General features: G+C 34.6%; 51 protein-coding genes and 4 pseudogenes. 21 read left to right on the forward strand and 34 right to left on the reverse strand.

The genetic code is table 11. The features are described from left to right. Positions 1-70 (forward strand): annotated as a pseudogene (locus tag IDG63_RS07005) (ABC transporter ATP-binding protein); the annotation flags it as partial. A 51-nt stretch (positions 71-121) separates the two neighbouring features. Here the strand turns inward: IDG63_RS07005 and lytM are convergent. Both lytM and IDG63_RS07015 read right to left on the reverse strand, forming a co-directional pair. Next, entirely contained in the window at positions 122-1,072 is a 951-nt protein-coding gene (gene lytM / locus IDG63_RS07010) for a glycine-glycine endopeptidase LytM (protein ID WP_086095886.1), read from the reverse strand. A gap of 325 nt (positions 1,073-1,397) precedes the next feature. After that, on the reverse strand, positions 1,398-2,390 hold the full coding sequence (locus IDG63_RS07015) for a choloylglycine hydrolase family protein (RefSeq protein ID WP_000337370.1): 993 nt from the start codon (positions 2,388-2,390) through the stop codon (positions 1,398-1,400). Positions 2,391-2,623: 233 nt separating this feature from the next. On the opposite strand from IDG63_RS07015, the gene IDG63_RS07020 reads away from it, so the two are divergent. Continuing rightward, positions 2,624-4,000 (forward strand): MFS transporter, encoded by a 1,377-nt coding sequence (locus tag IDG63_RS07020; protein ID WP_001066538.1) that lies wholly within the window; start codon positions 2,624-2,626, stop codon positions 3,998-4,000. Positions 4,001-4,076: 76 nt separating this feature from the next. Here IDG63_RS07020 and IDG63_RS07025 read toward each other — a convergent pair. The 3 genes and pseudogenes from IDG63_RS07025 to IDG63_RS07035 form a co-directional block, all read right to left on the reverse strand. Then, positions 4,077-4,427 (reverse strand): annotated as a pseudogene (locus IDG63_RS07025) (IS1182 family transposase); the annotation flags it as partial. A 244-nt stretch (positions 4,428-4,671) separates the two neighbouring features. Next, complete coding sequence (locus IDG63_RS07030; RefSeq protein WP_001159765.1) at positions 4,672-5,064, reverse strand: hypothetical protein; 393 nt, start codon at positions 5,062-5,064, stop codon at positions 4,672-4,674. Positions 5,065-5,113: 49 nt separating this feature from the next. Further along, positions 5,114-5,293, reverse strand: coding sequence for an NADH dehydrogenase (locus tag IDG63_RS07035; protein ID WP_001791651.1), 180 nt, complete (start codon positions 5,291-5,293; stop codon positions 5,114-5,116). 150 nt (positions 5,294-5,443) lie between these two features. Here IDG63_RS07035 and rbsR point away from each other — a divergent pair, with 150 nt between their 5' ends. The 4 genes from rbsR (at position 5,444) to rbsK (ending at position 8,916) form a co-directional block, all read left to right on the forward strand. Beyond that, positions 5,444-6,442: a ribose utilization transcriptional repressor RbsR gene (gene rbsR, locus IDG63_RS07040; RefSeq protein ID WP_000757884.1), complete on the forward strand. Its 999-nt coding sequence runs from the start codon at positions 5,444-5,446 to the stop codon at positions 6,440-6,442. 231 nt (positions 6,443-6,673) lie between these two features. After that, a complete protein-coding gene (gene rbsU, locus IDG63_RS07045) occupies positions 6,674-7,555 on the forward strand; it encodes a ribose/proton symporter RbsU (RefSeq protein WP_000029204.1) in 882 nt (293 codons plus the stop codon). 14 nt (positions 7,556-7,569) lie between these two features. Next, on the forward strand, positions 7,570-7,974 hold the full coding sequence (rbsD, locus tag IDG63_RS07050; protein ID WP_000747873.1) for a D-ribose pyranase: 405 nt from the start codon (positions 7,570-7,572) through the stop codon (positions 7,972-7,974). Positions 7,975-8,001: 27 nt separating this feature from the next. Then, positions 8,002-8,916, forward strand: a complete 915-nt coding sequence (rbsK, locus tag IDG63_RS07055; RefSeq protein WP_000182737.1) for a ribokinase — start codon at positions 8,002-8,004, stop codon at positions 8,914-8,916. Between the two features lie 97 nt (positions 8,917-9,013). On the opposite strand, the gene IDG63_RS07060 is transcribed toward rbsK, so the two are convergent. After that, positions 9,014-9,148, reverse strand: a complete 135-nt coding sequence (locus IDG63_RS07060; RefSeq protein ID WP_001789860.1) for a hypothetical protein — start codon at positions 9,146-9,148, stop codon at positions 9,014-9,016. Between the two features lie 18 nt (positions 9,149-9,166). Between IDG63_RS07060 and IDG63_RS07065 the strand changes: the two genes are divergently transcribed. Then, positions 9,167-9,928 carry a class I SAM-dependent methyltransferase gene (locus IDG63_RS07065; protein ID WP_000031273.1) on the forward strand — a complete coding sequence of 254 codons (762 nt, stop codon included), beginning with the start codon at positions 9,167-9,169 and terminating at the stop codon, positions 9,926-9,928. Between the two features lie 459 nt (positions 9,929-10,387). Here IDG63_RS07065 and IDG63_RS07070 read toward each other — a convergent pair whose 3' ends face one another. Further along, on the reverse strand, positions 10,388-11,824 hold the full coding sequence (locus IDG63_RS07070) for a 6-phospho-beta-glucosidase (protein ID WP_086095887.1): 1,437 nt from the start codon (positions 11,822-11,824) through the stop codon (positions 10,388-10,390). A gap of 15 nt (positions 11,825-11,839) precedes the next feature. Beyond that, positions 11,840-12,631: a PTS sugar transporter subunit IIAB gene (locus IDG63_RS07075; RefSeq protein WP_000066933.1), complete on the reverse strand. Its 792-nt coding sequence runs from the start codon at positions 12,629-12,631 to the stop codon at positions 11,840-11,842. A gap of 148 nt (positions 12,632-12,779) precedes the next feature. On the opposite strand from IDG63_RS07075, the gene IDG63_RS07080 reads away from it, so the two are divergent. Continuing rightward, complete coding sequence (locus tag IDG63_RS07080) at positions 12,780-13,484, forward strand: GntR family transcriptional regulator (RefSeq protein WP_000922332.1); 705 nt, start codon at positions 12,780-12,782, stop codon at positions 13,482-13,484. A 107-nt stretch (positions 13,485-13,591) separates the two neighbouring features. Here the strand turns inward: IDG63_RS07080 and lrgB are convergent, their stop codons facing one another. From lrgB to tarF, 10 genes are all read right to left on the reverse strand, one after another. Beyond that, entirely contained in the window at positions 13,592-14,293 is a 702-nt protein-coding gene (gene lrgB / locus IDG63_RS07085) for an antiholin-like protein LrgB (RefSeq protein ID WP_000607067.1), read from the reverse strand. Then, on the reverse strand, positions 14,286-14,729 hold the full coding sequence (gene lrgA, locus IDG63_RS07090) for an antiholin-like murein hydrolase modulator LrgA (RefSeq protein ID WP_001792906.1): 444 nt from the start codon (positions 14,727-14,729) through the stop codon (positions 14,286-14,288). The genes lrgB and lrgA overlap by 8 nt, the downstream gene beginning before the upstream one ends. Before the next feature lie 112 nt (positions 14,730-14,841). After that, positions 14,842-15,582 carry a response regulator transcription factor LytR gene (locus tag IDG63_RS07095; RefSeq protein ID WP_000645452.1) on the reverse strand — a complete coding sequence of 247 codons (741 nt, stop codon included), beginning with the start codon at positions 15,580-15,582 and terminating at the stop codon, positions 14,842-14,844. A gap of 2 nt (positions 15,583-15,584) precedes the next feature. Further along, a complete protein-coding gene (locus IDG63_RS07100) occupies positions 15,585-17,339 on the reverse strand; it encodes a sensor histidine kinase (RefSeq protein WP_000950281.1) in 1,755 nt (584 codons plus the stop codon). Between the two features lie 244 nt (positions 17,340-17,583). Beyond that, positions 17,584-18,258 (reverse strand): iron-sulfur cluster repair di-iron protein ScdA, encoded by a 675-nt coding sequence (scdA, locus tag IDG63_RS07105; protein WP_000608819.1) that lies wholly within the window; start codon positions 18,256-18,258, stop codon positions 17,584-17,586. Between the two features lie 143 nt (positions 18,259-18,401). Further along, positions 18,402-20,123, reverse strand: a complete 1,722-nt coding sequence (gene tarS / locus IDG63_RS07110; RefSeq protein WP_000975346.1) for a poly(ribitol-phosphate) beta-N-acetylglucosaminyltransferase — start codon at positions 20,121-20,123, stop codon at positions 18,402-18,404. A 32-nt stretch (positions 20,124-20,155) separates the two neighbouring features. Continuing rightward, positions 20,156-21,844 carry a teichoic acid ribitol-phosphate polymerase TarL gene (gene tarL, locus IDG63_RS07115; RefSeq protein WP_000240920.1) on the reverse strand — a complete coding sequence of 563 codons (1,689 nt, stop codon included), beginning with the start codon at positions 21,842-21,844 and terminating at the stop codon, positions 20,156-20,158. A 21-nt stretch (positions 21,845-21,865) separates the two neighbouring features. Continuing rightward, entirely contained in the window at positions 21,866-22,891 is a 1,026-nt protein-coding gene (locus tag IDG63_RS07120; protein ID WP_000610203.1) for a ribitol-5-phosphate dehydrogenase, read from the reverse strand. Continuing rightward, positions 22,884-23,600 (reverse strand): D-ribitol-5-phosphate cytidylyltransferase, encoded by a 717-nt coding sequence (locus IDG63_RS07125; protein WP_000872486.1) that lies wholly within the window; start codon positions 23,598-23,600, stop codon positions 22,884-22,886. Before IDG63_RS07125 ends, IDG63_RS07120 begins: the two co-directional genes overlap by 8 nt. Before the next feature lie 275 nt (positions 23,601-23,875). Continuing rightward, entirely contained in the window at positions 23,876-25,045 is a 1,170-nt protein-coding gene (gene tarF / locus IDG63_RS07130) for a teichoic acid glycerol-phosphate transferase TarF (protein WP_000598259.1), read from the reverse strand. Positions 25,046-25,361: 316 nt separating this feature from the next. Between tarF and IDG63_RS07135 the strand changes: the two genes are divergently transcribed. After that, entirely contained in the window at positions 25,362-25,556 is a 195-nt protein-coding gene (locus tag IDG63_RS07135) for a hypothetical protein (protein WP_000140073.1), read from the forward strand. Between the two features lie 359 nt (positions 25,557-25,915). Here IDG63_RS07135 and tarK read toward each other — a convergent pair whose 3' ends face one another. From tarK to IDG63_RS07195, 12 genes and pseudogenes are all read right to left on the reverse strand, one after another. After that, positions 25,916-27,610: a teichoic acid ribitol-phosphate polymerase TarK gene (gene tarK, locus IDG63_RS07140; RefSeq protein ID WP_000169004.1), complete on the reverse strand. Its 1,695-nt coding sequence runs from the start codon at positions 27,608-27,610 to the stop codon at positions 25,916-25,918. Positions 27,611-27,631: 21 nt separating this feature from the next. After that, complete coding sequence (locus IDG63_RS07145; protein ID WP_000610182.1) at positions 27,632-28,657, reverse strand: alcohol dehydrogenase catalytic domain-containing protein; 1,026 nt, start codon at positions 28,655-28,657, stop codon at positions 27,632-27,634. After that, positions 28,650-29,366: a 2-C-methyl-D-erythritol 4-phosphate cytidylyltransferase gene (locus IDG63_RS07150; protein WP_000638475.1), complete on the reverse strand. Its 717-nt coding sequence runs from the start codon at positions 29,364-29,366 to the stop codon at positions 28,650-28,652. The genes IDG63_RS07145 and IDG63_RS07150 overlap by 8 nt, the downstream gene beginning before the upstream one ends. Positions 29,367-29,893: 527 nt before the next feature. Beyond that, the gene (locus IDG63_RS07155) at positions 29,894-30,937 is read right to left on the reverse strand and encodes a galactitol-1-phosphate 5-dehydrogenase (protein ID WP_000645607.1); all 1,044 of its coding nucleotides are present in this window, start codon (positions 30,935-30,937) and stop codon (positions 29,894-29,896) included. 23 nt (positions 30,938-30,960) lie between these two features. Next, positions 30,961-31,107: a hypothetical protein gene (locus tag IDG63_RS07160; protein WP_000230358.1), complete on the reverse strand. Its 147-nt coding sequence runs from the start codon at positions 31,105-31,107 to the stop codon at positions 30,961-30,963. Position 31,108: 1 nt separating this feature from the next. After that, entirely contained in the window at positions 31,109-32,164 is a 1,056-nt protein-coding gene (locus IDG63_RS07165; RefSeq protein WP_000646203.1) for a zinc-binding dehydrogenase, read from the reverse strand. A 17-nt stretch (positions 32,165-32,181) separates the two neighbouring features. Beyond that, positions 32,182-33,441: a PTS galactitol transporter subunit IIC gene (locus IDG63_RS07170; RefSeq protein ID WP_000120109.1), complete on the reverse strand. Its 1,260-nt coding sequence runs from the start codon at positions 33,439-33,441 to the stop codon at positions 32,182-32,184. Between the two features lie 226 nt (positions 33,442-33,667). Beyond that, positions 33,668-33,946: a PTS sugar transporter subunit IIB gene (locus IDG63_RS07175; RefSeq protein WP_000815795.1), complete on the reverse strand. Its 279-nt coding sequence runs from the start codon at positions 33,944-33,946 to the stop codon at positions 33,668-33,670. 22 nt (positions 33,947-33,968) lie between these two features. Then, entirely contained in the window at positions 33,969-34,436 is a 468-nt protein-coding gene (locus IDG63_RS07180) for a PTS sugar transporter subunit IIA (RefSeq protein WP_000531481.1), read from the reverse strand. Then, the gene (locus IDG63_RS07185; protein WP_001012746.1) at positions 34,421-36,517 is read right to left on the reverse strand and encodes a BglG family transcription antiterminator; all 2,097 of its coding nucleotides are present in this window, start codon (positions 36,515-36,517) and stop codon (positions 34,421-34,423) included. Before IDG63_RS07185 ends, IDG63_RS07180 begins: the two co-directional genes overlap by 16 nt. Positions 36,518-36,647: 130 nt before the next feature. Beyond that, positions 36,648-36,747 (reverse strand): annotated as a pseudogene (locus tag IDG63_RS07190) (hypothetical protein). A 109-nt stretch (positions 36,748-36,856) separates the two neighbouring features. Beyond that, positions 36,857-37,792 carry a nucleoside hydrolase gene (locus tag IDG63_RS07195; RefSeq protein ID WP_000823215.1) on the reverse strand — a complete coding sequence of 312 codons (936 nt, stop codon included), beginning with the start codon at positions 37,790-37,792 and terminating at the stop codon, positions 36,857-36,859. Between the two features lie 361 nt (positions 37,793-38,153). Here IDG63_RS07195 and IDG63_RS07200 point away from each other — a divergent pair, with 361 nt between their 5' ends. Both IDG63_RS07200 and IDG63_RS14900 read left to right on the forward strand, forming a co-directional pair. Then, positions 38,154-39,683 carry a PTS transporter subunit EIIC gene (locus IDG63_RS07200; RefSeq protein ID WP_000838211.1) on the forward strand — a complete coding sequence of 510 codons (1,530 nt, stop codon included), beginning with the start codon at positions 38,154-38,156 and terminating at the stop codon, positions 39,681-39,683. 26 nt (positions 39,684-39,709) lie between these two features. Then, positions 39,710-39,835 carry a hypothetical protein gene (locus IDG63_RS14900; protein WP_001789457.1) on the forward strand — a complete coding sequence of 42 codons (126 nt, stop codon included), beginning with the start codon at positions 39,710-39,712 and terminating at the stop codon, positions 39,833-39,835. A gap of 167 nt (positions 39,836-40,002) precedes the next feature. Here the strand turns inward: IDG63_RS14900 and IDG63_RS07205 are convergent, their stop codons facing one another. After that, complete coding sequence (locus IDG63_RS07205) at positions 40,003-40,956, reverse strand: L-lactate dehydrogenase (protein WP_001031880.1); 954 nt, start codon at positions 40,954-40,956, stop codon at positions 40,003-40,005. 310 nt (positions 40,957-41,266) lie between these two features. Then, on the reverse strand, positions 41,267-41,374 hold the full coding sequence (locus tag IDG63_RS07210) for a hypothetical protein (RefSeq protein WP_001791329.1): 108 nt from the start codon (positions 41,372-41,374) through the stop codon (positions 41,267-41,269). Between the two features lie 154 nt (positions 41,375-41,528). On the opposite strand from IDG63_RS07210, the gene IDG63_RS07215 reads away from it, so the two are divergent. From IDG63_RS07215 to nikA, 4 genes are all read left to right on the forward strand, one after another. After that, a complete protein-coding gene (locus IDG63_RS07215; protein ID WP_000954807.1) occupies positions 41,529-42,674 on the forward strand; it encodes a globin domain-containing protein in 1,146 nt (381 codons plus the stop codon). 25 nt (positions 42,675-42,699) lie between these two features. After that, positions 42,700-42,873 (forward strand): hypothetical protein, encoded by a 174-nt coding sequence (locus IDG63_RS07220; protein WP_000773989.1) that lies wholly within the window; start codon positions 42,700-42,702, stop codon positions 42,871-42,873. A 156-nt stretch (positions 42,874-43,029) separates the two neighbouring features. After that, the gene (locus tag IDG63_RS07225) at positions 43,030-43,386 is read left to right on the forward strand and encodes a DUF488 domain-containing protein (RefSeq protein ID WP_000215222.1); all 357 of its coding nucleotides are present in this window, start codon (positions 43,030-43,032) and stop codon (positions 43,384-43,386) included. A 197-nt stretch (positions 43,387-43,583) separates the two neighbouring features. Next, positions 43,584-45,059, forward strand: coding sequence for a nickel ABC transporter substrate-binding protein (gene nikA, locus IDG63_RS07230; RefSeq protein ID WP_000669655.1), 1,476 nt, complete (start codon positions 43,584-43,586; stop codon positions 45,057-45,059). Positions 45,060-45,372: 313 nt separating this feature from the next. Here nikA and IDG63_RS07235 read toward each other — a convergent pair whose 3' ends face one another. After that, entirely contained in the window at positions 45,373-46,515 is a 1,143-nt protein-coding gene (locus IDG63_RS07235) for a PrsW family intramembrane metalloprotease (protein WP_072414224.1), read from the reverse strand. A gap of 455 nt (positions 46,516-46,970) precedes the next feature. On the opposite strand from IDG63_RS07235, the gene fadX reads away from it, so the two are divergent. From fadX to IDG63_RS07265, 6 genes are all read left to right on the forward strand, one after another. Next, positions 46,971-48,533: a fatty acid degradation protein FadX gene (gene fadX / locus IDG63_RS07240; RefSeq protein WP_000810039.1), complete on the forward strand. Its 1,563-nt coding sequence runs from the start codon at positions 46,971-46,973 to the stop codon at positions 48,531-48,533. A gap of 25 nt (positions 48,534-48,558) precedes the next feature. Beyond that, positions 48,559-50,064: a long-chain-fatty-acid--CoA ligase FadD gene (fadD, locus tag IDG63_RS07245; RefSeq protein ID WP_001008395.1), complete on the forward strand. Its 1,506-nt coding sequence runs from the start codon at positions 48,559-48,561 to the stop codon at positions 50,062-50,064. A gap of 111 nt (positions 50,065-50,175) precedes the next feature. After that, complete coding sequence (fadE, locus tag IDG63_RS07250) at positions 50,176-51,387, forward strand: acyl-CoA dehydrogenase FadE (RefSeq protein ID WP_000142189.1); 1,212 nt, start codon at positions 50,176-50,178, stop codon at positions 51,385-51,387. 185 nt (positions 51,388-51,572) lie between these two features. Further along, the gene (fadB, locus tag IDG63_RS07255; protein ID WP_000154525.1) at positions 51,573-53,834 is read left to right on the forward strand and encodes a 3-hydroxyacyl-CoA dehydrogenase/crotonase FadB; all 2,262 of its coding nucleotides are present in this window, start codon (positions 51,573-51,575) and stop codon (positions 53,832-53,834) included. Between the two features lie 29 nt (positions 53,835-53,863). After that, a complete protein-coding gene (locus IDG63_RS07260; RefSeq protein WP_001154616.1) occupies positions 53,864-55,048 on the forward strand; it encodes a thiolase family protein in 1,185 nt (394 codons plus the stop codon). Between the two features lie 293 nt (positions 55,049-55,341). Continuing rightward, entirely contained in the window at positions 55,342-55,449 is a 108-nt protein-coding gene (locus tag IDG63_RS07265) for a hypothetical protein (protein ID WP_031835017.1), read from the forward strand. A gap of 181 nt (positions 55,450-55,630) precedes the next feature. On the opposite strand, the pseudogene IDG63_RS14995 reads toward IDG63_RS07265, so the two are convergent. Next, a pseudogene (locus IDG63_RS14995) lies at positions 55,631-55,818 on the reverse strand (staphylocoagulase); the annotation flags it as partial.

The raw sequence follows: 55,818 nt of genomic DNA on the forward strand, positions 1-55,818 counted from the left end.
GTTAATTGGCCAAGATCCTTTTTATCAAAATGTTTTAGAGGACAAGCAATGGGCTTATACCTATTATTAAAACGAAAAAATCCCAAGTTGCGTATGATATCGTAACTTGGGATTTACTGTATTATCTACTTTGCAAGTATGACGTTGGGTCTACTGCATATTGATTACCAATGCCACCAGACATACGTTGGAAGTGTACGTGAGGTGCTGTTGAATTACCCGTACTACCTGAATATGCAATTTGGTCACCAGCTTTGACTTTTTCACCAGCTGAAACAGTTAAACGATTATTATGCATATACCATTGGTAGTTATTACTGTTCGCTTCTTTAATCGTTACTTGATTACCCCCACCATAGTTACTCCAACCTGCTTGTACTACTGTACCATCAGTTAATGAGTAAACTGGTGAATTTTCAGGCATTGCATAGTCGACACCGTAATGCGCACCACCACCGTGATATTGTCCATATGGTTGTAGTTGTTTACGACTTGTTAACCAGCTTGCGTCTTTCGCATGACCACTAGCTGTCGCTTTACTTGCTGATCCGCCATTTTGATTAGACGTGCCATTAGGGGAATTGACCTTTCCATTACCATCATGGCTGTTATACGCTTGGTTGTTGTTACTATGTGAATAATAGCTCGCGTCTGGACCTACATTTGATTGATAGCCATATTGATTAATATGCTGTTGGCTTTGACTCGCTGTGTAGTCATTGTTATCTCCTGCTGTTGCTGGATTCACATATGTTTGGCCGCTTCCATTGGCATTTGCATTTTTTGGATAACAGTTATAAAAATAATGAGTATGTCCTTGAGCATCTACGAATGTATAGCTATATTCTTTATTATCAAACATTGCTTGATTCCAGTTACCATCAGGTGTGTGATGATAATCCCCATTAGAATCAATTGTATAATAAGTACCATAAGATACGTCTTGTGATTGTGTTGACATTTGTGTATGTGCTTGTTGGGTGTTTGTCGTTTCTGCTGCATCTGCTTGATGCGCCATTGTAAATGTAGCGAAGCCCATCGTTGCAATCGCTGCTGCTGTTAATTTTTTCATGTATAAAACATCCTCCATTAAAGTTAAAGTTAGTTTTCAATTAAACTTTACTGCACATACTAAAAGAATTAGACAACTGAGTAAAGGATTTAATTCTCATTTTCCAACTATTTAATATTCCCGAAATGTTTTACTAAACTCATTACATTGTCATTACAAAATAGCCATACATTGATATTAAAATGACATCTCTCACTGCATTCGTTTAACCTTTTATAAATTTTCAAAACTAACAACTAATCATTCGTCCTTGTTCGCGCTTCAACGCTAATGTATGATAGTAATCATCCATCAAATCATATCAACCAAATTCCATTATCAATCGCTATTGATTGTCATTCAACTTTCTAATAATGATATGCTTCTCAGGCTTAAAAATCGTCATATCTTTTCTATTAATTAAATCATCTGTGAGCTTTAATGCTACTAATTCATTGCTGCCATAATACTTAATATATAACGTTCTTGTAGTTAAATTTATTACGGTCTGATACATCGTATAGTGATTGTCAGCATCATGCGGACGTACAATTCCAATCGGTATATTTACCGCATCTAATAAATAAAATGCATTCATTAAATCCATTTCTTTATCATTGTTTTGAGCAATGTTTGCTTTCATAAATGCCATTCTCACAAAGCGCTCAGTTGAAGTAAATCCACCTGGCAATCCAAATGTACCTGCTTCATTGCCTAAAGGTTCAATCGTTACACCTTCCAATAAATTTGCTGTTGCTGGATAAGGAGAAATATTGATATATTGTCTTAAATTACTATAATGCCAATCTAAGTCTGGATGATTTGTTAAGACACCAATAGGATTATCTTTTATAACCACTTCACCCTCTTTAAATGAAACTTCGACTGAATGTCCAGTTGCATCGGAAACATGATAATGCAATGGCGGAACTTCACCGATGTCATTTAAATATACAGCTACAACATGTATTTGGGATGCTTGTTGTTTCATATCTTCAATGCTTGTTGTATATCCCAAAATCCATGTCACAATTTCATTTTGCGTAATATTCATCGCGTCCGCTTTGTGTGTTGATCCATATGAACTATAACCTCGGAAATATTGTGTTGAAATGGCAACGCCATGTTCATTAACACCATCACCATAAATAAAACCTTCCATATCTGTTCCTGTGCCAATAAAGCCATATTGCGTTTGGCCTGTCGTGCCAGTGCGAGATGTCCAACGATAATTTCTAGGCGTCACTGCTGGCGAACCATCTAATGGATAATCATAATCCATCGTGCGTCCAAGAAGTACTTGATTATTTAAAGTTTGTATTGTGAATCCTGTGCACATTGTTCTCACTCCTCTGTACCTTCATTTACTTTAATCACTTTCAAATAAAGCTGTTTCACTTAAACATACTATAAAAAATCAATTATACAAGCAATTAATTGATATTCATTCTCAATAACTGTGGTATGATATGTAAGGAAATCATGACTTATGTGTGAGTGAACGATCATCTATACATCCGTTCACTTCATCTCATGACTTTCTATATTTAATTTTTACAAGGAGTGACATCTGTGAATAACACACAATCTTCACCACGCAGTAATATTATTATTGCGATTATGTTGTCTGCATTAACATATTGGTTGTTTGCACAATCATTTATTAATATAGGACCTCTCGTTGGTCAAACGTATCAAACCTCTCCTGCCGTGTTAAATTTATCTATTAGTTTAACTTCCTTCGCCACAGGTATCTTCATGGTGGCTGCAGGTGATATTGCTGATAAAATAGGACAACTGAGAATGACATACATGGGTCTCATAATCAGTATGTTTGCATCTCTTCTATTAATTATATCGGACATCACTGCACTGCTCATCATCGGTAGAATTTTACAAGGTCTATCAGCAGCTATCTTGTTACCTTCAACAGTTGGCGTTTTAAATAATCAATTTAAAGGAGATCATTTAAGACGAGCGATTAGTTATCTAATGATTAGTACTGTTGGTGGCATCGGCCTAGCTGGTGTTATCGGCGGTTTAATTGCCACAAATTTCGGATGGCAAACGAATTTCATCATTAGTATAGTCATTGCTTTCATTGCCATATTGCTTCTAAAAGGCACACCTGAAAAAGTAAGTCAACATAGCCACCGTCATCCATTCGATTACAAAGGTATGTCGATTTTCGCTGTTATGATTGGTAGCTTTACATTATTGTTAACACAAGGATTCGAACAAGGTTGGTTTAGTACATTTTCATTCATTTGTCTGAGCATTTTTATCATCACTACATTAATATTCATCATCATCGAACGTCGACATGAAGTACCTTTTATTGATTTCTCAGTATTACGCAACCGTCCGTTCATTGGTGCATTTTTAAATAACTTTGTTTTAAATAGTGGTCTAGGCGTAACAGTGGTCTTTTTCATATTTGCTCAAACACACCTTGGTTTATCAGCTGCGCAATCTGGACTTGTTACATTGCCATATGCCATTGTGGCAGTTGCGATGATTCGTTTAGGTGAAAAAGCAACATTACGTTTCGGTGGCAAATTGATGCTCATCATTGGTCCGTTGTTCCCTGTCATCGGCATCACTATTATTAGCATGACATCACTTCAACCATCACAATATATCATTGCTGTTGTTATTGGGTTTGTCATTTGCGCAATTGGAAATGGTTTAGTCGCAACACCCGGCCTTACAATTGCAATTTTCAGTATGCCAAATGAAAAAGTTGGTTTAGCTACAGGATTATATAAAATGAGTGGCACACTAGGTGGCGCCTTTGGTATAGCAATAAGTACTACAGTTTTCAGTATGTTACAACTAAACTATACGCCTAGTGTAGCTGCAACCGTAACATTTATAGTCAGCATTGTATTGATGATCCTTGGCTCATTGTCTGCATACATGATCATTCCAAAAACAGTTAAATCTTAAATATAATAGAAGCATTATGTTTCGAAATATCTTTATCACGTTAAAATGATATACAAGAAATTCAAGAAAAATAAGCGAACTGAATAAATAAAGATTCTATTAACGCATCAGTATTAGGATTCACTCTAAAACGATTAATAGTTTTATAAGAAGGTGTTTGATCTTGAGCTAACCACATCATTCGAATACTGTCATGAAGTAATTTCTCTATTCTACGACCAGAAAATACAGATTGAGTATATGCATATAAGATGATTTTTAACATCATTTTTGGATGATAGGATGTTGCGCCACGATGATGTCTGAATTCATCGAATTCGCTATCAGGTATCGTTTCAACAATTTCATTAACATATCGCGAAATATCATTTTGAGGGATTCTAACAGAAGTTTCTATTGGTAGTGTAAGTTGGGCAAAGTGTCTTATTTTTTAAAGTATTTCAAAGTAAAATTACATGTTAATACGTAGTATTAATGGCGAGACTCCTGAGGGAGCAGTGCCAGTCGAAGACCGAGGCTGAGACGGCACCCTAGGAAAGCGAAGCCATTCAATACGAAGTATTGTATAAATAGAGAACAGCAGTAAGATATTTTCTAATTGAAAATTATCTTACTGCTGTTTTTTAGGGATTTATGTCCCAGCCTCTTACTCTAATTATATTCACTATCAATTAGACAAAATGGCCATTTTCAAATATCACGCGTTGTTTCTGACCTTGAATATATTTATTATAATTCTCTTTTTGAAAATCAGTTAACATTAATTTAGATGTACCGTATTTTAACACTTTTTGCATTGTTTCTATTCTCATTTTTCTAAATAACCATCCATCTTTTAACACAATACGATTAACAGCATCATATGATAATTCTACTGTTTCTTTAATTTCAAATGTCTTGAATGAAATAATCGTGCACATTAAAAACGTATCACCAAAGTAATAAACATCTAAATCATCACGTTTATGTTGTCCAACTAACAAACGACCATATTCGAACTCTTTTTCTGGATATTTCAATTCTAAAAAACTAATAATCTCTTCTTCTTTTAATTTGAATTGCATTTAAAAACATCCTCTCTTAAGTTTTAACAAGCCTTAATTAAAAATTTTTTCAATCACATAGTTCAATATACATCATTTCGTTATGTTTTTTAATACTTTGTTCAAAAACAAATATTTTATTCTTTAAAATAATGACTTTTGTATTTTTAATCACAATAAACATTTTAAAATTCTTGTTATCATAATCATTAAAAGGTATTAACCTTAATAATATATTCTCTCGTCTCAACCTTAATCGTATACTTCAGACGTCTGTTTGTAGACAATAAAAGTCATTCACGTCTTCATATGTCATCAAATGTTTATCATGATATGATGAATATAATAATCGGGTATATAACTGTATGATTAATTACACAATAAAGAGAAGGAATATAATATGAAAAAAGTGTCAATTAAAGATGTTGCTAGAGAAGCTGGTGTATCAGTTACAACTGTGTCACATATTTTAAATCATAATGATAGTCGTTTTTCCGCAACAACGATAAAAAACGTACATGCTGTTTCAGAACGTTTAGGCTATGCCCCTAATAAACATGCAAAACAATTGCGCGGCAGTAAAATTCAAACTATTGGCGTCATTTTGCCTAGCTTAACAAATCCGTTTTTCTCAGCACTGATGCAAAGTATTCATGACCATAAACCATCTGATGTTGATTTATGCTTTTTAACATCTACAGCAACTGATTTGTATGACAATATTAAACATTTAATTGATCGAGGTATTGACGGATTAATTATCGCACAATACATATCATCCCCGGACGCCCTAAATAACTATCTAAAGAAACATCATGTACCTTATGTCGTACTGGATCAAAATGACCATCAAGGCTATACAGATTTTGTTCGGACAAATGAATATCAAGGTGGACAACTTGCAGCACAACATTTAATAGAACTCGGTCACAACAATATGATGATTGTTGCACCATATGACATGATGGCGAATATGTCGACTCGTGTCGCTGGATTTGTTGATACTTTGCGCGCGAATCAATTGCCAGAACCACAAATCGTCCATACTGAATTATCTAAGCGCGGTGGGCTAACCATTGTTGATGACATCATGGTTCAATCTGCCACTGCAATCTTCGCTATTAACGATGAACTCGCTATTGGCATTTTACGAGGACTAATTGAACATGGCATCAGTATTCCGAAAGATATCTCATTAATAGGTTATGACGACATTGATTATGCAGCGTACGTCTCGCCACCTTTAACTACTGTGGCACAACCTATAACTGATATTGGCAAAACATCTTTAACCTTATTACTTCAACGATTACAGCACTTAGATAAATCCATTGATATGATTGAATTACCAACGACTTTAAAAATTCGTGCAACAACTGGCTATCATCTTTCAAACTAACTACGTATCTTCCGAAATATACTCATCATTGTTATGCCCTTAGCGTTGCTTTAATGCTGAGGGTTTTTAATCATAATTATTTCACTAAGAAATTAAAATAATAATGTATGAATTTTTAAATATGATTTAAACGTTTTCATTTTTTATGAAAACACATGCATTTTACAAATAAAAATGGTACGATGGCACTGGTAAAACGTTTTACTAAAAACAAATCGTGAGGTGTATAACATGAGCATTGTTGCATTACTTATCGGGTTAGGCCCCTTAATTGGCTGGGGCTTCTTCCCAACAGTCGCTTCAAAGTTTGGTGGTAAACCTGTACATCAAATTATCGGTGCTACTGTAGGTACGTTAATCTTCGCTATTATATTAGCCGTAGTCACATCAAGTGGCTTCCCTACTGGAACCAATTTGCTATTCGCCTTATTATCAGGTGCAGGATGGGGATTCGGACAAATCATTACATTTAAAGCGTTCGAATTAGTCGGCTCATCTCGTGCCATGCCAGTCACAACAGCATTCCAATTATTAGGCGCATCTTTATGGGGTGTCTTTGCATTAGGAAATTGGCCAGGCATTGGTCATAAAATCATTGGATTTACAGCTTTAGTCGTTATTCTAATTGGAGCGCGTATGACAGTTTGGAGTGAACGCAAAGAAGCAAGTAACGCCAAAAATTTACGTCGTGCAGTGGTACTTCTGTTAATTGGTGAATTTGGATACTGGTTATATTCAGCTGCACCGCAAGCAACTTCTATTGATGGCCTAACTGCCTTTTTACCTCAAGCAATGGGTATGGTAATTGTTGCAGTCATTTATGGCTTTATGAATATGAAAGCAGAGAATCCATTCCGTAATAAAATTACGTGGTTACAAATTATTTCAGGTTTCTTCTTTGCATTTGGTGCTTTAACATATCTTATTTCAGCACAACCTAATATGAATGGTTTAGCAACTGGATTTATTCTTTCTCAAACATCCGTTGTGCTTGCTACATTAACTGGTATTTATTTCTTAAAACAACATAAAACGTCAAAAGAAATGGTTATTACAATCATCGGCTTAGTACTCATTTTAGTAGCCGCTTCTGTTACAGTATTTATAAAATAAGGAGTGTAGATGTCATGAAAAAATCAGCTGTTTTAAATGAACATATTTCAAAAGCAATCGCGACAATTGGTCATTTTGATTTATTAACGATTAATGACGCTGGCATGCCAATTCCAAATGATCATCGTCGTATCGACCTAGCTGTAACTAAAAACTTACCACGCTTTATTGATGTCTTAGCTACAGTGTTAGAAGAAATGGAAATCCAAAAAATATACTTAGCAGAAGAAATAAAAGAACATAACCCTACACAATTGCAACAAATTAAACAATTGATTTCATCGGAAATCGAAATCATTTTCATTCCTCACGAAGAAATGAAAAGTAACTTAGCTCACCCATTAAATAAAGGTAATATTCGTACTGGTGAAACAACGCCCTACTCTAATATTGCATTAGAATCGAATGTTACTTTTTAAAAGTTATAACTTGAAAGGAGCATACACATGACCAACAAAGTTGTTATTTTAGGTTCAACGAATGTCGATCAATTTTTAACAGTTGAAAGATATGCACAACCAGGCGAAACATTACATGTTGAAGAAGCACAAAAAGCATTCGGCGGAGGTAAAGGTGCCAACCAGGCTATTGCCACTGCACGTATGCAAGCAGACACAACATTTATTACTAAAATTGGCACTGATGGCGTTGCTGATTTCATCTTAGAAGATTTTAAAGCGGCTCATATTGATACATCATATATTATCAAATCAACTGAAGCAAAAACAGGCCAAGCCTTTATCACTGTGAATGCAGAAGGACAAAACACCATCTATGTTTATGGTGGTGCGAATATGACGATGACACCTGAAGATGTTATTAACGCAAAAGACGCTATAATCAATGCAGACTTTGTCGTTGCACAATTAGAAGTACCCATCCCGGCTATTATATCTGCATTTGAAATTGCCAAGGCACATGATGTGACGACAGTATTAAATCCTGCACCAGCGAAAGCATTACCTAATGAATTATTATCATTAATCGATATTATTGTGCCAAACGAAACAGAAGCCGAATTGTTATCCGGAATTAAAGTAACTAATGAACAATCTATGAAAGACAATGCTAATTACTTTTTATCTTTAGGCATTAAGACTGTTTTGATTACGTTAGGTAAGCAAGGTACATATTTTGCTACTAAAAATCAAAGCCAACACATCGAAGCTTATAAAGTAAATGCGATTGATACAACTGCTGCAGGCGACACATTTATTGGTGCATTTGTCAGTCGCTTAAACAAGTCGCAAGATAACTTAGCAGATGCTATTGATTTTGGTAATAAAGCGAGCTCACTCACTGTACAAAAACACGGCGCGCAAGCATCTATTCCTCTACTAGAAGAAGTAAATCAAGTTTAAATGAATCAAACACAGCTATGATATGAAGGTTTAGCATATAACTTGCAACATTCGTATATCATGGCTGTGCTTTTTTATCTTTATAAAACATCATCTATTAGAAATAATTTTCCACTAAACCTATGCTTGTTGACTCATGTTTAGTTATAAATGAAGTGACAATTTTTTGTAATCTTTTTAACTTCCAAATTATCGCATATAAATATGCTATATTAATGATAATAATTATCAATTAAAAGGAGGTTATGCTATGTCTAAAGAAGCTGGTCATACATTTTTAGCTAAATTAGGAAAAACTCGTCTACGCCCCGGTGGTAAAGAAGCAACAGATTGGTTAATACAACAAGGGGCATTTTCACAAGATAAACAAGTGTTAGAAGTGGCATGTAATATGTGCACAACATCTATTTATCTAGCTCATACATATGGCTGTCACATTCAAGGCGTTGATATAAATAAGAAAGCATTAGAAAAAGCACAGGAAAACATTTCAGCAGCAGGTCTTGAATCATATATTCAAGTTCAACAAGCGAATGCTGTTAAATTACCCTTTGATGACAATCAATTCGATATCGTTTTAAATGAAGCGATGTTAACAATGTTACCCATCGCCATAAAGGAAAAAGCATTACGCGAGTACTACAGAGTCTTAAAGCCTGGGGGTATCTTGTTAACACATGATATTGTCATCGTTAATGAATCACATGCCACACATGTAGTTAAATCATTATCTGCAGCAATTAATGTCAATGTCTCACCGCAGACGAAACTTGGCTGGTTAAATTTATATAATCAAGCTGGTTTTAATCATGTGCATTATCATACTGGTCCAATGAGTTTAATGACACCAAAAGGTTTAATTTATGACGAAGGTATTGTTGGAACTATAAAGATTATCAACAATGCTTTAAAAAAAGAAAATCGACCAATGTTTTGTAAAATGTTTAAAACGATGACTAGACTGCGTAAAGATATGAATTATATTACTTTTGTCGCTAAAAAAGAGCACTAAATATAATGCCACTAACTGTACTTTGTATCTATGTTTGACTGTCACTTTAATTTCTTTGTGACACTAATCATCTACTTAACAATATCGTTATCGTTGATTAGTAAGTCATCAATTTTGGTTAAAGACTTTCATAAACACTCAAACATTAACACTATACATACTTAGTTAGTGGCATTATTTTTTTCTTAAAATTTTAACATCACGGGATTGGAACAGAAATGTTAAAGGGAGTAGGACAAAAATGATATTTTCGCAAAATTTATTTATGTCCTTCCCCAACTTGCATTACCTGTAGAATTTCTTTTCGAAATTCTCTGTGTTGGGGCCCCGCCAACTTGCATTGTCTGTAGAATTTCTTTTCGAAATTCTCTGTGTTGGGGCCCGCCAATATAACACTGTAGGGCCTACTATATTAATTTATGTCTCGGGCTCTAACCCTAAAATACTTACAATGTACCTTTATAATTTATCTCCATTTGATGCTATCACTTGTTGATACCAATAGAACGAATCTTTTTTCAAGCGTTCCATCGTGCCATGACCATGATTATCTCTATCAACATATATTAAACCATAGCGTTTCTTCATTTCACCGGTTGTAAATGAAACAATATCAATGATTCCCCATGGTGTATAACCAATTAAATCTACACCATCTTGATCAACTGCTTCTATCGCTGCTGTAATATGTGCTTTTAAATATTCAATGCGATAATCATCATGAATATGTCCATCTACCACTTCATCAACTGCACCAAAACCATTTTCCACAATAAAAAGTGGCAACTGATAATGATCATATAACACATTCAATGTATATCTTAAGCCATCTGGATCAATCGCCCAACCCCAATCACTCGTTGCGATATGCGGATTCTCCACAGAATGATTCAAACCACCGTTGACGATGTTGTTTTTAACTGTAGTATCAACATCATGTTTTACAGCCGTAGACATGTAATAACTAAAGCCAATATAATCAACCGTGCCCTGCTGTAAAATACTGTCGTCCCCTTCTTGCCATCCAACATCATATCCTTTTCGTGCTAGCATTTTTTTAGCATAGCTTGGATAATAACCTCTTACTTGAACATCCGGGAAAAAGAAACGTAAGCGATTCGCAATTTGTGCTTCCATCATATCTTTCGGATGACACGAATATGGATAAATGGGTACATGTGAAATCATTGTCCCAATCTTAAACTTCGGATTAATCTCTTTACCAAGACGAACTGCTAAAGCACTGGCTAAAAGTTCATGATGTGCTACTTGATACAAGACTTCTTCAGGATTATCATTTTCTGTCAATGCTACCCCAGAATTCGTCCATAAAAAGATAGGATTTGATGTGTCCATCTGATTATTAATTTCATTAAACGTCATCCAATATGTCACTTTATCTTTATATCTTTCAAATACAACACGCGCAAAATGCACAAAATAATCGACAACTTCTCTATTTCTAAATCCACCATAATGTTTCGCTAAATGAAGTGGCATCTCAAAATGTGATAACGTCACAACAGGTTCAATACCTTGTGCAATTAATTCATCAAAGATACGATCATAAAAGGCAAGTCCTTCTTCATTTGGCACATCTTCATCCCCATTCGGAAAGATACGTGTCCACGCAATCGACGTACGTAAACATTTCAATCCCATTTCTTTAAACAAGGCAATATCTTCCTTATAACGATGATAAAAATCAATACCTTCATGATTTGGATAATAGTGATTGAGGTCTATAGATTCTGTAATCTGACGTGCTTTGCCATGTGCACCACTCGTCATAACATCAATTACACTTAACCCTTTACCACCTTTTTCATATCCACCTTCAAATTGATTTGCGGCAAGAGCGCCACCCCACATAAAATTTTGCGGTAATTTTGTCATTATTACAACACACTCCTAGTTTTTAAATATTTTAAAAATAACATCTTCAGTCGTAATGATTTCATTCATTGTCAGTTCTACTTTTCCTAAATCGGCAGAGTTGCTAATAACGACAATAACGTCAGCATTGTAGCCTTGTTGTTGTATATACTGCTGGTCGAATTGCAACAACGTTTGCCCTGCTTCAACATGATCATTTTGCTTTACAAAGCACTTGAACCCTTTACCTTCCAAGTCAACTGTATTCACGCCAATATGAATGACTATGTCCACACCGTCTTCTGATTGAATACCAACTGCATGCTTAGTTGGTACAATCATAGATACTAAACCATTGAACGGTGCGATTACTTTGGATTCTTCATGAGCTTTGATTGCCAAGCCTTCGCCTACCATTTTCTCTCTAAAAATTGAATCTCTTACTTCTTTAAGTAAAATACGACGACCAGCGATTGGTGCTTTCACTAAAATTGGTGTTGTTACTTTTACTTGAGGTGTATAACTTGTATCTTGGCTATTAATATTGTCAGTATTCTCACTCTCTTCGACATTAGCATTCTTAATTAATCGCTGTAATTGCTGATACACTTCATCGACATTTCCATTTAATTTTATGACTAACTGCGCATCATTTTCTGCTACAGATGTCACATCAACTATTTGTTTCACTTCATTTGCTGTAGAAGGAATTGTATGTTGCATATGAATTGTAATGCACTTCGTATCATACGTTGCATCAACAATGTTTTCGACACCACCTACAGCCGTAAGAATGTCTTGGGCTTGTTCTTTATATTTATTGCTCATAAATATTACCCCCTCAACTTGATAGTAGAATGAAAATGTATTTACTTACCTCCAATTATAATTGTACCGGTTCAATTTGTAAACGCCGATACAATTATAATATTTTGTGCTATAATAATTACAGACAAAGTGAAATGAGGACAGAATATTGTTAAAGTATGAACATATTGCTAAGCAACTTAATGCGTTTATACATCAATCTAATTTCAAACCCGGTGATAAATTGCCAAGCGTGACGCAATTAAAAGAACGTTATCAAGTAAGTAAGAGTACTATCATTAAAGCATTAGGCTTATTGGAACAAGATGGTTTGATCTATCAAGCACAAGGCAGTGGTATTTATGTGAGAAATATTGCAGATGCCAATCGTATCAACGTCTTTAAGACTAATGGTTTCTCTAAAAGTTTAGGTGAACATCGAATGACAAGTAAGGTACTTGTTTTTAAGGAGATGGCAACGCCACCTAAATCTGTACAAGATGAACTCCAATTAAATGCAGATGATACCGTCTACTATTTAGAGCGATTAAGATTCGTGGACGATGATGTTTTATGTATCGAATATTCTTATTATCATAAAGAAATCGTGAAATATTTAAATGATGATATTGCTAAGGGCTCTATCTTCGATTATTTAGAATCAAACATGAAACTTCGTATTGGTTTTTCAGATATTTTCTTTAATGTAGATAAACTCACTTCAAGTGAAGCTTCATTACTACAATTGTCTACAGGTGAACCATGTTTACGTTACCACCAGACTTTTTATACAATGACTGGCAAACCCTTTGATTCGTCTGACATCGTATTTCATTATCGTCATGCACAGTTTTATATTCCTAGTAAAAAGTAATACATACATAAAAACGTCTATATCCCAGTTATAAACTGGAGTATAGACGTTTTTTTACGATAATAACAATGGCTCAAATTGCTATTATCTTGCTTAGGTTTTTCGTTTTAGAAGAATATTGCTACAAAGACAGGCACAACTGCTACAACAACTACACCAACTAACACTAAAGCTATACTTGCCATTGATTCTTCTACAGGTCCTAATTCTTTGGCTGGTGCTACACCTAATGTGTGACCACTTGTTCCAAGTGCTAATCCTCGGGCAATAGGGTTAGTAATTCGGAAAAGCTTCAAGAATTTATTACCTAGGGCATAAATAATGACACCATTTAAAATAACTGCTAATGATGTTAATTCTTTTATACCACCGATACCAGCTGATACTGGTAACGCAATCGCTGTAGTTGCTGCTTGAGGTAACATTGATAAAATAACATCATTGGCAAATTGTGCTAACTTCGCAAAAGTTAAAATAATTAATAACGCTACAACTGTACCGATACCAATACCTCCGATGATACGATGCCAATGTTTAACAAGCACTTCACGCTTTTTATATAACGGAATCGCAAAACAGATTGTTGCCGGTTCTAAGAAGAAGTAAATAATGTCTCCACCTATTTTGTAAGTCTTATACGGAATGCCTGTTAAATAGAGGAAGGCCACACCAAATACCATACTGACAAATAGCGGTGCGAATAAGAAGAAACGATTAGTTTTTTCAAATAATATGGTCGCTAAGAAAAATGGTATAACGGATAACAGTATTCCGAAGTAAGGTGTGTTTAGTGCTAAGTGGTTAATCATGAGCTTGTGCCTCCTCTATTTTGATCTTTTTTGTGACTTTGTCACCTTTAGATCTCGAAGTAACTTTCATAATAATTTGTGTGACATAGCCAGTACAAATAAGTAATAGTATTGTTGAGACGATTATTAGTCCAATGATTAAAAATGGTGCTTGGCTAATGACACCTAAAGAGTTAACAACTGAGATACCGGCTGGTACGAAGAGTAAGCCAATGTTATTTGTTAGTGTCGTTCCTACTTTTTCGACTTCGCCTAACTTAACAGCACCAGTACATAATAATACAAATAATAATACTAAACCGATTACTGATGCAGGCATAGGAATTGGCATAAATGATTCAATTATTTTCGATACAAAGAGTACTAAAGCAATTACAATGACTTGGTGAAAAAAGTGTGCTGGTTTTGATGCGTCTTTTTGTTGTTTCACGACCATTGCCTCCTACGTTTGATTTAACTAAAGTATAGATGGCTCACTTCGATTTGCGTGATTTTTAGTCCGAAATACAAAATATCATAGGTAAAATGCATAAAAAAAAGGATTACTGTTAAAGTAATCCTATCGACGCTTTAAAATCTTTCATAAATGAACGTCCAACTTGCATCTTGACACCATTTGTCAATATTACCATATAAGTGTAGTTAAACCATTGTTGCACTTCTTTAATGTGTTTCGTGTTAATAATATATGAACGATGAATACGTATAAAATAAGTGGGATTCAATCGTTTTTCATAACGATTCAATGGCTCTGTTGTTTCGTATTTATGATTCGTTGTATGTATGGTTGTAATACCATTATGTGTGCCAATCCCAATAATATTTTGTTGCTTTAACATGTGAATTTTATCGTCAATTTCAACAGGTAAGCTTTGATCAAAATTCGCCGACATATCATTCGCAATTGCACTTGCGTTATTATCATCTTTGGCTTTAGTCGCACGCACTTTATTGACTGCTTGTTCAATACGTTTTTGACCAAACGGTTTCAAAATATAGTCTGTCGCATTTAATTCAAATGCCTGTACTGCGTATTGGTCATGTGCAGTTGCAAAAATAATCGCAGGTGGCTCTTTCATCTTTTGAATCTTAGCTCCTAATTCGATCCCATTTTCATCCATTAAATTGACATCTAAAAATATAATGTCATATTGATTGATCAGTAGTGCTTCCAATGTTTCTTTTACATTTTCTGCCTCATTAATTTCTTCAAAACCACCAATTTCATTTAATAAATATGTTAATTCATTACGTGCTAATGGCTCATCATCTATGATTAATGCTTTCATATTTATTCCTCCTCTTGTCTTTCATAAGGAAGTACACACCAAAAAGTGGTACCGCTCGATGTCGATTCAAATTGTAATGCTGCGGATTTTCCAAATAATCCTTTTAGGCGTAAGTTTAAATTTTCTAAAGCACTACCAGTTCCAGATTCTGATTCTACAGATGTTTCTCCCAACAAATGCATTTTATCTTTAGAAATACCCTGACCATTATCTTGTACAATAATACGTACATGTGTTGCAGTTTCTTTAATCACTGACACGTCAATATCGTTACCTTGCTTTCGATTCGTAAACGCATGTTTGATGGCATTTTCAACTAAAATTTGAATTAAAAATGGTGGTACAAGCACATCGCGATATTTGTCTTCAACATTAATATTGATATTAAATCTTCCTGGATAACGTGCTTGTTCGAGTGATAAGTATGCACGCACTTGACTTAACTCTTTATCTAAAGTAATCGTATGTTGCTTAGAGCCTTGTAAATTCGCTCTGAAAAAATAACTCAATTCTAATAGTAACTCTCGTGCCTTTTCGCTATTTATTCTAACTAAAGCTGAAATCGTGTTAATTGAATTGAAGAAAAAATGTGGACTCACTTGTGCCTGTAATGACTTAATCTCAGCATCTTTCAATAACTTACTTTGCGTTTCGGCTTCACCAAGTTCAATTTGGCTACTAAAAATATTTGCCAATCCTTCTGCAAGTTGACGTTCCACAAAAGTTAAATCATTAGGGTTTGTAAAATACATCTTCAATGTACCGACGATAGAACCATGCATCTCAAGTGGTATCACGATAGCTGCTCTAAGCGGGCAATTCGGATGACTACAACCAATCTCTTCTTTAGTATGCACTTCTTTCAACTTTCCTGATTTCAATACATCTTTAGACAGACTTGTTAATATTTCATTTGTTGGTATGTGATGATCACTACCTGCACCTACATGCGATAAGATTTCATTTTTGCTTGTAATTGCTACGGCAGATACTTTCATTAAATTTTTAATAATCATCGCAATTTGCTGTGCCGATTCTCTATTCAATCCTTCTTTAAAATACGGCAATGTCTGGTTCATCAATTGCAGTACATCATGTGTTTGAACAGCCTTCATTTGCTCCTCTTGCTTTAATGTTGAAATGATAATAGACATAAAAATCGCCGTACCAACGCTATTAACAATAATCATTGGTAGTGCAATTAATGATATGAGGTCAACCGCATATGCTTTGTCGTGGGAAAATGTTAAAATGCTCAACATTTGAATCATTTCCATAACAATTCCAATCATGGCACTTTTCGCAATACTCGGGTAACGTTTGCGTCTTTGAGCTTGTAAGCCAAAATAACCAGCAATTATACCGATAAATATAGATGAGATAAGATAAACTTGTGCATCCGCCCCACCCATATACACTCTGAAAATACCTGAAATAACGCCAACAAATAGACCTACAAAAGGTCCACCAACTAATCCTGCGACACCTATCGTTAATACACGTGTGTTAGCTAAAGATACATCATCATCTAAACGGAAGTACACACTTCCTGACAAACTATGTTGATGATCGATGACGATACCAGTTAAATTAGACATTAAGGCAAACAAACTGAAAATAATACATAATTGCCAACGTGCTTTCCATGTACGTCGACGATTCATTAAGTTTTTAAAATATGGAATATTCATCAACACATAGGCCAAAATAATAATTAAACCTACACGCTCAAGTAATAACATTGTTAGCGATAGCACGATAGCACCTCAGTGAATTATAATTATGTTTATTTTATCATAATAGTGCATGTAAAATTCATGAATAAATTATTAAAAAAACACGCTACTATTTAATTATCTATACCATTAAATTTTCATATCAATTTTTATGCTAAGTTGACCATTTTTCTTTTCAAATAATGCTGTTTATGTCACTAAATTTCTGTTAAGTATAGCGAAAAACTGCTGACATTACTTTGCCAACAGTTTCTAATCGCGTTATTTATGATACTTTTTTAAATAAAACATGATTCTCTAAATGAACATGCTCATGTGTTAAAACTTCAAGTGCTTTTAATCTCTGATAAACGAGTCGCCACGTACCACATGCCTCTATCGGTGGTTCATAGCTAGATGTTAAATCGCTCATTTTCACTAACAATTGTCCCGTTGCAATGTGATCAGATACTAAATCATCAATCACTGTATTAATATCGTCTACTACTTCACCTTGTTCATATTTAATTAGTTTTGGAAAATCAACATTATCTTCTTTTTGCATATGATCTAACATGCCATTTTTAAATGTATCATATGTTTCTTTTAACTCGACTAAATATGGATGGTTAGGTCCATGTACTTTCGATAATTTCGTCACATAAGGTGTTAAATTTTTAAATTCTTCTCTAAGAGGTTCATGATATGCTGCTTGAATATATTGAATAAGTGACGAAACATTTAAAAATTTAGGGTTAAGCGAACCTGGTGTATTCGTTTGTTCAACGTCATTGAGACGCTGTAATAATTCGTTCAAATCTACATTTTTCTTTTCTAAGGATGCTGCTTCTATACTTACTTGTCCACCGCAACAAAAGTCTATACCTACGCTTCTAAAAATATCTGCTGCTTTCGGATAATCTGTTACTATATCTGCTACTATGTCATTTTTATTTATCATTATAGACGACCTCCTCATTTTCAGTGTATACAATTTAATGTATATGAAAATGAAAATCAGGGAAATGTCATAATCATTTCATAAATAGCAAAATAAAACCCTCAAATCATGTTAGTTCACATAGATTTGAGGGCATTTATTATTTATTTTAGCGAGTAAGTCATATGTACAGTGTTTAACTTAACAATATTTTTGAAGTCTCGCTTCTTAATATCTTTACTAAGTAAGATTTCCACTTCGTTTTCTGACGTTTGGCTTAACATCCCCATAATCATGTCGTCTTTTAGCACGACACTAGCCATACCTTCTTCAAATACATAACCACGATCCAGACCAGTTAAAATGATTTTGTTCTTACCTTTTAACTTCATTGAGATTGAATCCGTTAATGTAATAGCTGTAAAGTATAACGAAATGTTATTAAAGTCTTTTGTGAAATACGGTGTTAATCTATAAAAATCATTATTCAAATGAATTAATGCACTTGTTTCTGCAGTATATGCATATTTATTACGTTGATTACCAACACGCACTTCAAATACTTCCGTACCTATTTGGACTTCTAAGAAAACATCCCAAATTTTTTCTTTAGGTAAATACGCTTTAATATCTTCTAACATAATGTTAAAACGATATTGTTTATTCGCATTGACACTTAAAGGTACATACATTGTGTGCTTCTTGTTTCGTGAATGTAATTTAAGTCTGACATCATAATGTCCTTCGCCAATCATAAATTCATTTAACGTTAGCTCTGTAACAATTTTATGATTATCAAATTTAAATGCTGTCATTTTCACTTTTGGCTTAGCGATATCAATGCCTTCAAAGTATGGTTCGCCTTCATTGAATTGAATGTTTAATTTACCATCTACAATATCAAAACGGTAGTATTGACCTTGACGGTAACTTTCTTCTACAGTTCTATAGTTGTCTATATCTTTCGCTCTCGCGTAGTGCAACAATGGTCGTAATTTACTCATCACCAATGCATCTACACGTTCTGGAACTGCTTGTATAAAGTCTCCTAGAGCATTAATCCATTGCGGTTGATCTTCTAGTTTAACTTTAAGTGAGAAGCCATTCGTACGAGAAAAACTAAAATGACGATTTAAAAATTCTGCTAAGATTTGATCTTTATGGGCTTCTTCTAAATCTGCATTTAATATTTCTACAGCAATCAATCTCATGACTTCGTAAAAGTCTTCAGGTGAAACATACGCACTACTCATATGTTCACCTTCACGCTTTGTAGCATAATAATACGCTTTATCACTTAACACACTGATTCGATTTGCATTCAAATATGCTTTCATTGTAAATAATTGATCTTCTGCACTCTTTAATTCTTCTGGAAAATAAATGTCATTATCTTTTAGTAATGCTGTTCTATAGATTTTAGTTGGGCTTAAAGTATAGATAATTCTTGAATTTAACAAAGTAACTTCAGGTGCTGTTTCTTTAAACATAGATTGTGGTACACCACGACCATTAACACCTTTCATTTTAATCAATAAGACATCTGAGTGATGTTCATCAATAAATGCTGCTGCATCCTTTAAAGTCTCTTTGTTTATATAGTCATCGGAGTCCACAAATAATACAAATTCACCTTCTGCTTGTTTTAACGCCACATTTCTAGGTTTACCTGGACCACCAGAATTTGTTTCGAGTTGACTTACTTTCAAGTTCAATTTATTGCGATACTTTTCAACTATTTGTAACGTTTGATCTGTTGAACAGTCATCAACTACAACCACTTCAAATTCAGTTTTCGGAAAATCTTGTTTCGCAAGGCTATTAAGTAATTCTGTTATATACTTTTCTGAATTGTATGTTGGAACTATTACTGAAAATTTCATCATTATACCTCTCCCACTTTGACTACTATATAAACTTAGCTACCAAATAAATTTCTGACTAAACGCTCACTTGATCGGCCATCTTGATATTTAAAATGTTTATCTAAGAATGGAATGACTTTTTCTCCTTCATAATCTTCATTGTCCAAGGCGTCCATTAATGCGTCAAATGATTGCACAATTTTACCTGGAACAAATGATTCATATGGTTCATAAAAATCACGCGTCGTAATATAATCTTCTAAATCAAATGCATAGAAAATCATTGGCTTTTTAAATACTGCATATTCATATATTAAAGATGAATAGTCACTAATTAATAAATCTGTTATGAACAGTATATCATTAACTTCTCTAAAGTCAGAAACGTCAACAAAATATTGTTTATGTTTGTCTGCAATATTAAGTCTATTTTTCACAAATGGATGCATTTTAAATAATACAACCGCGTTATTTTTTTCGCAATATCTTGCTAAACGTTCGAAATCAATTTTGAAAAATGGGTAATGTGCTGTACCATGACCACTACCTCTAAATGTTGGTGCGAAAAGAATGACTTTCTTACCTTTAATAATTGGCAATTCATCTTCCATCTCTTGTTTGATCTGTGTCGCATAAGCTTCATCAAATAGTACATCAGTACGTGGAACACCTGTAGGCACTACATTTTTCTCTTTAATACCAAATGCTTCAGCGTAGAATGGAATATCGGTTTCAGATGATACATAAGCTTTTGTATAGCTACGATGATTTAATGAATCAATAAATGGTCCACCCTTTTTACCAGTACGACTAAAGCCAACTGTTTTAAAGGCACCAACGGCATGCCATACTTGAATAACTTCTTGAGAACGTCTAAAACGCACTGTATAAATCAATGGGTGAAAGTCATCAACAAAGATGTAGTCTGCCTTCCCAAGTAAATATGGCAATCTAAACTTGTCGATGATGCCACGTCTATCTGTAATATTCGCTTTAAAAACAGTGTGAATATCATACTTTTTATCTAAATTTTGACGTAACATTTCGTTATAGATGTATTCAAAGTTTCCAGACATCGTTGGTCTAGAGTCTGATGTGAACAACACCGTATTCCCTTTTTTCAAGTGGAAAAATTTCGTCGTATTAAATATCGCTTTAAAAATAAATTGTCTTGTATTAAATGATTGTTTGCGGAAATACTTACGTAATTCTTTATATTTACGAACGATATAAATACTTTTAACTTCCGGAGTCGTTACAACAACATCAAGGACAAATTCATTAACATCGCTAGAAATTTCAGGTGTAACAGTATAAACCGTTTTCTTCGAAATGCCGCCTTTTCTAAATTCTTTTAGGTAAGTCTGCAATAAGAAATTGATTTTACCATTTTGTGTTTCTAATTCGTTGTATTCTTCTTCTTGTTCTGGCTTTAGATTTTGATATGCATCATTAATCACATCTGGGTTTAACTGTGCAATATAATCAAGTTCTTGCTCATTCACTAATAAGTACTTATCTTCAGGTAAGTAATAACCATTATCTAAGATAGCTACATTGAAACGACAAACGAATTGATTCCCATCTATTTTGACATCATTCGCCTTCATTGTACGTGTCTCAGTTAAATTTCTTAATACAAAATTACTATCTTCTAAATCTAGGTTTTCACTATGTCCTTCAACGAATAACTGAACACGTTCCCAATAGATTTTATCTATATATATCTTACTTTTAACCAACGTTAATTCATCCTTTTCTATTTACATAATCCATTTTAATACTGTTTTACCCCAAGATGTAGACAGGTCTGCTTCAAAAGCTTCTGTAAGATCATTAATTGTTGCAATTTCAAATTCTTGACCTTTTAACAACGCTAATTTATCTACAATATCTGGGTATTGAATGTATAAGTCTACAACATCTTGGAAATCTTTTGAACCACTTCGACTACTACCAATCAACGTTAGTCCTTTTTCCAATACTAGACGTGTATTAACTTCTACTGGGAACTCACTTACACCTAACAGTGCAATGCTTCCTTCTGGTGAAATGTAATCGATCATTTGATTTATGGCTGATTGACTACCGCGACCACCCACACACTCAAATGCATGATCAAATGTTAAGCCTTCAGGTATTTTATTAATAAAGAAGACATCATCAACAAATGAGAAGTGACTCAATTTATAATCTGTTTTACCAAAGACATATATTTTAGACTCTGGATATAATTTACGTAATAAAATGGCTGTAATGTAACCTAAGTTACCATCACCCCAAATACCAAATGTATTTTTATTTGAAATAGATTTCTTTTCAAAACGACGAATAGCATGCAAACTTACTGTTACAAGCTCTGTATATGAAATAATACTTAAATCAATATCATCAGGTAGTGGTACAGCTCTATCATGATTTAGCAACACAAAATCTTGCATAAACCCATCATGTCCACTTGATCTGAAGTAGCTCGATTTTAAATAGTTTTCAGCAATGACATCGTCTTTTTCTGTCGGCGTATTCGGTACCATAACTACTTTTGTACCTTTATTAAACACACCTTTACTGTCAAATACGACCTCACCAACACCTTCATGAATTAAAGACATTGGCAATTTCTGAGATAAGACATTCTCATCACGGCTACCAGTATAATATCTTTGATCGGCAGCACAAATTGACATATATAAAGGACGTACAATGACATAGTCACTGTAAATATCTACGTTGTTATACGTAACTTCAAATTGTCTAGGTGCAACTAATTGATATACTTGATTAATCATCGGCAATACCACCTCGAATAATAGCATTCGCTACTTTTAAATCGTAAGGTGTTGTTACTTTAATGTTATATAACTCACCTTTTACAAGTCGAACCGGTTTGTTTGTTTCTACAATAATCTTACAAGCATCAGATAAAATACTCTTTTGCTCATCACTCAACTGTGCATAGCTTTCTTTTAATAAATTAATATTAAACGATTGAGGTGTTTGACCTTGGTACATTTCATTACGCACTGGAATTGCATCAATCGTTTGATTATCTTTAGATGTAACAATCGTATCTATAGCATCAATCACTGTATCTACTGCACCGTACTCTAAAGCAGCTTGAATATTTTCTTTAATAATACGATGCGTTAAAAATGGTCTAACTGCATCATGTGTCACAATAACATCGTCATCGTTAATACCATTTGTTGATTCAATATGTTTAACGATATTCATAATTGTATCGTTACGATCGCTACCACCTTGAATGACTTCAATTCTTTCATCAGAAATTTTGAATTTTCTAAGTGTATCTTTCGTATGCGTCATCCATTGTTGTGGCGTCGCGATAATAATTTTTTCAAAATCATTAATTAAAATAAATTTTTCTAATGTATGGATTAAAATCGGTTTGTTGTCTAAATCTAAAAATTGTTTAGGTAAAGGTACGTTACCCATTCTTGAGCCTATACCTCCAGCTAGAATACCAGCGTATTTCATAAAATACTTCCTCCATTCAACTATATCTATATTTAATTATTTAAATTTCGTTGCATTTTCCAATTGAAAACTCATTTTAAAATCAAAACTCTAAATGTCTGTGTATTACTTAAAATTATACATATTTTGCTTATATTTTAGCATATTTTGTTTAAACCTATATTACATTATATCAGACGTTTTCATACACAAATAATAACATACAAGCAAACATTTCGTTTATTATTTATATCACTTAACTAATTAATTTATAATTTTTTATTGTTTTTAAGTTATCACTTAAAAATCGTTTGGCAAATTCGTTGTGACGCGTGTCCATCTTCTAATGAACAGAATTTTTGATAAAATACCGTTCGTGCTTCAATATACTCATTTGCAGTCTCATCGATATGTTTTAATGCATCAATGAGTGCTGTTTGATTTTCAACAATTGGACCTGGCAACTCTTTTTTATAATCCATGTAAAAACCTCTAAGCTCATCGCCATATTTATCTAAGTCATACGCATAGAAAATTTGCGGACGCTTTAATACACCGAAGTCGAACATGACAGATGAGTAGTCGGTAACTAACGCATCGCTGATTAAGTATAAATCCGAAATGTCTTCATAATCTGAAACGTCTTTCACAAAATCATCATGTTCATCAATACGTGTCACAACTAAATAATGCATGCGTAATAAAATAACATAATCATCATCCAGCGCTTGACGCAAAGCTTCTATATCAAAGTTAACATTAAATTGATATGAACCTTCTCGAATCGCTTCATCGTCACGCCAAGTTGGCGCATACATAATCACTTTTTTATCTAATGGAATATTTAATCTTGTCTTAATACCATTAATATATTCAGTATCATTGCGTTTATGTGATAATTTATCATTTCTTGGATAACCTGTTTCCAAAATCTTATCTCGACTAACATGAAATGCATGTTGAAATATCGATGTCGAATATGGATTAGGTGACACTAGATAATCCCAACGTTGGCTTTCTTTTTTAAAACCATCTTGGTAATTTTGAGTATTTGTTCCTAGCATTTTAACGTTACTAATATCCAAACCAATCTTTTTCAATGGCGTGCCATGCCATGTTTGTAAGTACGTCGTTCGCGGTGATTTATATAACCAATCTGGTGTACGTGTGTTAATCATCCATGCTTTCGCTCTTGGCATCGCTAAAAACCATTTCATTGAAAACTTTGTAACATATGGTACATTGTGCTGTTGGAATATGTGTTCATATCCTTTTTTCACACCCCATATTAATTGGGCATCGCTATGTTCAGTTAAGTATTCATATAATGCTTTGGGGTTGTCGCTGTATTGTTTACCATGAAAGCTTTCAAAATAAATTAGATTCTTGTTTGGCAATTTTGATAGTAATTTAAATGTCGTATATATACTGTGTTCTATCAATTTTTTAATTGTAGTTTTAATCATGTCGTACCTCCGACGTGTTTTTGTAATTATATTAATACGTATGAGCAAGCTCATTGTAACCATGCCTATTATAGCATTTCATCATAAAATACATTTAACCATTACACTTGTCGTTAATTATCATACGAAATACATGATTAATGTACCACTTTAACATAACAAAAAATCGTTATCCATTCATAACGTATGTGTTTACACATTTATGAATTAGATAACGATTGGATCGATTATTTTATTTTACAAAATGACAATTCAGTTGGAACAGGCTGGGACATAAATCAATGTTCTATGCTCTACGAAGTTATATTGGCAGTAGTTGACTGAACGAAAATGCGCTTGTAACAAGCTTTTTTCAATTCTAGTCAGGGGCCCCAACACAGAAGCTGACGAAAAGTCAGCTTACAATAATGTGCAAGTTGGGGAGGGGCCCCAACAAAGAGAAATTGGATTTCCAATTTCTACAGACAATGCAAGTTGGGGTGTGGGCCCCAACACAGAAGCTGACATATAGTCAGCTTACAACAATGTGCCGGTTGGGGTGGCTGAGACGGCACCCTAGGAAGGGACCCGTCATCAAAAATTCTATTTATAGAATTTTACAGTAATGTGCCAGACGGGCAAAGCGAAGCCATTCAATACGAAGTATTGTATAAATAGAGAACAGCAGTAAGATAATTTTCAATTAGAAAATATCTTACTGCTGTTTTTTAGGGATTTATGTCCCAGCCTCTTATGCATGAAAAATCAAAAGGTTATTCTCATTGTATAGTCCTGCTTCTCATCATGACATGTTGCTAACTTCATTGTCAGAACCCTTCTTGAAAACTATGCCTTATGACTCATTTGCATGGCAAGTAATATATGCCAACATTAGCGTCTAAACAAATCTTTGACTAAACGTTCACTTGAGCGACCATCTTGATATTTAAAATGTTTATCTAAGAATGGTACAACTTTTTCAACCTCATAATCTTCATTGTCCAAAGCATCCATTAATGCATCAAAGGATTGTACAATTTTACCTGGAACAAATGATTCATATGGTTCATAGAAATCACGCGTCGTAATGTAATCTTCTAAGTCAAATGCATAGAAAATCATCGGCTTTTTAAATACTGCATATTCATATATTAAAGATGAATAATCACTAATCAACAAGTCTGTAACAAAGAGAATATCGTTAACTTCACGATGATCTGACACATCGATAAAGTATTGTCTATGTTCACGTGAAATATTAAGTCTATTTTTTACGAACGGATGCATTTTGAATAACACAACTGCATTATGCTTCTCGCAGTATCTTGCTAAACGTTCAAAATCAATTTTAAAAAATGGATAATGTGCCGTACCGTGACCATTACCTCTAAATGTCGGTGCGAATAGAATAACTTTCTTACCTTTTATAATTGGCAATTCATCTTCCATCTCTTGTTTAATTTGTGTTGCATAAGCTTCATCAAATAGTACATCAGTACGTGGTACACCTGTTGGTACAACATTTTCTTCTCTAATTCCAAATGCTTCAGCATAAAATGGAATATCGGTTTCTGATGATACATATGCTTTCGTGTAACTACGATGATTTAATGAATCGATAAACGGACCACCTTTTTTACCTGTACGACTAAAGCCAACTGTTTTAAAGGCACCAACGGCATGCCACACTTGAATAATTTCTTGTGATGGTCTAAAGCGAACCGTATAAATTAATGGATGGAAATCATCGACAAAAATATAATCAGCCTTACCAAGTAAATATGGCAATCTAAACTTGTCTCTCCATTTACGTCTATCCGTAATATTCGCCTTAAATACTGTTTGAATATCGTAATCAAAATCTACTTTTTGGCGTAGTAACTCATCATATACATATTTAAAGTTACCTGATAAATTCGGACGCGAATCTGATGTGAATAATATTGTTTTGCTTCTTTTAATATGTAGTAACTTTGTAATATTAAAAATAGCTTTAAATAAGAAACTTCTACTTTCAAATGAAGCTTTATGGCCTTGTTTATGAAGCCAGTGTGCGCTTGTCGCAATGACCCCTGATTTCTCTTGAGGTAAGGTGATTTCAATATCAAATACAAATTCGTTAACGTCACTTGCTATTTCTGGAGTAATGGTATAAACCGTATGTTGTGATACGCCACCTTTGCGGAAAACTTTAGCTTCGTTGGCTAACACATAGTTTGCTTTTCCATTTTGTGTAGTCAGCTCATTGTATTCCTCAATTTGCTCTTCATTTAATGCCGCATAAGCTTGATCAATAATATTTGGATTAAGTTGTCCAATATACTCTAACTGGTCATGATAAACAAATAAATATTTATCCATTGGTAAATAATACCCATCGTCTAATATTGCGACATTGAATCTACATAGAAATGTATTACCGTCTATTTTCATTTCATTTGCTTCTAATGTTTTTGTTTCGGTTAAATTCCTCAGAACAAATTGTCCTGATGTTAAATCGACACCTTCACTATGTCCTTCAATATATAACTGAACACGTTCCCAGTATATGTTATCAATATGTATTGCTTGTTTCGTTTTTGTCATTGTTATTCCCCCATCGGTTTATTAAATCGTCCATTTCAATACTGTTTTTCCCCAAGATGTCGATAAATCCATTTCAAACGCTTGGACGATATCTTGCATCGTACATACATTAATTTCATGTCCTTTTAATAAGGCTAATTTTTCAACAATGTCTGGGTACTTACGATATAAATCAACAACTTGCTCAAAATCTTTAGAGCCGCTTCGACTACTACCAATCAACGTTAATCCTTTTTCAAGTACTAATCGTGTATTCACTTCCACGGGTAATTCACTTACGCCTAACAAAGCAATACTGCCTTCTGGTGAAATATGTTCAACTATTTGTTGAAGTGCAACTTGACTTCCTTTACCTCCAACACATTCAAATGCATGATCAATTTTAAGATCAGCTGGTATTTGATTTACTGTAAAGATGTCATCTACAAATGAAAAATGACTTAATTTATAGTCTGTCTTACCAAATACATAAATTTTAGCTTCTGGGTACAACTTACGTAGCAAAATAGCTGTAATATAACCTAAGTTACCATCACCCCAAATACCAAAACTGGTTTTCAAAGGTATAGATTTACGTTCAAATCGTTGTATAGCATGATAACTTACTGACACTAACTCTGTGTATGAAATCGTACTCAAATCAATGTCATTAGGCAGCGGAACGATACGATCATGTGCCATCACAACGTAGTCTTGCATAAAACCATCATAACCACTAGATCTAAAATAACTAGAGGCTAAGTAATTCTCCGCGATAATATGATGTTGCTCTGTAGGTGTATTCGGCACCATTACTACTTTCGTACCTTTTTCAAATACTCCTTTACTATCGAATACAACTTCACCAACAGCTTCATGAACTAATGACATTGGCAATTTTTTGCGCAGTACATTTTCATCTCTTCGACCTGTGTAATACCTTTGATCAGCTGCACAAATAGACAAGTATAAAGGTCTTACGATGACATGATTACCATAAATATCAACATTATTATATGTGACGTCGAACTGTCTCGGTGCAACGAGTTGATATACTTGATTAATCATCGGCAATATCACCTTGAATAATGGCATTTGCTACTTTTAAATCATACGGTGTTGTCACTTTAATGTTGTATAGTTCTCCACGTACCAATTTAACTGCATGTCCAGATTCGACAATGATTTTACATGCATCTGATAAGATTTCTTTTTGTTCACTACTTAAGGCGCGATAACTATCTTGTAATAATTTAATATTAAATGATTGTGGTGTTTGGCCTTGATACATTTCATTCCTTACAGGGATACTGTGTATGTTCTGTTTATCTTTAGACATTACAATCGTATCAATTGCTTCAATGACTGTATCTACTGCACCATATTTTGCTGCTACTTCAATGTTCTCTTTAATAATACGTTGAGTTAAAAATGGTCTTACGGCATCATGAGTTACAATCACATCATCATTATTAATTCCATTTACATTGCGAATATGGTCGATAATGTTCATAATTGTTTCGTTTCGATCCGTACCACCTGCAACTACTTTGACACGTTGATCTGTAATGTTATATTTTTTTAAAATATCCTGTGTATGGGAAATCCACTGTGCTGGTGTTGCGATAATAATCTCATTAAATTCACTCACTAAAATGAACTTCTCAATTGTATGAATTAAAATCGGTTTATTATCAATATCTAAAAATTGTTTTGGTAATGGCACGTTCCCCATTCTCGAACCAATACCTCCTGCTAAAATACCTGCATAAATCATGTTGTCCTCCATTCTGTCATTACATCATTTCCATTTATACATTACTGACCTATGCCCGAACATAAGCCTAACCTATTGCTCACTTGCCTCTTTTATTAAGTCAAAGGTAGTTGTCGCAATAGTGTGATAATTTTTTATAAAAATGTATTTTTGTAACTGACCTTTCTAAGTTGTTTTGCCATGCAGTTAATCATTAACACTGACGATATTAAATTGTTAAAGGTATTAATGTTTACTCTTTTTCAAATTCATTATTACTGCCATCATTTTACCATATATTATAATAAATTTATCTTATTAAGTGGCTGTACTTGATTTTCACTCTAAAAATTATCAAATATTGCCATCTCATTTTAAGTATACAAAATGCAAAACAACCGATTCACAAGCATATTTCACACAAGTAAACCGGTTATTTAGCAACGTATATTCGAAGATGAATTATTTCGATAGTATCTGTAGACCAGACGGCATTCGCACTTTCATAGCTATAACTATACCAGCGTTTTCGTCCTCAAAGGTGCATACTAATAAATCGTAAACATGACTTTATCAAATCGTTCTTTCTTGTTAACTAATTTATCAAATGTCTCCGGGCCTTTTTCTAACGGTAAAAAATGAGAAATAATAGGCTTTACATTAATATCTTTCGTCTTCATATAATGTAAGGTTGCCGTCCACTCTTTCCCCGGAAAATTACTGGACAAACAGTTCCAAGAGCCACATACTGTCAACTCGTTACGCAGAATTTTTTCAAAATGAACGCGATTAATCTCAATATCATCATATGGTATTCCGAGTAATACCACCTCGCCACCTTTTTTAGGTAGCGTCAATATTTGACCAATCGTAGCTTTAGCACCTGATGATTCTATAGCTAAATCGATTTGATTGGCGTAATGATTTTCGATGAATTTCTCAAGATTTTCTTCTTTTGAATTGATTGTTTGATGTGCGCCCAATGATGTTGCAATATCTAGTTTATGCGCATCTATATCTATAGCGATGATATGCGCAGCACCAAATATTCGTGCCCATTGAATAGCTAACAATCCTATACTGCCACACCCCATTACTGCAACAGTCATACCAGGTTGTATATTCGATTTATAAAACCCATGCGCAACAACGGCTGATGGCTCAACCATTGCTGCTTCAATGTAATCAACATTGTCTGGAACCTTTAAAACATTTTGCGCTGGCAATTTGACATATTCCGCGAACGATCCAGGTTCATATGAGCCAATGACGAATAACTTTTCACATCGTGCATATTCACCTTTTAAACAATACTCGCATTGATAACAAGGTATTGCTGGGCAACCTGTCACTTTGTCGCCTACATTAACATGCGTAACATCACTTCCAATGGCATCTACAACACCTGAAAATTCATGACCAAATGGCATACCTTTAATGTATGGCCCCATTTTTTTGTATCGTGACGTGTCTGAACCACATATGCCAGTCGCTCGTACTTTAACAATAACGTCATTCGCACTTTCAATGACTGGCTTTTCATTATCCTCATACCGTAAATCTTCTACGCCATATAATTTCAATGCTTTCACTTGTAAATCACCTCAAATTTGATTTAATTCACAACTTTTTTCTTTTTAAAAATACCTGTCGCAAAATAACCTGCAATGACGATGGAATTACTTACGAGTAAATGTTCCATATAAAAATCAGTGATTTGTCTTAATGGCCCAAGCATAAAAGTTAGCATTGATTCTACCATATTAATTCTCTCCTTCATTTTCATCTAAATCGAGCGGCTTAAGTAATGCTTTAATACCTTCGCCAGATTTTAAATGTTGATACGCCTCGTCCCATTTCGAAATATCATATATTTTTGTCACCAAAGCTTCAGCATTTACTAAACCATCCGCCATAAGTTGCAATGAAGGTTCCCAATCTGCTGGCTTTTGACTTCTACTACCAACAACTGTTATTTCTTTTTGAATCACTTTTTCCATATCAAATGGAATTTCAGCATCCTTAAAAATACCTATTTGACTGTAGAAACCTTTTTTGCGTAAAATATCTAAACCTTGTCGTGCTGCTGGAACTGCACCTGAACATTCAACAACAACATCTGCACCGTAACCGTCTGTAATTCCATTGATATACGTTTTTAAGTCTGTTTGTTGTAAATTGACTACATAATCCATGTGCAATGCTTCTGCTTTATCTAATCTGACTTTGTCATTGTCCAATCCAGTTACCACAACAGTTGCGCCTTTACTTTTCAACACTTGTGCTACAAGTAATCCGATTGGCCCAGGTCCCATTACAACTGCTACATCTCCAGAGTTCACTTGAATCTTAGAAACGCCATGATGTGCACATGCTAATGGTTCTGTCATAGCTGCAGACTGATACGATACTTCGTCTGGAATATGATGCAAACTTTCTTCACGTGCAATGACATAATTAGTAAATGCGCCATCAACTTGTGTTCCAATACCTTTTCGATGGTTGCATAAATTATAGTCTTTTGATTTACAGTATTCACACTCATTACAAACATAGAATGTCGTTTCAGAAGTGACACGGTCACCAACTTTAAAATCTTTAACGTCTGCTCCAACTTCAACGATTTCACCAGAAAATTCATGACCTAATGTCACTGGAAAATTAACTTTATAATGCCCTTCATAAGTATGAATGTCTGTGCCACAAATTCCTGCATAATGTACTTTAATCTTTACTTTATCATCTAGCGGTGTTGCAACTTCTTTATCAAGAAGTTCTAAGTTGCCATGTCCTTCTCTTGTTTTTACTAAAGCTTTCACCACAAACACCTCGATTTTTAATTGAATAGACTAAATAGTTTAAAGATAAGATAGTTAACGATATTACCACCTTGATCAATACTTGAAATTTCAGATGAACCTTTTGGCATTTGTACATTCGTACCTTTCGCCATATCTGTGAAAATGGGTGCTACGTCTGTTGCAATATATAATGAAATTGCAATCATAATCGTACCCACAATGACAGAATGAATAATGTTTCCTCTTGCTGCACCAACAATAAACGCGACAACAAATGGTATAGTTGCTAAGTCACCAAAAGGTAGTACTTGGTTTCCTGGTAAAATAACGGCTAATAAAACAGTGATAGGTACTAAAATTAATGCTGTCGAAATAACCGCTGGATGACCTAATGCTACAGCCGCATCCAATCCAATATAAATTTCACGTTCGCCAAAACGTTTATTTAGCCATGTTCTTGCAGACTCTGAAACTGGCATTAAACCTTCCATTAAGATTTTTACCATTCTAGGCATTAATACCATTACTGCAGCCATTGACATTCCTAAATTAATGATGTCTCCAGGTTTGTAACCTGCTAACACACCAATACCTAAACCTAAAATTAAGCCGACAAAGATAGACTCTCCAAATGCGCCAAAACGTTTTTGAATTGTTTCAGGATCAGCATCTAACTTATTCAGACCGGGTACTTTTTGTAACAATTTAACTAAGTAAATACCTGGTGCATAAGAAATTGTGCTTCCTGTCGCAATCGATACACCTGGTAAATCAAAGAACTCACTCATCATCGGTGCTGTCCAATCTGCTACTTTCAAACAGATAACTTGGAAAATAACTGCTGCTAATAACGCTTGCCAAATACTGCCTGATACGGCATAAACCATTGCTGCTGTAAACGTATAATGCCAAAAATTCCAAATATCTACATTCATCGTCTTTGTCACTTTAGTTACTAGCAATACAACGTTAACTATGATTCCGAGTGGAATAATAAATGCTGCGACAGATGATGCCCAAGCGATAGATGATGTTGCTGGCCAACCTACATCAATCACATTCAGACTGACGCCTAAATTTTTAACCATCGCTTGTGCTGCTGGCCCTAAATTTTTAACTAATAAATCGATGACTAAGAAAATCCCTACAAAAGCCACACCTATTGTTAAACCAGACCTAAATGCCGCTCCAATTTTCTGCCTAAAGAATAGGCCAAGCAAGAATATGACAACCGGTAAAATAACAGTTGCACCTAAATCTAAAAATCCCCTTACAAAATCAGTGAAGTAACTCATATTTAAACCCTCCCTGTTATATATGCATTGTCACGATACTTTCCGATTGTGATTACATTTGACGTTACGGTCATTTCAACGACAACCCTTGCTACATTCGACTGCAATCCCTTTGAATTACAGTCACTGCGTTTCTATGTCATCAACAATCATTTGTCGTGATAGTCATTTATATGCAATTTGCATATATTAATATGTTATTGACCCACGTTACATATCAATTCCGTTATTTTTGTAACTCTGTTAAGATTTGTTGTTTTGTTTCTTCAATACCAATACCAGTTAAGAAATTACGTGCGTTGATAACTGGGAATTTATATTCTTTCTTTGTCATTGCAGTTGTAACTAATAAATCTGCAGTGTCTTCATAAGGTCCAACTTCTGTAATTTTGATTTGTTTAATATCTACTTTAATATTGTGTTCCTTTGCCATTTCCTCAATTGCATTATTTACTACTGTTGACGTTGCAATACCTGCACCACACGCTACTAATACTTGTTTCATTTTCAATTCCTCCAATTAATTTTTAGTTATATTCCAAATAATCATTGATTAGTGTTGCTAAAATTGTTTCATCTTTCGTTCGTAGAATCTGCTCCAATTTTTCTTCACTTTGAAAAATTTGCATCAACTGTTGTAATAGCTTAAGTTGATCATCTACTTTATCCATTGCTAACATAAAAACGATTTTCACTTCTGTCTGTTGATCAAGTGTTCCCATTTCAATAAACGGCACCTCTTTTTCTAGAACAGCCACACCTATCGTTCTATGGTTAATATGTTCGACATCTGTATGCGGTATAGCGACCGAACATAGATGTGTTGGTAAACCAGTAGCAAATTCTTTTTCTCTGTCGATGACTGCATCTTTAAACGTTGACTTCACGAACCCATTTTGAAATAACACTTCTGACATTTGTGACAATACGGATTCTTTATCAGTTGCCGACAAATTGAGCATTATATTTTCTTTATGCACTAATTGCTGTCCCATCCATTTTCCCTCGCTTCTTTATTTGAATAATTTTTTAAAATCTCATTTACATCAGAATTTTTGCGACTTTGTATGATGCGCTTAATTGCGTCATTGTCTTGCGCCACATCTCTCAATTGTAGTAACGCTCTTAAGTGTGTCACTTTATCAACAGCAGCAATAGGTACAATAATATGGATTGCTGTGCCATCTGACATGTATATTGGTTCTTGTAATATCAACATACTCATCGCCGTTTTATGTACATGCTTTTCAGAGTATGCATGTGGAATAGCAATATTTTGCATGATAACCATATACGAATCATCAAATACCTGTTGCATCTCATGAATATATTTAATATCAATAAAATGATTAGCAACTAACACATCACTTGCTTTAGCAATAGCTTCATCAATATTTTCAACATGATGTATTCTTTTCACGTGCCTTGCTGGTATCAAGTCAGCTAAATCTAATGTCTTATTTTGTGTGACAATCGATCCATTAATGGTTGAAATTGAATTATAATTCGCAATAAAATCTTCTAAACCATCACGTAGTTCTGTAATGTCATTAACTGTCGTTGTGCGTTCAATTAATGCCATTAACTTGTTTATTTCCTTATCAATGTCAGCCGATTCTTTATTAATGTACTTCATCACTTCTTTACGTAACTTTCGTTGCTCATTTTCAGATAAAGCTACTTTTGTGATAAATAATTTTTTATGTGTTAGGACAAACATTGGTGAAAAGACGATGTCATAATCTAATGTGTAATTTTCAAATGTTCTAAGTGAAATCGCATCTAAGAAAATAATTTCTGGAAATAAGTTTCGCAACTCGTATAACATCATTTGTGATACTGACGTGCCTTGTGTACACACGATAATAGCTTTTATCTTGCCATCGAAGTTTTCATCTTGACGTCTCAAACTACCTCCGAACAACATGGTTAAATATGCTATTTCATTATCAGGCAACGATTTTCCGAAATATTCAGTTAACGATTGACATGATTGTTTCACCATATGAAATAAGGATTGATAATTTCCTTGTAAAGGATTTATTAATTCATCACGATCCGTTAAGTTATATTTAATCCTATAAAAAGCAGGCGTTAAATGTAACAAGAGTTGCTGTGATAATTTCTCCTTATCTTCAATGTTAATAAAAGTGATTTGTTCAAAATGGTGAATCATTTGAGCGATGGCCATCGTTAAATTCGATATGCTATCTGATTCTTGCAAATCAGTCCATTGCACACTTGTTGAAAGTAAGTGTAATGTCAAATATAACTTTTCCGCTTCTGGCAAATCCGGCTCATGTTGCGTCATAATCTCCGTTGCTTGATATTCTTTCGTATCCCTCAAATACTGATAATTAATATTTAATGGATTCATCACATGACCACTTTGAATTCGTCTACGAATCACACAAAGGACATAAGGCAATGAACTAAGTGATTTGTCTATAAAGCGACTCTTCAAAAATTGTTCTACCTGTTTGATCTTGTCTTTTTGATATGCGATATCTTCGAATGTTAAGTTGAGCGCCTTTAAAACTTCACTTTTAGTAATATCATGATTCAACCTTTGATCAATCAATTTAATGAAGAAACGGCGAACTTCAAATTCATCACCAACAATTTCATAACCATGTTTTCGAGAATACTTAAGTGACAAACCATGATTTTCCAATTGCTCTTTCACATGATTTATATCGTGAATGACAGTATTTTTACTGACTTGTAAATCAATTGAAAAATGGTTTAGAGACATTGCGTTTTCCTTACTAAAAAGCATGAGCATTAAATAATAACGACGTGTTTCTATGCTAAAAATGACATTGTTGCCGTTTAACATTTGCTGCTCCGATACATCTCGCTTGAATAACGTCATGATTTCAGAACTTACAATAAAATTTCCTTGGCTTGTTCTTTCAAGTTTTGGATAACCCTCTTGTTCAAGCCACAAATTGATTTTTTGAATGCGATATCCTAGTTGTCTACGAGACAAACCAAATATCGATTCAAGTTCTTTACCATGAATAGTAGGATTCAATACAATTTCTCTGAGTATTTGCTGATTATCCCCGTTCATGTTCGATCCTCCTTTGAGCATCTGAGCTCAATTTATCATCAATCGTCACACCGATGTACACACTTTGAACACATATTTTCAAAATGAGCATGTACATCATTGTGATGTTTTAACAACATTTCAATTATATCTATATTTTTTGTGATTTTAATCTTTTAAAATAAAGCAATTGAAATTTTTGCATATATTTTTGTGTTTTGTGTTTTTTTTGAAGCATTTTTAACATACATATCTCAATCATTATCAAATTGTCATGACCATTGTAACCCAATACAAAAACCCTAAGGACGCTTATATCAGGCGCCTTAGGGTTAACTGTATCTATTTAATTAAGTATTATTATTCGTATGTACGTAACTTATGGTCTATCAAGTTCCACACTTCTTCAACATCAACTGCTGTAGCAAAATAAGCATTGGCAGGCTTACCTGTAACATGATTTAAATCGACAGCCATAGTGCCATAAGTTAGTGGACTTTGATGTTCAATGTCGATATTAACGGGTACCATTGTAAACAATTCTGGTTGTAACAAATACAAAATTGTACAAGCATCATGTATTGGACCACCATCCATATTAAAGTGAGTCTTGTATGTCTTCTTAAAGAATTGCAATAATTCTACGACGAACTGTGCAACAGGATTATTGATACTTTCAAAGCGTTCAATCACGTGATCGTCGGCTAAAACTTGATGTGTTACATCTAAACCAAACACATTTATAGTAATCCCACTTTCAAAAACACGCTTCGCTGCTTCAGCATCTACCCAAATATTGAATTCTGCTGTAGGCGTCCAATTTCCAAATGTACCACCACCCATCAAAGTAATAGATTCAATATGCTCAGCGATTCTTGGCTCACGAATCAATGCCGTTGCTACATTCGTAAGAGGACCTGTCGCTACAATTGTTACAGGTGTATCACTCGTCATCACTTTGTTTATAATCACATCTGATGCTGGCATTGCAACTGCTTGACGTGATGGTGTCGACGGTAGTTTCGGACCATCTAATCCAGATTCCCCATGTATTTCAGAAGCAAAGGCAGCTGGTTTAATTAACGGCCTATCCGCACCTTTCGCTACTGCTATATCTTGGCGTCCCATAATATCCAATACGTTCAAGGCGTTTGTCGTATTCTTGTCAACTGATTGATTACCTGCGACTGTTGTTACAGCTAATATCTCTAGTGGACTGTCAATTGCCCCCGCTAAAATTAATGCTATTGCATCATCGTGTCCTGGATCACAATCCATAATAATCTTTCTTTTCATTTATATATCCACCTTTCTTAAGTTGTTATCGATAGCTTATGTATATTTATTTATGTGGTGAATCATGTTTATTTTGAAAAATAGTTTTAACTTTCTCATATTTTTGGATACAAACACTATTTATCTATTTTATGGCTTATAAATTTATCCGATATGCCTTATCAACCTACCTCGCTAAAAATAGGATGTCTACATATCTATACCGACTTTTGTCAACTCATTTTCACAACAATATAAACAGCAATTTATATGATTGTTACATGATTCAAACAATTTTTATGAAAAATATTTTCATACACAGAATATATATTGATATTAAATTTCTCAAAAGCTATATTGAGAATAATTAGGAGGGATGTTGATGAAATCTTTATTTGAAAAAGCACAGCAGTTCGGCAAGTCCTTTATGTTACCTATCGCAATCTTACCAGCTGCAGGTCTATTGTTGGGTATCGGTGGTGCATTAAGTAATCCAAACACCGTTAAAGCATACCCTATTTTAGATATTACCTTATTACAAAATATTTTTACATTAATGTCAGCTGCAGGTAGTATTGTTTTCCAAAATTTACCGGTCATCTTTGCAATTGGTGTCGCAATCGGATTATCTAGAAGCGATAAAGGTACTGCAGGTTTAGCTGCGCTGCTCGGTTTCTTAATTATGAACGCAACTATGAATGGCTTATTAACTATCACGGGCACATTGGCAAAAGATCAGCTTGCACAAAATGGACAAGGCATGGTGCTCGGTATACAAACGGTTGAAACCGGTGTTTTTGGCGGGATTATCACAGGTATTATGACTGCAATACTTCACAACAAATATCACAAAGTGGTATTACCACCGTATTTAGGTTTCTTTGGTGGCTCTAGATTTGTCCCTATTGTCACAGCATTTGCCGCAATCTTTTTAGGTGTATTGATGTTTTTCATTTGGCCAAGCATACAAACCGGCATTTATCATGTTGGTGGATTTGTAACGAAAACAGGTGCCATCGGTACTTTTGTTTATGGCTTCATCTTAAGATTGTTAGGTCCACTCGGTTTACACCATATTTTTTACTTACCGTTTTGGCAGACGGCACTTGGTGGTACTTTAGAAGTCAAAGGGCACTTAGTTCAAGGTACGCAGAACATCTTCTTTGCTCAACTTGGTGATCCAGATGTGACGAAGTATTATTCAGGTGTGTCACGCTTTATGTCAGGCCGTTTTATTACGATGATGTTCGGCTTATGTGGTGCCGCACTTGCAATTTATCACACAGCTAAACCTGAACATAAAAAAGTTGTCGGCGGTTTAATGTTATCCGCTGCACTCACTTCATTTTTAACAGGTATTACCGAACCTTTAGAGTTTAGTTTCTTGTTTGTCGCACCTATTCTTTATGTAATCCATGCCTTCTTTGATGGATTAGCATTTATGATGGCAGACATTTTCAACATTACAATTGGTCAAACCTTCAGTGGAGGCTTTATCGATTTCTTACTCTTTGGTGTGCTACAAGGTAATAGTAAAACAAACTACCTATACGTCATACCTATTGGAATTGTGTGGTTCTGTTTGTATTACATCGTTTTCAGATTCTTAATTACGAAATTTAATTTCAAAACACCTGGTCGAGAAGATAAAGCTGCAGCACAACAAGTTGAGGCTACTGAAAGAGCACAAACTATTGTTGCTGGTTTGGGAGGCAAAGATAACATTGAAATCGTTGACTGTTGTGCAACGAGACTACGCGTCACACTTCATCAAAATGACAAAGTCGATAAAGTATTACTCGAAAGTACTGGTGCCAAAGGTGTAATCCAGCAAGGCACTGGTGTGCAAGTAATTTATGGGCCTCACGTTACAGTTATCAAAAATGAAATTGAAGAATTGCTCGGGGATTAAGACTAACCGAAATATCAACAGAACTAATGGCAACGATGTACGAAGTAAGAAGTGACATCGTTGCTTTTATTTTTAATGTTACATTTGAAGCATTAAGTTCATCATGCACTGTAGTGAGCCCGCAAATCGCCTCTGCTAGACAATCATCTTAATGCTATGATTAAAGCTTAAGTGCCAGATTTGAATTTAATTTCAACAACGACTTTCACTACATTAAAAATAGGGCTACTCGACACATATAGTTGTATCAAATAGCCCTTTATACAATTTTTTGGGTAAGGTTTTACAATTTTTGGAATGGTATAGATTTTATAAAAAGTTATTTAAGTTCTTCTGCTTCAGCCATAATATCTTTTAATGTTTTAGCTGAATGTGCGAACTTGCTTTGTTCTTCGTCGTTTAATGGGATTTCTACGACGTTGCGAATACCGTTTCTATTGATGACTGCTGGAACACCAATATAAACATCTTCTTCATCATATTCGCCTTCTAATAATGCTGATACAGTCAATACGGCATCTTCATTTCTGAAAATCGCTTCAGTAATTCTAGCTAATCCCATTGCAACACCATAATAAGTGGCACCTTTAGCTTGAATAATGTCATATGCTGCATCACGTGTTTGAACAAAAATTTGTTCAATTTGCGCTTTGCCCTCAGGACGTTGTTCAAGTAATGTCTTCAAAGGTTGACCCGCAATATTAGCGTGTGACCATACTGGTAATTCAGTGTCACCATGTTCACCAATAATTTGAGCATCGACGCTACGTGGCGCAACATCGAACGCTTCGCTTAACAATAATCTAAAGCGTGCAGAGTCTAAAATTGTACCAGAACCTATAACACGTTCTTTAGGTAAACCAGAGAATTTCCATGTTGCATACGCTAAAATATCAACAGGATTTGTAGCTACCAAGAAAATACCATCAAATTTTGATGCCATTACTTCACCAACAATTGATTTGAATATTTTCAAGTTTTTAGATACTAAATCTAAACGTGTTTCTCCAGGTTTTTGTGCAGCACCAGCACAGATGACAACTAGATCCGCATCATGACAATCACTGTATTCGCCAGCTTTCACACGAACTGTTGTTGGAGAATATGGTGTGGCATGTTTTAAATCCATAACATCTCCTCGAACTTTTTCAGTGTCTAAATCAATGATGACTAATTCATCAACAATGCTTTGGTTCACTAATGAAAATGCGTAGCTTGAACCTACTGCACCATTACCTATTAATACAACTTTGTTCCCTTTAAATTTGTTCATTACAAAAACTCCCTTATGATTAATTCACTAACATACGTGTAGTTTCAAATATGTTAGTTTAATGCTGCTTATTGACGATACAAAAACAAATAAACATCTCTTTTATTTTCAACGCATAACTTAAAAGGTCATGTGTCATCCGCTTTTAAGTTTGTGATTTATTTCACATATAAAATGTAACATGCATTAAGTACTGGGTCAATATTAAATTGTGATTTATTTCACATTTTATTTTAATTTTTACACCTTTTTAATTTGTATACGATTACATCTTAGATGTCTTTAGTCTTCGTACTTCGCCAGTGATTATTTACACTTTCACATTTTTATTATCATGTTTACTTTTTTCTAAGAAAACAACAATGTTTTTTGAATTAGTCAGATAAATGCGCGCAATCGTCGGTGTGCAAACAGACAATTGTACACAATGCTTATTGATAAGTATTTAAAAAATTAAAAATGTCATACAATTATCAAATTTGCCATTTTATTTATATTTTCTCAAACTAATTAATTGAATATCGAAATTTTTAGTAGAATAATCAAAATAGACAGATTAAAGGAGGAGTATCATGCTTACAGAACAAGAGAAAGACATTATCAAACAAACAGTGCCTTTACTTAAAGAGAAAGGGACAGAAATTACGTCAATCTTTTATCCAAAAATGTTTAAAGCGCATCCTGAACTTTTAAACATGTTTAATCAAACGAACCAAAAACGAGGCATGCAATCTTCAGCATTAGCACAAGCTGTAATGGCCGCAGCGGTTAATATCGATAACTTAAGTGTTATTAAACCAGTCATTATGCCAGTCGCATATAAACACTGCGCACTACAAGTTTATGCTGAACATTATCCAATTGTGGGGGAAAATTTATTAAAAGCCATTCAAGACGTGACAGGATTAGAAGAAAATGACCCTGTCATTCAAGCTTGGGCAAAAGCATATGGCGTTATTGCGGATGTGTTCATCCAAATTGAAAAAGAAATTTATGATCAAATGATGTGGATAGGTTTTAAACCATTCAAAATTACCAATATTAAACAAGAATCTGAAGACATTAAATCATTTACAGTTGAAACTGAAGAATATGACTTTAGTGAATTTACACCAGGCCAATACATCACAGTTGATGTTTCTAGTGATAAACTTCCATATAGAGCTAAACGTCACTATTCTATCGTATCAGGTGAAAAAAACCATTTAACTTTTGGCGTTAAACGTGATGTCACAACAGAACATGAAGGCGAAGTTTCAACAATTTTACACGATGAGATTAAAGAAGGCGATATGATTAATTTAGCTGCGCCTGTAGGTGGATTCGTATTAGAGAATACGACTGAACCACAACTTTTCTTAGGTTCAGGTATTGGTGTTACACCTTTAGTAGCTATGTATGAAGCTGCCTCTGCCAAAGGTTTAGATACACAGATGGTTCAAGTTGCTGAAAATGAACAACATTTACCTTTCAAAGACAACTTCAACAGTATCGCAAGCCATCATGACAACGCTAAATTATATACACACTTAAAAGATAAACAAGGCTATATTGGCGCTGAAGAATTACAAGTATTTTTAGCAAATAAACCTGAAATTTATATCTGTGGTGGTACAAAATTCTTACAATCTATGATCGAAGCACTTAAATCTTTAAATTACGATATGGATCGCGTACACTACGAAACATTTATTCCAAGACTAAGCGTTGCAGTATAACTGAGAAAAGAGGTTTAGTGCTCATATGAAACTTAATCAACGTTACGTAAAAGTATTTGCATTATATTTCGTAAGTATTGTTACTGCAAATATTATTGTTAAAAATAATAATTTAATTAAAACATTGATACAAACCATAGCCGGGTACACGGTCTTTGCAGTTGGTTTGAAGTATTTAACTAAACGTAAAAATAAATGACATCTATACCAAAACAGCTATGACTTTACTTTGTCATGGCTGTTTTTTAATTGGGAGTAGGACAGAGATGATATTTTCGCAAAATTTATTTGGTCGTCCCACCACAACATGCATTGATGTATGCTCACTGAATTTCATAAGAAAGGAGTTCACAAGATGACCGTAGATATTGGACGGATTTATGACAATAAAGATAATACCGACGCTATTCGTATCCTAGTCGATAGAGTCTGGCCGAGAGGTATTTCGAAAAGAACTGCTAACCTAGATTATTGGTTAAAAGACATTGCCCCTTCTACTGAGTTGCGACAATGGTTCCAACATGATTCTAAACTTTTTGGAGCTTTTAAAGAAAAATATGAAAAAGAATTACGTGATCAGGATGCGCAAAAAGATGCTTTTGAAAAATTAAAGGATATTGTAAATCAGCATAATCATGTTCTATTGTTATATGCAGCAAAAGATACTAAACATAACCAAGCTGTAGTACTACAGCAGTTGCTCAATACTTAGTTATATATGTTTATCGTGAATCACTATAAATATCGCTAACTTCATTTCTAATATTTATTTTTAAAAAGCATAATTACTACAATTAATTGAACTTTAATAATTACTAAACTTGAACAACATTTTACTTTAACAAAATAAAGTTTTAAAATATTAATTGTTGGGTTTTACATAGTAATTAGAAAGAGAGTGTTAATGAAATGAAGTTTAAAAGACTAGCAACTATATTTTCAGCAGTATTAGTGTTATCAGGATGTGGCTCAATGCATTCATCTGGCAAAGACTTAAATATTTCGTTACCGTTAAAAACAAAGTCTATTGCACCTTATGAAACAGATGTACCAGTTAAGATTGGTGCTGCAGAATCATTATTTAAAACAAATGATCAAGGAAAAATAGAAAAAGCATTAGTGAAATCGTATCATCAACCAAATGATACAACGTTAGATATAGAATTAAAAGATAATATTAAATTTCAAAACGGTCAAAAATTGACTGCAGAAAAAGTGAAATCTAGCCTTGAAAATAGCATGAAAAAAAGCGACTTGGTCAAATATTCATTACCAATATCATCAATTACCGCTAAAGGTCAAAAACTGACAATTAAAACCAACTCCGCTTACCCTGAACTTGTATCTGAATTAGCTAATCCTTTTATGGCAATTTATGATACAGATGCTAAATCAGATGTTAATCAAACTCCTGTTGGTACAGGCCCTTACCAAATAAAAGATTATAAGCAATCTCGAAAAATATCATTGTCGAATTTTAAGGACTATTGGCAAGGTAAACCCAAACTTGATCATATTACTGTGACGTACCAAGAAGACGGCAATAATCGCGTCAGAAATTTAGAATCTCAAAAAGATGATTTAATAACTGATGTCCCAGTTAATAAAGTTCAAGACATAGAAAATAATCAAAATTTAAAAGTGTCAAAAGAATCTGGATTTAGAACTTCTTTACTTATGTATAATCATACTAATAAAAAAATGACTAAATCCGTTCGTGAAGCATTAGATCATATCATTGATAGACAAGGTATTGCAGATCATATTTATCAAGGTTATGCGAAACCTGCAACGAGTCCATTTAATGATAAAATTCCATATATTAAAGAACCTAAGTTAACCAAACAAAATATCGAACAAGCAAAAACGTTATTAGCTAAAGATGGTTATACAAAAGAACACCCTTTAAAAATTAAGTTAATTACGTATGACGGTCGTCCAGAGCTATCGAAAATTGCGCAAGTATTACAATCAGATGCTAAAAAAGCAAATATTGAAATCGACATTAAAAGTGTTGATGACATAGAAGGTTACTTAAAAGACCGTTCTGCATGGGATGCAACGATGTATAGTTTTGGGACAATCCCTCGCGGTGATACAGGTTATTTCTTTAATCAAGCATATAAAAAAGATGGTGCTATTAATAAAGGAGACTACAATAATAGCAACGTCGATGATTTAATTAATCAATTGAATCATACTGTAGATGTTAAGGAACGTCACAATATTTCTAATGATATTATTAAATTATCAAGTCGAGATGTACCAAACAGTTATATTGCTTACAACGATCAAATAGTCGCTGCTAACTCTAAGGTTAAAAATTATAAAGTAACACCTGAAGGTATCTATTTAATCGATTATCGAACAACGATTGAACGATAAGGGAGTGTGGGACATTGATTTATGTCTCAGCCCTGCTTCAACTATAAAAACCACGCCGAAGTCATCCAATATGATTATGGCGTGGTTTAATTTGCTTATATGATTGTATTAATTTCTGTTTGATGAATTTCAATAAAATGATTATTACATACTTTCAGTGAATCATGTTCATTTTATATAAATCTAATTGTCACTATTTGTTTAACGTGAAACACTTTTTTAACTCCAAAAAGTATTCCTATTCCACTCTTTTAAAGACAAATTATAAAAATAGCTTATGTCACAAACATATGAGCAACATAAGCTTTAATTATTATTCGTCTACTTTTTTCTGTTGTTCTTTAAATTCTTTCTGCAGTAAATTCACTTGTTTTAAACCTGCCCCCATTAAAATGAATACAAGTATCCACACAATAACGATTAAAATAAATATTTTCAACGTATCACTGCCAAGTACAGTTAAAGATGTATCCCAAATGCCATGTAAAACAACGGCTGATAAAAAGAATATTAAAAAGCGTTTATCAAAAATATCTTTGAATTTAAAGCCATGCTGTTCTTTCGCAATAACTATTGCAGCACCAACAATCGCTGACCAAACTAAATGACCACCAATCGCAGTCCACGCACGTGTGAAGACAATATCTAATAATGGGACATTTTCTCCTAAAGCGAAATTCAAAATATAACCTGCTGATTCAAAAACTGCGAACCCTGCACCAATAGCAGCACCGATTAATAATCCATTCAAAATCTTATTTGTTTTCAATTTATTTACGAAATAAACAATAATGAGTGCTTTTCCAGTTTCTTCAACTAATCCTACTAAAAATGCATCGAAAAATGTTAAAGAACCAAACCTTTCGAATTGATCACTAAAAACGACAAATCTATATAATACCATCGTACTTAGTAATGAAAATACGCCGCCAATAAAGAACATGATAATAACTTCAAAAATGCTAATATTTTTAAACGCATTTGATTCATAAAAGAAGAACAAACCCGATAATGGTACTGTTAAAGCCCCTATAAAAATGAGACCCGGAATCGCGTTAGTGTTATTAAAAATTGCTGCCATGACCCATAATCCAATAAATGTTACTGTGAAAGCGATGAATACTCGAGAAAAGAGCCATGGCTTCCCCCATTCTTCTGATATGTCACAAATTGCTGGCGTAGTTTTAGCAGTACCCGCTATAAATATTTCATCTGCTTCGTTTTTAGTATGCGGCTTAAATACTTCAGAAAGCATATCTTTTAAATTAAGATTTAAGCTTTCATCATTGCCCGCTAGTCTACCGATTGATTTGGTTGCATTATCAAATAAACTTCTTGCTTCGTTTTTTAAATCTGTATTTTGCGCTGTTTCATGCGCTTTAGCTTCCATTTGTTTATCGATAGATTCATTATGTATGTCGGACGTCTTAGTTGATTGTGTACTTGCTGATGACATCCCCTCTTCACCTGTATTAGGTGCAACTGATTGCGTTTGTGTTGTCTCTTCTTTTTCTGTATTTCTTCGATGATTAAGACCTTCCATAGACTTACCTACTTTCACTTTTCATAATAAAACTATTTTAATTTAATATTGATGGATTTTCCATATTTTAATATAAATACTTTGTTCGATTGGGCACTTTGTATTTCATATTTAAAAATCAAAACCTATTTAACTTTTTATATTCCGAACAATATTTTTATATAAGTATTTTAATGATATTCAATTCATTACAAACCCTTGATATTACAATTGTTATCGACCATCAAAATGTGTCTATACTGTGTCTATTATCAGAATAAAAAGATATTTCTAATTGATTTTAAACGTCGTTATGTTATATTTCTTGTAAGGGTTTACACAAAGTGTAAAAACGCTATATTTTATCAAATGTGATGGAGGTGACTTGCTTGAAACAAATCACATGGCACGACTTACAACATATCATTAAAGATGGTGATGTGATTGGTTTACCAGCATTAGCTGTAGCCAACTTACCCGCCGAAGTTCTACGTGCTGTGTTAGCGCAACATGACACATATCATACGCCCAATGATTTAACGTTTATATTAGCGAATGATATTCATAGTTTAGGTGCCGCACCGGATTTAGATGATTTTATAGAACGTCGCATGATTAAACGTGTCATTATGAGTATTTTAACGGCTTCTTCCAAAACGGCACAAGCAATGAAAAATAATGACATTGAAGCTTATTTTTTACCACAAGGTATCATTGCAACTCATTATCGTCAGAGTAATCAATTATTACCTGGAGTTATTACTAAAATCGGATTAAACACAGCTGTTGATCCTAGATACGGTGGCGGTAAAGTAAATACACGAACAACTGATGATTTAGTTTCATTAGTAACCATCAACGATGAAACATACTTACATTACACATTCCCTAGCGTTGATGTGGCACTACTGAGAGGAACATACGCAGATCAACAAGGTAACATTTATTTAACTCAAGAAGCGTACTTGAGCGAGTGTTATCATGTCGCATTAAACGCGAAAGCCAATCATGGGAAAGTTATTGTACAAGTTAAAGCTTTAGTTGACGACTATCAACTAAAACCGAATGAAGTTGTTATCCCAGGAAATCTTGTCGATTATGTATACGTCACAGAAGATGAAAAGAATCACCGCCAAGTAATTCAGAGTCATTATTTACCAGCCTTGTCTGGAGAAGAACGAATTGATGGAATACCTGAACCCGCATTACCTTTTAATAGTCGCAAATTGATTCTCCGACGTGCTGCTCAGTTTTTAACTTATGGCGATACAATTAGCATCGGTTATGGCATCAATAATGAACTCTCTAATTTATTGCACGAAGAATGTGTTGAACATGATGTGCAACCGATTCTAGATGTTGGCATTTTCGGTGGATTCGTTGGGAGTCGTGAACATTTTGGTATGAATTACAATGCAGATGTGCGCATGCCTCATGATCGAGCATGGGATTTTATTTATAACAATGGTGTATCAGTTGCCTATCTTAGCTTTGCTGAGGTTGATCAATACGGCAATGTCAACGTGTCTTACTTCAATGACCGACTAAATGGATGTGGTGGCTTTATAGACATTACGCAATCTGTAAATAAAATTATCTTTTCAGGTACTTTTGTAGCTGGCAGTCATGTCTCATGCCATAATCAACGATTAAACATTGAAACTGAAGGACAAAACCAGAAATTTGTATCAGATGTGAGCCATATCGACTTTAATGCACAATATTCACAATCACTCGAGCAAGAAGTCTATTTTGTTACTGATCGTGCAGTATTCGAACTCACCAATCAAGGCTTGAAACTAATTGAAATTGCACCAGGTCTTGATTTGCATAAAGATATTTTGAATCAAATGGCTTTTAAACCAATTATTGCTGATCATTTAAAATTAATTGATACCAGCATTTACAAAGAAAAATGGGGACAACTTAAACAATCAATTCATAAAGTATGAAAGTGAAGCTAAAGGGGGTATACTAATGAATTTCGATTGGATAAAAACGCGTTCAGACTTCGATGATGACAAGCCTGCCGTTATTGATCACGCAAAACAAACATCTTGGACATACCAACAACTCAATGCACGTGCTGATAATATGGCACATTATTTAACATCTCAAGGTGTTAAAAAAGGCGATGTTATCGGTATTTTTGCGCCAAATGATATTGCAATATTAGATTTATTATTTGCTTGTTTTAAAACAGGTGCGGTTTTTTTACCATTGAATTGGCGGCTTAACCCAAAAGAAATTGCAGCCATTGTGGAAGATGCACAATTAAAACTGCTCTTCTATGCTGAAAAACATTTAAGTTCACTCACCGATATTGACCAAAACTTATTGCATATGGATATTGATGTAGCGCAATATGATGAAATCGTAAATCCAGATTATCACCAACCTTTTCAAGCAACACCTGTTGAACCACAAGATCTTGCAGCATTAATTTATACAAGTGGTACAACCGGATCACCTAAAGGTGTGATGTTCTCATATGAATCATTTGTTCATAACGGCGCAAACTTAGAGCTGACGTATAAGTTCAATTCAAACTATATTACGATTGTATCAACACCAATGTTCCATGTTTTAGGGTTTAACGATACTGTATTACCAGTATTAATGTCAGGTGGCACACTTATTCTTCAACGTTACTTTAACGGCGAAGAATTGAATGACATGATTGCACAATATCACCCTACATTTATTATCATGATTCCGACAATGTATTATAGTACGCTACGTGCTAGTAATTTTAATCCTGAAAATTTTAAAGCTATGGATTATATCATCCAAGGTGGTTCACAACCATTACCAAGTATCCAAGCAGCTTTTAAACAATATGGCATAAACATTATTAACGGCTATGGTTTAACTGAAGCACCTCTTGTACTTGTTAATACACCGGAAAATTCAAAACGTAAGCCAATGAGTATTGGTAAAGCAGTCATGTTCGTTGATGCACGTATCCTTGATGATAACGGTGAGGAAGTACCTACTGGTGAGATTGGCGAACTTGCAATTAAGGCTAAAAATGTCACGCCAGGATATTGGAATAAACCAGCAGAGACTGCCAAAGCATTTCATGGTCGTTATTTATTAACTGGTGACTTAGCGAAGATGGACGACGATGGCGATATATTTATTATTGACCGCAAAAAAGAATTAATCATAACTGGTGGCGAAAATGTCTTACCATCCGAAGTCGAAAATGCTTTAGCTGAGCATCCACTAGTAGACCGGTGTGTGGTCGTTGGCTATGATCATCCAAAATATGGTGAATCAATTGCTGCAGCCATTATACTTCGCGAAGATGAACCTCATTACGCTGAAATTTTAGATCAACATATGCGAAGTCGTTTAGCAGGTTATAAAGTCCCAAGAATGTATGTACCAGTGACACATATGCCGTTAAACAGTACGCAGAAACCAGATAAACTTGCGATTCGACAAATGATGAATGACAAAGTCTCACAAACACTTTAAAGGTGATAAAAATTTTTGACATTTAGTGTAAGCGTTTACAAATAAAGCGTGTTGTTTTTGAATTAAATGCATTTCACATTAGTATTCATATTATTTTTAGGAGGAATTTATATGACATTTGAAAAAGAAACGGTCTTAAAAACATTATTTCCTGAAGATGTACTTAGTATTGCTAAAGGTTTAACAGACGGTGAAGTCGAATTTTTACAACAAGTAGATTCATTGCTAGAAAGTAAGTACCGTGAAAATATTAATCAACATTGGATAGACGCTACTGTACCCGAGGACTATTTTAAAGATCTGGGAGAATTAAATTATTTTAACAATCCATTACTTTACAAGGATCGTCCAAACGCCAAAATGCCTAGTCAACTATTTCAGTTTTTCATGTCTTACCTACTCGCGCGATTTGATATTTCCTTAGCTACCCTACTCGGTGTTCACCAAGGTTTAGGGCATAACACTTTCTATTTCGGAGGTAGCAAAGAACAAATTGCGAAATATGTACCTAAATTACAGTCACATGAACTGCGTACATGCTTTGCTTTAACTGAACCAGAACACGGTTCGGACGTTGCGGGAGGTCTTGAAACAGTCGCTGAACGCCAGGGCGATACTTGGGTTATCAATGGTGAAAAGAAATGGATTGGTGGTGCACATGTATCTGATGTCATTCCAGTATTCGCAGTAAATAAAGAAACTGGCAAACCCCATTGCTTTGTAGTCAGACCAGAACAAGATGGCGTCGATATTGAAGTCATTGATAATAAAATCGCACTTCGCATTGTTCCTAACGCCCTAATTAAATTAACTAATGTCAAAGTAGATGAAGCGGATCGCTTACAAAACATAACAAGCTTTAAAGATATTGCCAAAATTCTTTATTCAACGAGAGCAGGCGTTGCTTATATGGCTACAGGTGGTATGGCTGGCGCTTTACGTGCCACATTAGATTATGTCACTGAGCGTAAGCAATTCGGCAAACCAATTAGTAAATATCAGTTAATACAAGAAAAGCTAGCAATGATGCAAGGTAATTTAGCTCAAGCAATGGCAACATGTGCTCAATTAGCTAATATGCAAGCACATGGTGAATATGACGAGGTTGCAACTTCAACGGCGAAGATGATGAATGCCTTACGTTTGCGTGAGACAGTAGCTATGGGCCGCGGTATTACAGGTGGTAATGGCATACTAGCTGACGATTATGATATTGCACGTTTCTTCTCTGATGCAGAAGCGATTTACACGTACGAAGGTACACATGAAATTAATGCCTTAGTAATTGGACGCGCTTTGACTGGAGATTCTGCTTTCGTATAAATAGCAAATAATTATATGAGATGCATTAATTTCACTAAAAAAGACTTATTTTAAGCATAAAGCTTTTTCCTTAAATAAGAGGCTAAGATGACTGTCAAAGATACTTAATTAATTTTATAAAATAGCAACGTTATTCCAATTATCTTAATGGTTATCTTATCCTCAACTAAATTGGAGGAATCACTATGACAATTAATAAAGTAACCGTTCTTGGCGCAGGCACAATGGGCGCTCAACTGGCAGCACTCTTTGTGAATGCTGGACTTAAAGTAAAACTATTAGATATTGTAGTGGACAAAAACGATCCAAATCTCATTGCGAAAAAATCTTACGATAAAATTACAGATAAGAAACGGCCGCTACTATTCGACTTAAATCTAGCGAGTCATTTAACATATGGTAATTTTGATGATGACTTGGTAAATGATGATGCTGATTTATATATCGAAGCAGTCAAAGAAGATATTGAAATTAAGCATGCTGTTTGGCAACAAGTTCTACAACATGCTAAAGAAGATGCTTTATTCGCTACAAATACATCAGGTATTCCAATTAATGCGATTGCTCAAGCATTTAACGAGAAGGATCAAGAACGATTCTTTGGTCTACATTTCTTTAACCCACCACGTATTATGAAATTAGTGGAGTTAATACCTACGTCACACACGAAGGAATCTATCATATTAGATGTAAAAAATTTCGCGCAAAATGTGTTAGGTAAAGGTGTCATTGTCGTCAATGATGTGCCTGGCTTTGTCGCAAATAGAGTCGGCACGCAAACAATGAATGATATTATGTATCGCGCCGAGCAACACAAGTTAAGCATTGTAGATGTGGATGCTTTAACTGGGCAAGCGATTGGTCGTCCTAAAACAGGTACATATGCCCTATCTGACCTAGTCGGTTTAGATATTGCAGTGTCTGTAATTAAAGGCATGCAACAAGTACCTGAAGAAACGCCTTATTTTCATGATGTCAAAATTGTAAATACGTTGTTTGACAATGGCGCACTCGGACGTAAAACGAAACAAGGATTTTACAAAAAGGATAAAGAAACTAAAGCTCGACTTGTTTACGATGTTGAAAAACAAGATTATGTACCTGTATCGCAACCACAATTACCAATTTTAAATGAATTTAATAAAGACTTAGTGCATAACCTTGATGTCATATTCAATGCGCAAGACGAAGCGGGACTATTTTTATGGGAGACATTACGTAATAATTTCTATTACTCTGCTATCAATGTACCTAAAGCTACCGATGATTTCCGAGACATAGACCGTGCGCTTGTCTGGGGGTTCAACTGGAAACTTGGTCCATTCCAATTATGGGATGCAATGGGATATGAACGTGTTAAAACACGTATGGAAGACGAAATTGGAGACTTACCACAATGGATTAGTGATTTAGATGGTGGCTTTTATAAACAAGATGAGACCATCGAATATGCAACACCTGTTTCTCACTTCGTAAAAGATGAACTTTGGGATAAAGGTGATGCCAAACTTTCCGTAACTCATGATGATCAACTGTTACTGAAATTACAAAGTAAAAATAATGTCATTACCGATGAATTCAACGATGCGTTAGTTGATGCGATTGATTTACTGGAAAATGACCATTACACAAGTATGGTTATTTATGCAGATGGTAACAATTTCAGTGTGGGTGCTAACCTTTTCTTAATGAAAAAGGCGCATGAAGACGGTCTTGTATACGATGTCGTTGCACAATCAATTGATAAATTACATTATAGCTTTAATCGTTTGAAGTATAGTTTGAAACCAGTAGTCACAGCTGTTCAAGGTCGTGCCTTAGGCGGTGGCTGTGAGCTTGTACTTTACTCACCTATTGTTGTCGCTGCAAGTGAAACGTATATCGGTCTTGTTGAAGCAGGCGTTGGCTTATTACCGAGTGGCGGTGGCCTTGCAGAAATGGCTGATCGCATATTACGCACATCGCATAAGTTTGATGACAAACAAGCTTCCATGACAAAAGTACTGACGAATATCGCATTTGCGAAAGTCTCTACAAATGCCTTTGAGGCACGTCGTTATGGTTATTTACGTGATACAGATACGATTATTTTCAATACAGCACAACGTGTCGAAGTTGCGCTCAAACGTGCGAAATATGAAGCAGAAACAAACTATATTCCGAATCCTAGACATCAATATATCGCTTTAGGTGAAGACTTCAAAGCATTGATCCAAGGACAATTAGATGCGCAAAGACGGGGTCATTTTATTAGCGACCATGATTATCATATCGCCTTAAATATCGCCACAATTTTAGCGGGTGGTGATTTACCAAGAAATACATTTATCAATCAACGTTACATTCAATCGTTGGAGAAAATTGGCTTTATTGACTTACTAAAATCTAAAAAATCATATGAAAGAATTGCACATATGTTAAAAACTGGTAAGCCATTACGTAATTAAAAGATAGTCATTAAGAGAGGATGATAACCATGCAAGAAGCATACATTGTAGCTTATGGGCGTTCAGCCGCAGCGAAAGCAAAGCAAGGCGCATTATTCCACGAAAGACCTGATGATGTCGCAGCCAAAGTATTACAAGGCGTATTGAAACGTATTGACGGAAAATTCAATAAGAATATGATTGAAGATGTCATTGTTGGTACGGCTTTTCCAGAAGGATTACAAGGACAAAACATTGCACGAACGATTGCATTGCTTACGGGATTATCTGACACGGTACCGGGTCAAACAGTGAATCGCTACTGCTCATCAGGATTACAAACCATCGCGATTGCAGCCAATCAAATTATGGCTGGTCAAGGAGATATACTTGTAGCTGGTGGCGTTGAATTGATGAGTGCCGTACCAATGGGTGGCAACGAGCCCACAAACAATCCTACCTTACAATATGATGATATAGGTGCGTCATATCCTATGGGTTTAACTGCTGAAAATGTAGCATCCCAATTTGACGTATCACGCGAAGATCAAGATGCTTATGCTGTCAGAAGTCATCAACGTGCCTATGAAGCACAACGTGATGGTCGGTTCAACGATGAAATTATCCCAATACAAGTAAACTCAGTTGAATATACAAACGCAGGACCAAAAGTACACACAAATATCTTTGACCAAGATGAATTTATACGCCCTGACACCACGATGGAGGCATTAGCCAAATTACGTACAGTATTTAAAGCTGACGGCACTGTGACTGCGGGAACATCTGCCCCACTTTCTGATGGTGCAGGATTTGTAGTTTTAATGTCTGGAGATAAAGTGAAAGAACTAGGCGTGACACCTATTGCACGATTCGTTGGTTATAAGGCAGTAGGCGTTGACCCGAAAATTATGGGTATTGGGCCTGCATATGCGATTCCTGAAGTATTGTCACTCAGCAATCTATCTGTTGAAGACATTGATTTGATCGAATTGAACGAAGCATTTGCTTCTCAAACAATTGCATCTATTAAAGAAGTAGGTCTAGATATATCACGTACGAATGTGAATGGTGGCGCTATTGCTTTAGGTCATCCATTAGGTGCTACAGGCGCAATGTTAACCGCGCGTTTACTTAATGAAATGGGTAGACGTCCCGATAGCCGTTACGGCATGGTTACGATGTGTATTGGTGTCGGTATGGGTGCAGCTGCTATATTTGAATATGTGCGTTAGAATGGTTGATTTTGGATGAAGCGGATTCGTTTGGTTATTGAAGTAGGCTGAAGTTGAAGCGGGTTGAAGCAGTTTCGTTTTATTATTGAAGCTATGTGAAACATAGTGATTGAACAAAAAAGTGGTTTAATGGGATGGTGGGTATTTCCGTTTTAGAATTTAACATTTACACGTCTAATTTTAATCATTGTTTTAAATTTTATGAATCGAAGCCCTTTGATTTAATAATATTTGCTAATGCTAGTAACTTATCTGATTGTTCATGTTTAAAATAAAGAAAACCACTCACATCAGTGTGTGTTCGAACTAGACTTGTAAGTTCCAGTTCGGTACGACTTTTTAAAGCAATTATTATTGCTGTGATTGTCGTATATCACTTAGATGTGCGTGGTTTATTTTAATAGGTTAGTAATATATTAGGTCATGTTATGTTTAAGACTATAATGAATAAATAATTTAGAAATATGCTTCCGATTGTTCGATGCTTTAATTCAGTTAGAAGCATCATAGAATGCATGATTACTGTTGTAAAGATACGTAATGTTTTGTATTGACTGTATGTCTTTGGATAGAGTTACAAACTTATTTTGTTACTCTAGGCCCATATGTCGCAGTACCATCTGCATGTGTTGTTACGTTATATGCGTTTGTTTCGCTTGACTTCTTGTATGTCGGGCGAGCTCCGTATGATACTTGACCATTTGCATGTGTTGTTACGTTATATGCATTTGTTTTGCTTGGCTTTTTTTGTGTCGGGCGAGCGCCATATG

Source organism: Staphylococcus sp. EG-SA-14 (genome assembly GCF_017151935.1).
GTDB lineage: Bacteria > Bacillota > Bacilli > Staphylococcales > Staphylococcaceae > Staphylococcus > Staphylococcus aureus.

Coding starts and splice junctions, on each gene's coding strand:
- lytM (WP_086095886.1), bottom strand. CDS start 1,072: ATGAAAAAATTAACAGCAGCAGCGATTGCAACGATGGGCTTCGCTACA.
- IDG63_RS07015 (WP_000337370.1), bottom strand. CDS start 2,390: ATGTGCACAGGATTCACAATACAAACTTTAAATAATCAAGTACTTCTT.
- IDG63_RS07030 (WP_001159765.1), bottom strand. CDS start 5,064: ATGCAATTCAAATTAAAAGAAGAAGAGATTATTAGTTTTTTAGAATTG.
- rbsR (WP_000757884.1), top strand. CDS start 5,444: ATGAAAAAAGTGTCAATTAAAGATGTTGCTAGAGAAGCTGGTGTATCA.
- rbsU (WP_000029204.1), top strand. CDS start 6,674: ATGAGCATTGTTGCATTACTTATCGGGTTAGGCCCCTTAATTGGCTGG.
- rbsD (WP_000747873.1), top strand. CDS start 7,570: ATGAAAAAATCAGCTGTTTTAAATGAACATATTTCAAAAGCAATCGCG.
- rbsK (WP_000182737.1), top strand. CDS start 8,002: ATGACCAACAAAGTTGTTATTTTAGGTTCAACGAATGTCGATCAATTT.
- IDG63_RS07065 (WP_000031273.1), top strand. CDS start 9,167: ATGTCTAAAGAAGCTGGTCATACATTTTTAGCTAAATTAGGAAAAACT.
- IDG63_RS07070 (WP_086095887.1), bottom strand. CDS start 11,824: ATGACAAAATTACCGCAAAATTTTATGTGGGGTGGCGCTCTTGCCGCA.
- IDG63_RS07075 (WP_000066933.1), bottom strand. CDS start 12,631: ATGAGCAATAAATATAAAGAACAAGCCCAAGACATTCTTACGGCTGTA.
- lrgB (WP_000607067.1), bottom strand. CDS start 14,293: ATGATTAACCACTTAGCACTAAACACACCTTACTTCGGAATACTGTTA.
- lrgA (WP_001792906.1), bottom strand. CDS start 14,729: ATGGTCGTGAAACAACAAAAAGACGCATCAAAACCAGCACACTTTTTT.
- IDG63_RS07095 (WP_000645452.1), bottom strand. CDS start 15,582: ATGAAAGCATTAATCATAGATGATGAGCCATTAGCACGTAATGAATTA.
- scdA (WP_000608819.1), bottom strand. CDS start 18,258: ATGATAAATAAAAATGACATAGTAGCAGATATAGTAACAGATTATCCG.
- tarS (WP_000975346.1), bottom strand. CDS start 20,123: ATGATGAAATTTTCAGTAATAGTTCCAACATACAATTCAGAAAAGTAT.
- IDG63_RS07120 (WP_000610203.1), bottom strand. CDS start 22,891: ATGATTAATCAAGTATATCAATTAGTTGCACCTAGACAATTTGAAGTT.
- IDG63_RS07125 (WP_000872486.1), bottom strand. CDS start 23,600: ATGAAATACGCTGGTATTCTAGCTGGAGGTATAGGCTCAAGAATGGGT.
- tarF (WP_000598259.1), bottom strand. CDS start 25,045: ATGATTAAAACTACAATTAAAAAATTGATAGAACACAGTATATATACG.
- tarK (WP_000169004.1), bottom strand. CDS start 27,610: ATGACAAAAACGAAACAAGCAATACATATTGATAACATATACTGGGAA.
- IDG63_RS07145 (WP_000610182.1), bottom strand. CDS start 28,657: ATGATTAATCAAGTATATCAACTCGTTGCACCGAGACAGTTCGACGTC.
- IDG63_RS07150 (WP_000638475.1), bottom strand. CDS start 29,366: ATGATTTATGCAGGTATTTTAGCAGGAGGTATTGGTTCGAGAATGGGG.
- IDG63_RS07160 (WP_000230358.1), bottom strand. CDS start 31,107: ATGGTAGAATCAATGCTAACTTTTATGCTTGGGCCATTAAGACAAATC.
- IDG63_RS07170 (WP_000120109.1), bottom strand. CDS start 33,441: ATGAGTTACTTCACTGATTTTGTAAGGGGATTTTTAGATTTAGGTGCA.
- IDG63_RS07175 (WP_000815795.1), bottom strand. CDS start 33,946: ATGAAACAAGTATTAGTAGCGTGTGGTGCAGGTATTGCAACGTCAACA.
- IDG63_RS07180 (WP_000531481.1), bottom strand. CDS start 34,436: ATGGGACAGCAATTAGTGCATAAAGAAAATATAATGCTCAATTTGTCG.
- IDG63_RS07185 (WP_001012746.1), bottom strand. CDS start 36,517: ATGAACGGGGATAATCAGCAAATACTCAGAGAAATTGTATTGAATCCT.
- IDG63_RS07195 (WP_000823215.1), bottom strand. CDS start 37,792: ATGAAAAGAAAGATTATTATGGATTGTGATCCAGGACACGATGATGCA.
- IDG63_RS07200 (WP_000838211.1), top strand. CDS start 38,154: ATGAAATCTTTATTTGAAAAAGCACAGCAGTTCGGCAAGTCCTTTATG.
- IDG63_RS14900 (WP_001789457.1), top strand. CDS start 39,710: ATGGCAACGATGTACGAAGTAAGAAGTGACATCGTTGCTTTTATTTTT.
- IDG63_RS07205 (WP_001031880.1), bottom strand. CDS start 40,956: ATGAACAAATTTAAAGGGAACAAAGTTGTATTAATAGGTAATGGTGCA.
- IDG63_RS07215 (WP_000954807.1), top strand. CDS start 41,529: ATGCTTACAGAACAAGAGAAAGACATTATCAAACAAACAGTGCCTTTA.
- IDG63_RS07220 (WP_000773989.1), top strand. CDS start 42,700: ATGAAACTTAATCAACGTTACGTAAAAGTATTTGCATTATATTTCGTA.
- IDG63_RS07225 (WP_000215222.1), top strand. CDS start 43,030: ATGACCGTAGATATTGGACGGATTTATGACAATAAAGATAATACCGAC.
- nikA (WP_000669655.1), top strand. CDS start 43,584: ATGAAGTTTAAAAGACTAGCAACTATATTTTCAGCAGTATTAGTGTTA.
- IDG63_RS07235 (WP_072414224.1), bottom strand. CDS start 46,515: ATGTCATCAGCAAGTACACAATCAACTAAGACGTCCGACATACATAAT.
- fadD (WP_001008395.1), top strand. CDS start 48,559: ATGAATTTCGATTGGATAAAAACGCGTTCAGACTTCGATGATGACAAG.
- fadE (WP_000142189.1), top strand. CDS start 50,176: ATGACATTTGAAAAAGAAACGGTCTTAAAAACATTATTTCCTGAAGAT.
- fadB (WP_000154525.1), top strand. CDS start 51,573: ATGACAATTAATAAAGTAACCGTTCTTGGCGCAGGCACAATGGGCGCT.
- IDG63_RS07260 (WP_001154616.1), top strand. CDS start 53,864: ATGCAAGAAGCATACATTGTAGCTTATGGGCGTTCAGCCGCAGCGAAA.